The 42,214-nt window shown below is 67.5% G+C and carries 38 protein-coding genes, 2 tRNA genes and 1 pseudogene; 36 read left to right on the forward strand and 5 right to left on the reverse strand.

What is annotated here, in order from left to right; genetic code table 11:
* The 4 genes and pseudogenes from G7A99_RS25075 to pdxH form a co-directional block, all read left to right on the forward strand.
* Positions 1-474 (forward strand): annotated as a pseudogene (locus G7A99_RS25075) (cell division protein FtsZ); the annotation flags it as partial.
* Between the two features lie 241 nt (positions 475-715).
* Entirely contained in the window at positions 716-1,627 is a 912-nt protein-coding gene (gene lpxC, locus G7A99_RS01225; RefSeq protein WP_018717669.1) for a UDP-3-O-acyl-N-acetylglucosamine deacetylase, read from the forward strand.
* Positions 1,628-1,752: 125 nt separating this feature from the next.
* Positions 1,753-3,111: a nodulation protein NfeD gene (locus G7A99_RS01230; RefSeq protein WP_240466054.1), complete on the forward strand. Its 1,359-nt coding sequence runs from the start codon at positions 1,753-1,755 to the stop codon at positions 3,109-3,111.
* A complete protein-coding gene (gene pdxH, locus G7A99_RS01235) occupies positions 3,108-3,701 on the forward strand; it encodes a pyridoxamine 5'-phosphate oxidase (RefSeq protein ID WP_018717671.1) in 594 nt (197 codons plus the stop codon). The genes G7A99_RS01230 and pdxH overlap by 4 nt, the downstream gene beginning before the upstream one ends.
* A 9-nt stretch (positions 3,702-3,710) precedes the next feature.
* Here the strand turns inward: pdxH and G7A99_RS01240 are convergent, their stop codons facing one another.
* Complete coding sequence (locus tag G7A99_RS01240) at positions 3,711-4,937, reverse strand: hypothetical protein (RefSeq protein WP_156831158.1); 1,227 nt, start codon at positions 4,935-4,937, stop codon at positions 3,711-3,713.
* Between the two features lie 437 nt (positions 4,938-5,374).
* Here G7A99_RS01240 and G7A99_RS01245 point away from each other — a divergent pair, with 437 nt between their 5' ends.
* Complete coding sequence (locus G7A99_RS01245) at positions 5,375-5,710, forward strand: H-NS family nucleoid-associated regulatory protein (protein ID WP_018717673.1); 336 nt, start codon at positions 5,375-5,377, stop codon at positions 5,708-5,710.
* Positions 5,711-5,772: 62 nt separating this feature from the next.
* Here G7A99_RS01245 and G7A99_RS01250 read toward each other — a convergent pair whose 3' ends face one another.
* The 3 genes from G7A99_RS01250 to G7A99_RS01260 are packed head-to-tail and all read right to left on the reverse strand — an operon-like array spanning position 5,773 to position 8,877.
* Positions 5,773-7,098, reverse strand: coding sequence for a nicotinate phosphoribosyltransferase (locus G7A99_RS01250; RefSeq protein WP_018717674.1), 1,326 nt, complete (start codon positions 7,096-7,098; stop codon positions 5,773-5,775).
* A gap of 34 nt (positions 7,099-7,132) precedes the next feature.
* Positions 7,133-7,915 carry an ABC transporter permease gene (locus G7A99_RS01255; protein WP_018717675.1) on the reverse strand — a complete coding sequence of 261 codons (783 nt, stop codon included), beginning with the start codon at positions 7,913-7,915 and terminating at the stop codon, positions 7,133-7,135.
* 11 nt (positions 7,916-7,926) lie between these two features.
* A complete protein-coding gene (locus G7A99_RS01260) occupies positions 7,927-8,877 on the reverse strand; it encodes an ABC transporter ATP-binding protein (RefSeq protein WP_018717676.1) in 951 nt (316 codons plus the stop codon).
* 297 nt (positions 8,878-9,174) lie between these two features.
* Between G7A99_RS01260 and carA the strand changes: the two genes are divergently transcribed.
* Genes carA through greA form a run of 3 tightly spaced genes read left to right on the forward strand, consistent with a single transcriptional unit; the run spans position 9,175 to position 14,054 of the window.
* Positions 9,175-10,326 carry a glutamine-hydrolyzing carbamoyl-phosphate synthase small subunit gene (gene carA, locus G7A99_RS01265; protein ID WP_018717677.1) on the forward strand — a complete coding sequence of 384 codons (1,152 nt, stop codon included), beginning with the start codon at positions 9,175-9,177 and terminating at the stop codon, positions 10,324-10,326.
* 30 nt (positions 10,327-10,356) lie between these two features.
* The gene (gene carB, locus G7A99_RS01270) at positions 10,357-13,581 is read left to right on the forward strand and encodes a carbamoyl-phosphate synthase large subunit (RefSeq protein ID WP_163138683.1); all 3,225 of its coding nucleotides are present in this window, start codon (positions 10,357-10,359) and stop codon (positions 13,579-13,581) included.
* A complete protein-coding gene (gene greA, locus G7A99_RS01275) occupies positions 13,578-14,054 on the forward strand; it encodes a transcription elongation factor GreA (RefSeq protein ID WP_018717679.1) in 477 nt (158 codons plus the stop codon). Before carB ends, greA begins: the two co-directional genes overlap by 4 nt.
* Positions 14,055-14,088: 34 nt before the next feature.
* Here the strand turns inward: greA and yhbY are convergent, their stop codons facing one another.
* Positions 14,089-14,388 (reverse strand): ribosome assembly RNA-binding protein YhbY, encoded by a 300-nt coding sequence (gene yhbY / locus G7A99_RS01280; protein ID WP_018717680.1) that lies wholly within the window; start codon positions 14,386-14,388, stop codon positions 14,089-14,091.
* A gap of 41 nt (positions 14,389-14,429) precedes the next feature.
* Here yhbY and G7A99_RS01285 point away from each other — a divergent pair, with 41 nt between their 5' ends.
* From G7A99_RS01285 to truB, 28 genes are all read left to right on the forward strand, one after another.
* A complete protein-coding gene (locus G7A99_RS01285; RefSeq protein WP_156831159.1) occupies positions 14,430-14,690 on the forward strand; it encodes a hypothetical protein in 261 nt (86 codons plus the stop codon).
* Entirely contained in the window at positions 14,671-15,291 is a 621-nt protein-coding gene (gene rlmE / locus G7A99_RS01290; RefSeq protein ID WP_018717682.1) for a 23S rRNA (uridine(2552)-2'-O)-methyltransferase RlmE, read from the forward strand. The genes G7A99_RS01285 and rlmE overlap by 20 nt, the downstream gene beginning before the upstream one ends.
* A 111-nt stretch (positions 15,292-15,402) precedes the next feature.
* The gene (gene ftsH, locus G7A99_RS01295) at positions 15,403-17,313 is read left to right on the forward strand and encodes an ATP-dependent zinc metalloprotease FtsH (protein WP_156831160.1); all 1,911 of its coding nucleotides are present in this window, start codon (positions 15,403-15,405) and stop codon (positions 17,311-17,313) included.
* A gap of 69 nt (positions 17,314-17,382) precedes the next feature.
* Entirely contained in the window at positions 17,383-18,249 is an 867-nt protein-coding gene (gene folP, locus G7A99_RS01300) for a dihydropteroate synthase (protein WP_163138684.1), read from the forward strand.
* 75 nt (positions 18,250-18,324) lie between these two features.
* Positions 18,325-19,695: a phosphoglucosamine mutase gene (gene glmM / locus G7A99_RS01305; RefSeq protein ID WP_018717685.1), complete on the forward strand. Its 1,371-nt coding sequence runs from the start codon at positions 18,325-18,327 to the stop codon at positions 19,693-19,695.
* 57 nt (positions 19,696-19,752) lie between these two features.
* Positions 19,753-20,520 (forward strand): triose-phosphate isomerase, encoded by a 768-nt coding sequence (gene tpiA, locus G7A99_RS01310; RefSeq protein ID WP_018717686.1) that lies wholly within the window; start codon positions 19,753-19,755, stop codon positions 20,518-20,520.
* A 15-nt stretch (positions 20,521-20,535) separates the two neighbouring features.
* On the forward strand, positions 20,536-20,913 hold the full coding sequence (gene secG / locus G7A99_RS01315) for a preprotein translocase subunit SecG (RefSeq protein WP_018717687.1): 378 nt from the start codon (positions 20,536-20,538) through the stop codon (positions 20,911-20,913).
* Between the two features lie 72 nt (positions 20,914-20,985).
* Positions 20,986-21,070, forward strand: a tRNA-Leu gene (locus G7A99_RS01320).
* A 174-nt stretch (positions 21,071-21,244) separates the two neighbouring features.
* Positions 21,245-21,601 carry an NADH-quinone oxidoreductase subunit A gene (locus G7A99_RS01325; protein ID WP_018717688.1) on the forward strand — a complete coding sequence of 119 codons (357 nt, stop codon included), beginning with the start codon at positions 21,245-21,247 and terminating at the stop codon, positions 21,599-21,601.
* On the forward strand, positions 21,592-22,068 hold the full coding sequence (locus tag G7A99_RS01330) for an NADH-quinone oxidoreductase subunit B family protein (protein WP_018717689.1): 477 nt from the start codon (positions 21,592-21,594) through the stop codon (positions 22,066-22,068). Before G7A99_RS01325 ends, G7A99_RS01330 begins: the two co-directional genes overlap by 10 nt.
* A 15-nt stretch (positions 22,069-22,083) precedes the next feature.
* On the forward strand, positions 22,084-22,821 hold the full coding sequence (locus G7A99_RS01335; protein ID WP_018717690.1) for an NADH-quinone oxidoreductase subunit C: 738 nt from the start codon (positions 22,084-22,086) through the stop codon (positions 22,819-22,821).
* Positions 22,814-24,067 (forward strand): NADH-quinone oxidoreductase subunit D, encoded by a 1,254-nt coding sequence (locus tag G7A99_RS01340; protein WP_018717691.1) that lies wholly within the window; start codon positions 22,814-22,816, stop codon positions 24,065-24,067. The genes G7A99_RS01335 and G7A99_RS01340 overlap by 8 nt, the downstream gene beginning before the upstream one ends.
* Positions 24,064-24,573 carry an NADH-quinone oxidoreductase subunit NuoE gene (gene nuoE, locus G7A99_RS01345; RefSeq protein WP_018717692.1) on the forward strand — a complete coding sequence of 170 codons (510 nt, stop codon included), beginning with the start codon at positions 24,064-24,066 and terminating at the stop codon, positions 24,571-24,573. The genes G7A99_RS01340 and nuoE overlap by 4 nt, the downstream gene beginning before the upstream one ends.
* 2 nt (positions 24,574-24,575) lie before the next feature.
* Entirely contained in the window at positions 24,576-25,856 is a 1,281-nt protein-coding gene (nuoF, locus tag G7A99_RS01350) for an NADH-quinone oxidoreductase subunit NuoF (RefSeq protein WP_018717693.1), read from the forward strand.
* Entirely contained in the window at positions 25,853-28,252 is a 2,400-nt protein-coding gene (gene nuoG, locus G7A99_RS01355; protein WP_018717694.1) for an NADH-quinone oxidoreductase subunit NuoG, read from the forward strand. The genes nuoF and nuoG overlap by 4 nt, the downstream gene beginning before the upstream one ends.
* 37 nt (positions 28,253-28,289) lie before the next feature.
* A complete protein-coding gene (nuoH, locus tag G7A99_RS01360) occupies positions 28,290-29,309 on the forward strand; it encodes an NADH-quinone oxidoreductase subunit NuoH (RefSeq protein WP_026321005.1) in 1,020 nt (339 codons plus the stop codon).
* Positions 29,310-29,322: 13 nt separating this feature from the next.
* Positions 29,323-29,811, forward strand: coding sequence for an NADH-quinone oxidoreductase subunit NuoI (nuoI, locus tag G7A99_RS01365; RefSeq protein WP_018717696.1), 489 nt, complete (start codon positions 29,323-29,325; stop codon positions 29,809-29,811).
* 42 nt (positions 29,812-29,853) lie between these two features.
* Entirely contained in the window at positions 29,854-30,468 is a 615-nt protein-coding gene (locus tag G7A99_RS01370) for an NADH-quinone oxidoreductase subunit J (RefSeq protein ID WP_026321006.1), read from the forward strand.
* Positions 30,469-30,509: 41 nt separating this feature from the next.
* On the forward strand, positions 30,510-30,815 hold the full coding sequence (gene nuoK / locus G7A99_RS01375; RefSeq protein WP_018717698.1) for an NADH-quinone oxidoreductase subunit NuoK: 306 nt from the start codon (positions 30,510-30,512) through the stop codon (positions 30,813-30,815).
* A 4-nt stretch (positions 30,816-30,819) separates the two neighbouring features.
* Complete coding sequence (nuoL, locus tag G7A99_RS01380) at positions 30,820-32,835, forward strand: NADH-quinone oxidoreductase subunit L (protein ID WP_018717699.1); 2,016 nt, start codon at positions 30,820-30,822, stop codon at positions 32,833-32,835.
* 63 nt (positions 32,836-32,898) lie between these two features.
* On the forward strand, positions 32,899-34,413 hold the full coding sequence (locus tag G7A99_RS01385; RefSeq protein ID WP_026321007.1) for an NADH-quinone oxidoreductase subunit M: 1,515 nt from the start codon (positions 32,899-32,901) through the stop codon (positions 34,411-34,413).
* Positions 34,414-34,467: 54 nt separating this feature from the next.
* Complete coding sequence (gene nuoN, locus G7A99_RS01390; protein ID WP_018717701.1) at positions 34,468-35,907, forward strand: NADH-quinone oxidoreductase subunit NuoN; 1,440 nt, start codon at positions 34,468-34,470, stop codon at positions 35,905-35,907.
* Between the two features lie 130 nt (positions 35,908-36,037).
* Positions 36,038-36,114 (forward strand) — tRNA-Met (locus G7A99_RS01395).
* A gap of 127 nt (positions 36,115-36,241) precedes the next feature.
* The gene (rimP, locus tag G7A99_RS01400) at positions 36,242-36,703 is read left to right on the forward strand and encodes a ribosome maturation factor RimP (RefSeq protein ID WP_018717702.1); all 462 of its coding nucleotides are present in this window, start codon (positions 36,242-36,244) and stop codon (positions 36,701-36,703) included.
* 13 nt (positions 36,704-36,716) lie between these two features.
* On the forward strand, positions 36,717-38,216 hold the full coding sequence (gene nusA / locus G7A99_RS01405; RefSeq protein WP_018717703.1) for a transcription termination factor NusA: 1,500 nt from the start codon (positions 36,717-36,719) through the stop codon (positions 38,214-38,216).
* 83 nt (positions 38,217-38,299) lie between these two features.
* The gene (gene infB, locus G7A99_RS01410) at positions 38,300-40,948 is read left to right on the forward strand and encodes a translation initiation factor IF-2 (RefSeq protein WP_163138685.1); all 2,649 of its coding nucleotides are present in this window, start codon (positions 38,300-38,302) and stop codon (positions 40,946-40,948) included.
* Positions 40,949-40,969: 21 nt separating this feature from the next.
* Positions 40,970-41,356, forward strand: a complete 387-nt coding sequence (rbfA, locus tag G7A99_RS01415; protein ID WP_018717705.1) for a 30S ribosome-binding factor RbfA — start codon at positions 40,970-40,972, stop codon at positions 41,354-41,356.
* The coding region (gene truB / locus G7A99_RS01420; protein WP_240466055.1) for a tRNA pseudouridine(55) synthase TruB at positions 41,356-42,214 on the forward strand (859 nt) is incomplete at its 3' end. The genes rbfA and truB, both read left to right, overlap by 1 nt.

A 42,214-nucleotide genomic window follows, 5' to 3' on the forward strand; every position in this document is an offset into this window, starting at 1 on the left:
TCCGGCTACGCCTCAGGCGAGGGCCGTGCCCGTGAGGCCGCGGAGCGGGCCATCGCCTCGCCGCTGCTCGAGGACACCAACATCTCCGGGGCCCGGGGCATCCTGGTCAACGTCACCGCCGGCATGGACCTGTCCATCGGCGAGTTTGAGGAGGTGGGCAACACGGTCAAGGAGTTCTCCTCCGACGACGCCACGGTGGTCGTTGGCACGGTCATCGACCCGGAGCTCGAGAACGAGCTGCGCGTGACCGTGGTCGCCACCGGCCTCGGTGCCGGTCAGCCCGCAGCGGCGACCCCGGCGGAAGAGGCCCCGCGGACGGTGGCGCGCAAGTCGAGCGGCGAGGTGGACTACCAGCAGCTCGACCGTCCCACGGTGATCCGCAAGAAGGCCGCCAACGACCGGCCGTCGGGTCAGGACGAGGGCGACATGGACTATCTCGACATCCCGGCCTTCCTGCGCCGCCAGGCGGACTAGGCGGCGGGCCGGCTCGAATTGTCCTGAATGTCGTCTCTCCAAGCGTTTGGCCGGGTCCCGTGCGGGCCCGGCCCGTTCTGGGGAAGAGAACGAAACTCGTTCCTTTCCAGGTGTACAATAATGGACCAGTCTGTTACATTAGCGTGATTACGTGTCCGCGTAATGTATCGGGCCGCATCTGCGTACGCGCCGGCACGGATGTCCCTCTCCACCGCGGCGCCACCGGGGGAAGCTCAAGCGAATGATCCGCCAGCGAACGCTCAAGAACAGCATCCGTGCCACGGGTGTCGGCCTGCACACCGGCGAGAAGGTCTACCTCACGCTGCGCCCGGCCGCGCCGGATACCGGCATCGTGTTCCGCCGTGTCGATTTCGACGAGCCCGTGGAGGTGCGCGCCCACCCGGAGAATGTCGGCGATACCCAGCTCTCCACCTGCCTGATCCAGGACGGTGTGCGTATCTCCACCGTGGAGCACCTGCTCTCGGCCCTGGCGGGCCTGGGGATCGACAACGCCTATGTCGACCTCTCCGCCCCCGAGGTACCGATCATGGACGGCAGCGCCGGTCCGTTCGTGTTCCTCATCCGCTCGGCGGGCGTGCAGGAACAGAATGCCGCCAAGCGGTTCATCCGGATCAAGCGCCCCGTACGTATCGAGGAGGGTGACAAGTGGGTCGCCTTCGAGCCGTTCGACGGCTTCAAGGTGGGCTTCACCCTCGAGTTCGACCACCCCATCTTCAGCGACGGACTCCAGCGTGCGGAGTTCGACTTCTCCTCGACCTCCTTCGTCAAGGAGGTGAGTCGTGCGCGGACCTTCGGCTTCATGCGGGATATCGAGTACCTGCAGCAGAACAACCTCGCGCTTGGTGGCAGCCTCGACAACGCCATCGTGGTGGACGACTATCGCGTGCTCAACGAGGACGGGCTCCGCTATGCGGACGAGTTCGTCAAGCACAAGATCCTCGACGCCATCGGCGATCTCTATCTTCTCGGTCACAGCCTGGTCGGCTCGTTCACCGGCTACAAGTCCGGCCATGCGCTGAATAACCGCCTGCTCCGGCGCCTGCTCCAGGAGGCGGATGCCTGGGAGGCGGTGACCTTCGACGAGGTCGAGGACGCCCCGATCTCCTTCGATCAGCCCGTCCCCGTGGGCTGAGGCCGCAGGGCGGGCGCCTGCCGCCGCCCTTCGCGGACCCGACCCCCGGTATCGTCCGGGGGTTTTGTTTTTCCGGCCCCTGTCATATCCGCACCCGACGGCGCCGCGTGTGCCATCATTGGGGCATGAAAGCCTGTCGTCGTACAGCCCTGATCGCAATGGTCCTCACCGTGCTCGCCCTTGCGGCAGCCGGGCGTGCGGCGGCGTCCACTGTCTGGGAGTTGTCGGTCGAGGGGCCGATCGGGCCGGTCACCTCCGCCTACGTGGACGAGGAGATAACGGCCGCGGACGAGGCCGGCGTCGAGGCGGTCATCCTGCGCCTGGACACGCCCGGCGGGCTGGACCAGGCCATGCGCGGGATCGTGCAGAGGATCCTCGCCGCGCGCACGCCGGTCGTTGCCTGGGTCGCCCCTGCCGGGGCCCGCGCGGCCAGCGCGGGGACCTATATCCTCTATGCCTCCCATGTCGCCGCGATGGCCCCGGCGACGAACCTCGGGGCAGCGACCCCGGTGCGTCTCGGTGGCGGCGGTGCCACGCCCTCGGGTGACGAGGGCGGGAGCGGCGACGGGGATGCGCTGCACCGGAAGATGGTGAACGACGCCGTCGCCTACATCCGCGGCCTGGCGGAGCTGCGCGGGCGTAACGGCGACTGGGCGGAGAAGGCGGTGCGCGAGGGTGCCAGCCTGGAGGCCGGCGCCGCCCGCGAGGCCGGGGTGGTCGAGCTCCTCGCCGGCAACCGCGACGAGCTCCTCGCCACCCTGGACGGCCGGCGCGTGGAGACCGCCGCCGGCGAGCGGACGCTGCACACCCGTGGCGCCACGGTCGTGGACCGCAGCCCGGACTGGCGGACCCGGCTGCTGGCGGCTATCGCCCATCCCAATTTCGCCTATATCCTCATGCTCATCGGCATCTACGGGCTGATCTTCGAGCTCGCCAACCCCGGCGCGGTGGTGCCCGGCGTGATCGGCGGCATCGCGCTGCTGCTGGCGCTGTACGCGCTGCAGGTGCTGTCGGTGAGCTATGCCGGGCTCGGGCTGATCCTGCTCGGGGTCGGTCTCATGCTCGCGGAGGCATTCGCGCCTTCGTTCGGAATCCTCGGCCTGGGCGGCGCGGTGGCGTTCGTCGCCGGTTCCTTGATGTTATTCGACACGGAGGCGCCGGGATTTCGGTTATCGTTGGCGCTGGTGGTCGGTGTGGCCCTGGGTAGCGCGATACTGCTGTTCGCGACCGGTACGCTCGCGGCGCGGGCGTACCGCCGCCCGGTGGTCTCCGGGCAGCAGCAGCTCGTTGGCGCCCGCGGGCGGGTTGTCAGCGGCTTCCCCGGGGCGGGTCACGTCCGCGTGTTCGGCGAGCTCTGGCGGGCCGACTGCGACACGCCGATGGCCGCCGGCGCGCCGGTGCGCGTGGTTGCCGTCGACGGACTGCGCCTGCACGTGGAGCCGGCCGATTCCACAGCCGAGTCAGCAGACAGCGAGGATCTATGAGCGATAAGACCTTTGAGCGGGCGCTGGCCCAGTTCCGGGAGTGGTTCGACCGGGCGCGGGCCCACGAGGCCGTGGGCGAGCCTACGGCGATGACCCTGGCCACCGCGGGTGCGGACGGGCGGCCCTCGGCGCGTATCGTGCTGCTCAAGCAGGTGGATGAGGACGGCTTCGTGTTCTACACCAACACGCGCTCGCGCAAGGGCCGGCAGCTCGCCGAGAATCCGGTCGCAGCGCTGACCTTCTTCTGGCAGCCGTTACTCGCGCAGGTGCTCGTGGAGGGGCCGGTCAAGCCCGTCACGGACGCCGAGGCGGACGCCTACTTCGCGTCACGCCCGCGGCTCAGCCAGATCGGGGCCTGGGCGTCCCACCAGTCGGAGCCGCTGACTACCCGTGCCGAGCTCGACGAACGTGTCCGCCACTATGAGGAGCGCTATCCCGACGGGGAAGTGCCGCGGCCGCCGCACTGGAGCGGCTACCGCCTGGTTCCGGAGATGATCGAGTTCTGGTCCGGGCGCAACGGCCGGCTACATCACCGCGAGCGCTTCTGGTGCGAGGACAGCGCCTGGCACCATACCTTGCTCAACCCCTGACCCGCCCGCTCAGGCGCTGCCCTGGTAATCGAGCCAGGGCATGAGCTGCGGCGGCTCGCCGCCGGTGACCGCCGTGGCCGGCTGCTCCACGTGGAAGCCCGCGCCGAGGGCCTCGGCGCGTTCCCGCCAGTGGGCCTGGATCGCCGGCACCGCCTCGGGCGCCATCGGGTAGTCGTTACCCAGATAGGCGATGGCGCCGTCATCGCGCTGGGCGAGCACCGTGTAGGCGAAGGGCCCGACGCCGGGCAGGCGCTGCTCGGTGAGCGTGATCGCCGTGGCGTTCCCGAAGGCCGGGTCCCCGTCGCGGGGCTCGCGGCGCTGTGTGGTATCCGCCAGCGAGGCCTGATCCGCAACGGTGATGGCCATCTCCGCATTATCACTGAACACCCCCGGACGCGGGAGCGTCGGGGTCACCTCGACGCCGTGGGCCGTCAGTCCGGCGGTGTACTGACGCTGGCGCCGCAGCCAGTCGTCGTAGCCGGCAGGGTCGTCGCTGCCCATGTGCCGGGCCCACTCGTCCAGGGTGAGGAACGGTGTCCATGCACGGCCGTGGAGGCCGAGAAAGGTATTACCCTCTTCCGTATGTATCGCCACCGGCTCGTCCGGGCGGTAGAGCGCGCCTTCCAGCAGGGCCCACAGTGATCCGAACCCGGCGTGCTCGAGCTGGACCTTGAGCAGGGCGCTGAGGTCGTGAAAGCTCGCGTAGGCGAGGTTGACCGGCTCCAGGCCGAACTGCTGGCGCACGACCTGGTCCGTGGCCAGGGCCGGCGCGCCACGCTCGAGCAGCCGCTCCTCGACCACCTGCCGCACGGTATCGAGTGTCGGGCCCGGCGCGACCAGCGCAAAGGGCAGGGCGAGCATCGGGCCGGCGCCCGGGCTGCGGCGCGGCGCCACTGCCGGCAGCGGAAAGCGCCCGCCGGCGCAGCCCAGGCTCAGCCGGTGCGGGGTGAACGGCGCGCCGCGCAGACTGCCGCGGTAGACCTCCAGCAGGGCCTCGGTCATGGGCAGGCCGGGCTGGAGCAGCTCGGTGAGGTCGTACAGGCCGCCGGCGATGATGAGCCCGGCCTCGGTCACGGTCTCGCCGAGAATGCGGTGGAGGTCGGCGGCGACGGCCTGGCCGAGGACCTCGGCGGCGTCCCGGCTGAGCGGCTCCGGGGGGCGGGCACCGCGGGCGACGACCTCCGGATCGAGTTCGATGGTGAGCACGGCGGGGGTCGCGGACAGGGCGGCTTGCATGATCTGGCGTATCTCCGTGATCGGCATCTGGGCGGTGGTCGGGGTCAGGCGTAACGGCGCGGCCCCGAATCAGCGGCACCCATTATGCCCGCCTGCGCGTGCCGAATTAAGCCGTATCCTGCGTGGACCGCGGCATTATGCCCGGGGCGTTTCGTCCTTTTTCGTCTAATTGGTGGAAATCAGGGCGTCGGAATTCAAGGACGTGAACAATCTCAAAAAATTACAATTGTCTCCCGCCTCTGTCTGCGATTTAATAATATGCGATCATGGATTGATCGGATCGTGAAACCGGCACTTCACTCGATCGTTTAACGGGGAGTATGGGGTGTTGCCGCCACGGTCATATTTCGTCACCCCCGGATACCGCCGGCCGGTTATCGCGTGGGGAGGCGAATTTTTCGAACACACTGGCTGGTTATTGCAGAGGAAAGAACAAAATGGCGGATCTGGATCTCTCGAAGTACGACTCCCAGCAGCTTCGCGAGCTGAAAAAGGACATCGACAAGGCGCTGGAGTCCCGTCGCCGTGACGACGCGAAAAAGGCGCAGCAGGAGCTGAAGCAGGTGGCCGAGCGCTATGGCTTCAATCTCAACGAGCTGGTCGCCGGGCAGGGCACCAAGCAGACGCGCCGCCGCAGTGGCGGCAAGGCGCCGGCCCAGTTCCGCCATCCCGAGGACGAGACCAAGACCTGGTCCGGTCGCGGCCGTAAGCCGGTCTGGGTCAAGGAATGGGAGGCCGCGGGCCGCTCACTCGAGGATCTGCGGATCAAGTGATCCGCCGCGGTGTGGTGCGGCCGGGCCGCACCACACCGGCCCTCCGGCATGGCGCGGGATGCCTAGGTCCGCGCCGCCAGCCGTTGCAGGGCCGGGCTGACCGTTACCGGGGATTCCCCCGGCGCGGCCAGCGCGCCAGCGCCCGGAGGCAGCAGGCCGTGTTGCTCGCGGGTGCGTGCCCGTGCCGCCTCCAGTCCATTTTCCGCACCGCCGTCCAGGCGCTCTCCGTTTCGCATCACCGGCACCAGCAGCGGCTCACCCTCGTAGCCCTCGTCCGCCAGTGCAATGACGTCGCCGGCGAATCGGCCGCCGTCGTCGTACCGGCGGTAGACCTGCTTGAGGCCGGGGAGGTCCGTCTTGCCCTCGGAATGCTTGGCGCGCGCCCGCTCGCCGAAGTGGTGGAGCTTGTAGGCGGAGTCGAGGAAGGGCTCGTCGGCGGAGGTGTCGACCTTGGAGCCGACACCGAAGCCGTCCACCGGTGCGCCGCTGGCCACGATCGCGGCGATGCGCTCCTCGTCCAGGCCGCCGCTGACCAGGATCAGGGTGTCGGTGAGGCCGCCGTCGTCGAGGATCCGGCGCACCGTGCGGGCGTGGGCGCTCAGGTCGCCGCTGTCGATGCGCACGCCCTGGACACGGATACCGCTGTCGGCGAGCCGGTGCCCGAGAGCGACGGCCTTGTGCGCCCCCTCGGCGACGTCGAAGGTGTCGATGAGCAGGACGACGTTGTCCGGGTGACTGCGGGCGAAGCGCTCGAAGGCGGTCGCCTCGTCATCGTGGGCGAGCACGAACGAGTGCGCCATGGTGCCGGTCACCGGGATCCCGTAGGCGGCCCCGGCGAGGGTGGTGGCGGTGGCACCGAAGCCTGCTAGATAGCAGGCCCGGGCCGCCCACATACCGGCCTCGCCGCCGTGGGCGCGGCGCAGACCGAAGTCCACCACGCGCCGGCCGCCGGCGGCCTCGACACAGCGAAGCGCCTTGGTGGCGATGAGTGTCTGGAAGTGGACGATGTTCATCAGGCGCGACTCGACCAGCTGCGCCTCGGGCAGCGGGGCGATGATCTGCACCAGCGGCTCCTCGGGGTAGCAGATCGTCCCCTCCGGCATTGCGCGGACCTCGCCGGTGAAACGCAGGTCCGCGAGCCGGCGGATGAACGCCGCGCTGAACAGGCCGCTGTCGTCGAGCCATGCGAGCTCGCGTTCGTCGAAGCGCAGGCCCTCGAGCCACGTCAGTGTCTGCTCCAGGCCCGCCGCGAGGAAGCAGCCGCGCCGGGGCGAGCGCCGCAGGAACAGCTCGAAGACGGCGGGCTGCGTCATGCCGTGCTCGTAGTACGTCTGCAGCATCGTCAGCTCGTAGAGGTCGGTGAGCAGCGGCGAACGCTCCAGTTCCATCAATGTCCTCCCAAACAGCGTGGCCCGCCGGGACTCAGGTCCGCAGCCCCACGCCGCGGTTCAGCAGATAGAGGCTGAATGCGGTGAGGCCGACGATGAACAGGATGATGATGCCATACGCGGTCCCGATCGGGATGTCCGAGGTGCCGAGAATCCCGTAGCGGAAGGCGTTGACCATGTAGAGGATCGGGTTCACCAGCGATACCCCGTGCCAGAAGTCCGGCAGCAGCTGGATCGAATAGAAGACACCGCCGAGATAGGTCAGGGGCGTGAGAACGAAGGTGGGCACGATGGATATGTCGTCGAACTTGCGCGCGAACACGGCGTTGATGAAGCCGCCCAGCGAGAACAGCACAGCGGTGAGAAAGACCACCGAGCCGGTGATCCAGACATTGTGTACGCTGAGATCTGCGAAGCCGGTGGCGATGAAGGTCACAATCAGCCCGGTGAGCAGGCCGCGGCCGACACCGCCGGCGAGGTAGCCGATCAGGATGGTGTAGTTCGGCGTAGGCGAAACGAGGATCTCCTCGATGTGTTTCTGGAATTTCGCGCCGAAGAACGAGGAAACCACGTTGGAATAGCTGTTCGTGATCACCGACATCATGATGATCCCGGGGGCAATGAACTGCATGTAGGAATAGCCCGCCATCGGTCCGACGCGGGAGCCGATGAGGTTGCCGAAGATCACGAAGTACAGCGACATGGTGATCGCCGGCGGCACCAGGGTCTGCACCCAGATGCGCAGGTAACGGGTGGTTTCCTTGTGGGCGATGGTCGCCAGTGCGACCAGGGTCTGTTGAAGGTAGGCGGGTTGCACGCGATCTCCCCCTAGCGGTTCGCCGGCGCGGCGGCGCCGGACTCCTCGGGTGCATTGCGTTCGAGCATGCGCACGAACAGCTCCTCGAGGCGGTTGGCCTTGTTCTTGAGACTCACCACACCGACGCCGGCGGCGTCCAGGGCGCGGAACAGCGGGTTGAGCCCCTGCTCTACGTGGACCTCCACCTCCAGGGTGCCGTCGTCGAGCGGCAACACACGGTAGCCCTCGATGCTCGGTACCTGCTCGATCGGGCAGTCGATGTCGAGGATGTAGCTCTGCGTGGACAGCCGGCGCAGCAGCGCGCGCACGTTGGTGTTCTCGATGATGCGCCCGTCATCGATGATCGCGATGTTGCGGCACAGCGACTCCGCCTCCTCGAGGTAGTGGGTCGTCAGCACGATGGTGGTGCCCTCGCTGTTGATCTTGCGCAGAAACTCCCACATCGAGCGGCGCAGCTCGATATCCACGCCCGCGGTGGGCTCGTCGAGGATCAGCACCTGCGGCTCGTGGATCAGCGCGCGGGCGATCATCAGGCGCCGCTTCATGCCGCCTGACAGGGTCCGCGAGACCACGTTGCGCCGGCCCCACAGGCCGAGCTCGCGCAGGTAGCGCCCGGCGCGTTCACGCGCCACCTTCCGCGGAATACCGTAGTAGCCGGCTTGGTTGAGCACGATCTGGCTGACGGTCTCGAAGTGATTGAAATTGAACTCCTGGGGCACGAGGCCGATATTGGTCTTCGCCCCCCAGGGGTCGCGGTCGATGGCGTGGCCGAAGACCTCCACCTCGCCGCTGGTCTTGCGTACCAGCGAGCTGATGATGCCGATGATGGTCGATTTGCCGGCGCCGTTGGGGCCGAGCAGGCCGAAGAAGTCGCCGGGCTCGACGTCGAGGTTGACGTCGCGCAGCGCGACCACGCCGCCGGCATAGGTCTTGTTGAGCTGACGCAGCGATAGCGCCTTCATGCGTGATGTCCCGGGGTCGAGATGAGTGGGTTTCGGGTGCGGGGCATGGGCATCACCGCACGGACGTGGCGGACGCCCGCGGGGAATGCCAATGAGCGGCGATCATACGGCATCCGACCGGTAGAAGGCTACTTGCCCGCCCCGGGAGGCGGGCGGCCGGCAGGATGGACACCTCGGCGGTGTCCCCGTAAAATTACGGCGTTACACTCCGAATCGGCGCTAATGCCAAACCTGTGCCAACGGGAGGCGATCTGACGGCGGATCCCTCCCGTTTTTGCGAGCAGTGGAGGATCCCCCTTGAACACGCCTGCCATTCTGGCACTGGAGGACGGATCGGTCTTCGAGGGAGAGGCGATCGGCGCGGACGGTGAGACCGTCGGCGAGGTCTGCTTCAACACCGCGATGTCCGGTTACCAGGAGATCTGCACGGATCCGTCGTACAGCCGCCAGCTCGTGACCCTGACCTATCCGCACATCGGCAACACGGGCACGACCCCGCTGGACGAGGAGGCCGACGGTGTTCAGCTCGCCGGGCTGATCATCCGTGACCTGCCGCCGCGGGTGAGCAACTGGCGCTCCCGCGAGGACCTGCCGGCCTACCTCGCGCGACAGGGGATCGTCGCGATCGCCGGTGTGGATACCCGCCGCCTGACGCGGCTGCTCCGCGAGAAGGGCGCGCAGAACGGCTGCATCATCACCGGCGATGCCGATCACGAGACGGCGGTGACCCGTGCACGGGGCTTCCCCGGTCTCAAGGGCATGGACCTCGCGCGCGAGGTCTCGGCGGCCCGGCCCTACGAGTGGCGCCTCGGCACCTGGTCGCTGGACGACGGCGAGGTGGAGGTCAGCCCCCGTGGCGACGACGAGCTCTCCTGGCACGTCGTCGCCTATGATTTCGGCATCAAGCGCAACATCCTGCGGCTGCTGGTCGACTACGGCTGCCGCGTTACGGTGGTGCCGGCGACCACGCCGGCCGCCGAGGTCATGGCGATGGCGCCGGACGGGGTGTTCCTGTCCAACGGGCCCGGTGACCCGGAGCCCTGTGATTATGCCATCGAGGCGACCCGGGCGTTCCTGGATGCCGGCGTGCCGGTGTTCGGCATCTGCCTGGGCCATCAGATCCTGGGCCTTGCCGTGGGCGCGCGCTCGGAGAAGATGAAGTTCGGCCATCACGGCGCGAACCACCCGGTCCTCGACGTCGATACGGGCCGGGTCATGATCTCCAGCCAGAACCACGGTTTTGCCATCGACGAGACCACGCTGCCGGCGAACGTGCGCGTCACCCATCGCTCGCTGTTCGACGAGACCCTGCAGGGGATCGAGCTGAGTGACCGGCCCGCGTTCAGCTTCCAGGGCCACCCCGAGGCGAGTCCCGGGCCCCGTGACGTGGCACCGCTGTTCCAGCACTTCGTGGACCTCATTCGCGCCTATCGCGGCGAGACCGCCTGAGGCGGCCCGCCGGCACAGCAGAGAGCGACGATGCCCAAGCGTACCGATATCCAGAGCATCCTTATCCTCGGCGCCGGCCCGATCGTGATCGGCCAGGCCTGCGAGTTCGACTACTCCGGCGCGCAGGCGTGCAAGGCCCTGCGCGAGGAGGGTTACCGGGTCATCCTGGTGAACTCCAATCCGGCGACCATCATGACCGATCCCGAGATGGCCGATCGTGTCTACATCGAGCCGGTGAACTGGCGAACCGTCGAGCGGATCATCGAGCAGGAGCGCCCGGACGCGGTGCTGCCCACCATGGGCGGGCAGACCGCGCTGAACTGCGCCCTCGACCTCGACCGCTACGGCGTGCTCGAGCGTCACGGCGTGGAGATGATCGGCGCCACCAAGTCCGCCATCGACAAGGCCGAGGACCGGGAGGCCTTCCGGGCCGCGATGGAGAACATCGGCCTGGCCACGGCCACCGCGCGCATCGCCCACAGCATGGAGGAGGCGCTGGAGGTGCAGGCGGAGATCGGCTTCCCGACGATCATCCGGCCCTCGTTCACCCTCGGCGGCTCCGGGGGCGGCATCGCCTACAACAAGGAGGAGTTCGTCGACATCTGCGAGCGCGGCCTCGACCTCTCGCCCACCAACGAGCTGCTCATCGAGGAGTCGGTTCTGGGGTGGAAGGAGTTCGAGATGGAGGTCGTCCGCGACAAGGCGGATAACTGCATCATCGTCTGCGCGATCGAGAACGTCGATCCCATGGGCGTGCACACCGGCGACTCCATCACCGTGGCGCCGGCGCAGACGCTCACGGACAAGGAGTACCAGATCATGCGCGACGCCTCGCTGGCGGTGCTGCGCGAGATCGGCGTCGAGACCGGTGGCTCCAACGTGCAGTTCGCCATCGACCCGGAGACCGGGCGCATGGTGGTCATCGAGATGAACCCGCGGGTGTCGCGTTCCTCCGCGCTGGCCTCCAAGGCCACCGGCTTCCCGATCGCCAAGGTCGCGGCCAAGCTCGCGGTGGGGTATACCCTCGACGAGCTGCGCAACGAGATCACCGGCGGCCGGACGCCGGCCTCGTTCGAGCCGAGCATCGACTACGTGGTCACCAAGATCCCGCGGTTCACGTTCGAGAAGTTCATCCGGACCAAGCCGGTGCTCACCACCCAGATGAAGTCGGTGGGCGAGGTCATGGCCATCGGCCGGACCTTCCAGGAATCGCTGCAGAAGGCGATGCGCGGCTTGGAGAACGGCCTGGAGGGGCTCGACCCGCGCATCGAGGCGGGCCGCGACGACGCCGCCCAGCGCATTACCCAGGAGCTGCGCCTGCCCGGGCCCGAGCGCATGCTCTGGCTCGCCGACGCCTTCCGCGCCGGCTTCGAGCTGGAGGCGGTCTACCAGCACACCTGGGTGGATCGCTGGTTCCTGGCCCAGCTCGAGGAGCTGATGGCCTGGGAGGGGCATATCGCCGAGCAGGGCGCCGACGCCCTCGATGCCCGGCGGCTGTTCCAGCTCAAGCGCCGAGGTTTCTCCGATGCGCGGATCGCGCGCCTGGTGGGCTGGAACGAGCACGAGGTGCGAGCCCACCGCCGCCGGCTGGGCATCCGCCCGGTCTACAAGCGGGTCGACTCCTGTGCCGCCGAGTTCGCTACGGCCACGGCCTACATGTACTCCACTTACGAGGAGGAGGACGAGGCCGCGCCGTCGGACCGGGCCAAGATCATGGTGCTCGGCGGCGGTCCCAACCGCATCGGCCAGGGCATCGAGTTCGACTACTGCTGCGTCCACGCCGCACTCGCCATGCGCGACGATGGCTATGAGACCATCATGGTCAACTGCAACCCGGAGACGGTGTCCACCGACTACGACACCTCCGACCGGCTGTACTTCGAGCCGCTGACCCTCGAGGACGTGCTCGAGATCGTGGAGACGGAGCGCCCGGAGGGCATCATCATCCAGTACGGTGGGCAGACGCCGCTCAAGCTCGCCCGTGACCTGGAGCGTTTCGGGGCACCCATCATCGGCACGACGCCGGACTCCATCGACCTCGCCGAGGACCGCGAGCGCTTCCAGCGCATGATTGGCGAGCTCGGGTTGCAGCAGCCGCCGAACCGCACCGCCCGCAGCGCCGACGAGGCCCTGCGGCTGGCCGCCGAGATCGGCTATCCGCTGGTGGTGCGGCCCTCCTACGTGCTCGGTGGCCGGGCCATGGAGATCGTTTACGAAGAGTCCGAGCTCGTGCAGTACATGAACGAGGCGGTAAAGGTCTCCAACGAGTCGCCGGTGCTGCTCGACCGCTTCCTCGACGATGCCGTCGAGGTGGACGTCGACGCCATCTGTGACGGCGAGGACGTGCTCATCGGCGGCATCATGGAGCACATCGAGCAGGCCGGCGTGCACTCCGGCGACTCCGCATGCTCGCTGCCGCCGTACACGCTGGCGCCGGAGACCATCGACCGCCTGCGCGAGCAGATCCGGGCGATGGCCCGGGCGCTCGGCGTGGTCGGGCTGATGAACACGCAGTTCGCAATCAAGGGGCCGGAGATCTTCGTCCTGGAGGTCAATCCGCGGGCCTCGCGCACCGTGCCGTTCGTCTCCAAGGCGACGGGCGTGCCGCTGGCGAAGATCGCCGCGCGCTGCATGGCCGGCCGCGGCCTGGCGGAGCAGGGCTACACGCGGGAGGCGGTTCCGGCCTACTATAGCGTGAAGGAAGCGGTCTTCCCGTTCATCAAGTTCCCGGGGGTCGACCCGATCCTCGGCCCCGAGATGAAGTCCACCGGCGAGGTCATGGGCGTGGGCCGGGATTTCGGCGAGGCCTACGCGAAGTCCCAGGTCGGCGCCGGCGTGGTGCTGCCCCGCGACGGGGGCAAGGCGTTCGTCAGCGTCCGCGATGCGGACAAGGGGGCCGTGGTCGCGGTGGCCCGCGATCTGCTCCGCCGCGACTTCACCATCGTCGCCACCCAGGGCACCGCCGGGGTGCTCCGGGAGGCCGGGATCGACTGTGAGGTGATCAACAAGGTCACGGAAGGTCGGCCGCACATTGTCGATGCGATCAAGAACGACGAGATCGCGCTGATCATCAATACCACCGAGGGGCGTCAGGCCATCGCCGATTCGTTCTCGATCCGGCGCGAGGCGCTGCACCACAAGGTCTGCTACACCACGACCCTGTCGGGTGCCCGCGCCACCGTCCAGGCACTGGGCTACTCCGAGCACGGCGACGTGAACGCCCTTCAGGACCTCTATAAGGAGGCGAGCGCATGAGCAAGACGCCGCTGACGGTCAAGGGCGCGGAGAAGCTCCGCGCCGAGCTCGACCGCCTCAAGCACGAGGATCGCCCGCGGGTCATCCAGGCCATCGCGGAAGCGCGCGAGCACGGCGATCTCAAGGAGAACGCCGAGTACCATGCCGCCCGCGAACAGCAGGGTTTCATCGAGGGCCGGATCGCCGATATCGAGGGCAAGCTCGCCAACGCCCAGGTGATCGACGTCGCGAGCCTGCCGGCCAACGGGAAGGTGGTCTTCGGCGTGACCGTCGATCTCGCCGACGAGGACACCGGCGAGGAGAAGACCTATCAGATCGTCGGCGAGGACGAGGCCGACATCAAGCAGGGCCTGATCTCCATCCAGTCGCCGATCGCCCGCGCCCTGATCGGCAAGGAGGAGGGCGACATCGCCGAGGTGCAGGCCCCGGGCGGGACCCGCAGCTACGAGATCGTGGCGGTGCGCTACGAGTGAGCGGACGCCGCCCCGCGGCGGCGGGGCCGCCGCCTCAGGGCAGCGCGATGGGCTCGCGCCGCTCGGGGTTGCGGCGGTAGAACAGCGCGACGTGGCCGATGGCCTGAACCTCGACGGCGCCGGTGGCCTCGACGATGCGCTCGATGAACGCACGACGCTGGGCGCGGTCGTCGGCGACGAGCTTGACCTTGACCAGCTCGTGGTCGTGCAGGGCGCGCTCGAGCTCGGTAAGCACACCCTCGGTCAGTCCGGCGCTGCCGGTGCGAACGACGGGTTTGAGGTCATGGCCCATGCGGCGCAGATAGCGGCGCTGGGTTTCGGTAAGAGACTGCATGCTGGTGATTGATCCCGATGTCCGGAAAGCGCGGTGACGAGATGGTAGCACGCGACGACGGCGATCGCCGACCGGCGGCGTTCGCCGGTCTGCGCTACGAGCTGGGCGTGGTCATGATCTTTGGTGTCGTGGCGGCGCTGCTGATCGTCGGTCTGGACCTCGGGCGCTGGGTCGAGCTGGTCCTGCTCGCCGTGGTGGGGTTCGGCGCCGGGGGCTGGATCGCCGTGCGGGTTCGGCTCGCGGAGCAGCGGGCGCTGGCCGACGAACAGGCGGAGACGGGCGATGGCACGCACCAAGAGTAGCCGGCGCTGGCTGCGCGAGCATTTCGACGACGCCTACGTGCAGCGAGCCCAGAAGGAGGGCTGGCGCTCGCGGGCGGCGTTCAAGCTCGCCGAGATCGACGGCAGGGACCGCCTGGTGCGGCCCGGACGGAATATCGTCGACCTGGGGGCGGCGCCCGGCGGCTGGGCACAGTACTGCGCCCATCGCCTCCGGGGGCGCGGCCGGGTGGTCGCGCTGGACATCCTGCCGATGGATCCGCTGCCGGATGTCACCTTCATCCAGGCGGATTTCACCGAGGACGAGGCCCTCGCGGCACTGGATGAGGCACTGGCCGGCGAACCGGTCTCCCTTGTGCTCTCGGATATGGCCCCCAATATCTCCGGGCAGAAGGCCGTGGACCAGCCCCGGGCGATGTACCTCGCGGAGCTGGCGCTGGCGTTCGCGACGGACAATCTGGAACCGGGTGGCGACTTCCTGGTCAAGACCTTCCAGGGGGAGGGGTTCGATGCCTTCCTCGGTGAGCTGCGGCGCTCCTTCTCGAGCGTGGCGACACGTAAGCCCGGCGCCTCCAGGGGGCGCAGCCGGGAGGTCTTTCTGTTGGCGCGTCAGTTACACTCGTAGTAACGTTGCGGCAACGCCGAAGGCGGCCCGGCGTGCGGGCCGGTGGCAGACATTTTGTGCCTTGCGCGGCATGCGCATGGCACCAGATCGAGGTGACGAGCCTTGAACGACATGGCGAAAAATCTAATCCTCTGGGTGGTCATCGCCATTGTGCTGATGTCCGTGTTCAGCAATTTCCAGGGCAACAGCATGAGCCCGGGGGAGATCCCGTACTCCCAGTTCCTCTCCGACGTGAAGCAGGGGAACATCGAGCGGGTAACCATCAAGGGCCCCGTCATCCGCGGTCAGCAGGGCAACGGTCAGCAGTTCACCACGTACAGCCCGGAGACGGATAACGGGGCGCTGATCGGTACGCTGCTCGACAACGGCGTGACCGTGAACGCCGAGCCGCAGGAGGGGCGCAGCATCCTGCTGCAGATCCTCATCTCCTGGTTCCCGTTCCTGCTGCTCATCGGCGTGTGGATCTATTTCATGCGCCAGATGCAGGGCGGCGGCGGTGGCCGCGGTGCCATGTCGTTCGGCAAGAGCCGGGCGCGTATGATGTCCGAGGAACAGGTGAAGGTCACGTTCGCCGACGTCGCCGGCGTCGAGGAGGCCAAGCAGGACGTCATGGAGCTTGTGGAGTTCCTGCGTGATCCCTCCAAGTTCCAGCGCCTGGGCGGCCAGATCCCGCGCGGCGTGCTCATGGTCGGTCCGCCCGGCACGGGCAAGACGCTGCTCGCCAAGGCCATCGCCGGTGAGGCCCGGGTGCCGTTCTTCAGCATCTCCGGGTCGGACTTCGTCGAGATGTTCGTCGGCGTCGGTGCCTCCCGCGTGCGCGACATGTTCGCCCAGGCCAAAAAGCACGCGCCGTGCATCATCTTCATCGACGAGCTCGACGCGGTGGGCCGCCAGCGCGGCGCGGGCCTCGGCGGCGGTCACGACGAGCGCGAGCAGACGCTCAATCAGATGCTCGTCGAGATGGACGGCTTCGAGGGCAATGAGGGCGTGATCGTCATCGCCGCCACCAACCGTCCGGACGTGCTCGATCCGGCGCTGCTGCGCCCGGGCCGCTTCGACCGTCAGGTGGTGGTGCCGCTGCCCGATGTGCGCGGTCGCGAGCACATCCTCAAGGTGCACATCAGCAAGGTGCCGGTGGCCGACGACGTGGACGCGCGGATCATCGCCCGGGGCACGCCCGGTTTCTCCGGTGCCGACCTGGCGAACCTCGTCAACGAGGCGTCGCTGTTCGCCGCGCGCCGCAACAAGCGGGTGGTGGACCAGCACGATTTCGAGGACGCCAAGGACAAGATCATGATGGGCGCGGAGCGCAAGTCGATGGTCATGACCGAGGACGAGAAGCGCCTGACCGCCTATCACGAGTCCGGCCACGCCATCGTGGGCCTGCTCTCCCCGGAGCACGATCCGGTGCACAAGGTCACCATCATCCCGCGCGGGCGGGCGCTCGGCGTGACCATGTTCCTCCCCGAGGAGGACCGTTACAGCTACACCAAGCGCCGTCTCAACAGCCAGATCGCCAGCCTGTTCGGCGGCCGGCTGGCCGAGGAGATCATCTTCGGCGCGGACCGGGTGACCACGGGCGCCCAGAACGACATCCAGCGCGCGACGGAGATCTCCCGGAACATGGTGACCAAGTGGGGTCTGTCGGACCGCATGGGGCCGCAGTCCTACGGCGAGGACGAGGGCGAGGTCTTCCTCGGCCATCAGGTCACGCAGCACAAGCAGGTCTCCGACGAGACGACCCATGCGATCGACGAGGAGGTGCGACGGATCATCGACGAGAACTACCGTCACGCCAAGAACCTGCTCGAGCAGAACATGGAGAAGCTGCACGCGATGGCCGATGCGCTCATGAAGTACGAGACCATCGACCATGAGCAGATCCAGGACATCATGAACGGTCGCCCGCCGCGGCCCCCGGAGGATACCCAGGGGCCGGCGCAGCCGAGCACGGGCGGCGAGGGCGCCGGCGAGTCGGAGTCCGACTCCGGCAAGGTCGGGCGCCCGGCCAGCGAGCACTGAAGCAGTAGGCGGCACCGGGCGAGCGCGCCCGGTGCCGTGGTTCGCACCAAGGGGATTGCAACTACGGACATGACACGACGGGTCATCGACTGTGGCGGCCGGCCGCTGGATATCTCCCGGCCGGCGGTCATGGGGATTCTCAATATCACCCCCGATTCGTTCTCGGACGGGGGTGATTTCGTTGCCCGGGACGACGCGCTCGCCCGGGCGCGGGCGATGGTCGCCGAGGGCGCCGACATTATCGATATCGGCGGCGAGTCCACGCGCCCTGGGGCCGAGGACGTGCCGGTGGACGAGGAGCTGGCCCGGGTCGTCCCGGTGGTCGAGGCGCTGGCCGGCGAGCTGCCGGTGCCGCTGTCGGTGGATACGACCAAGCCGGAGGTCATGCGCGCCGTGGCTGGCGCCGGCGCCGGATTGATCAACGACGTGATGGCGTTGCAGCGGCCCGGCGCAGTGGTGGCCGCCGCGGACACCGGGTTGCCGGTATGCCTGATGCACATGCAGGGCACGCCGCGGAACATGCAGCGCGATCCCCACTATGACGACATCGTCGACGACGTCGCCCGGTTCCTGCGCGAGCGCGTCGACGGGTGCGTGGCCGGCGGTGTGCCGCGGGAGCGGCTGATCCTGGATCCCGGGTTCGGGTTCGGTAAACGCCATGAGCACAACGCCGGGCTGCTGCGTCGTCTCGCGGAGCTGACCGGCGGGGACCTCCCGGTGCTTGTCGGTCTCTCGCGCAAGTCCTTCATCGGCGAGCTCGTCGACCGCCCGCCCAAGGAGCGGGTTGCCGGCAGTATCGCCGCTGCGGTGCTGGCCGCCGCTGCCGGCGCGCGCATCATTCGTGTCCACGACGTCGCAGCCACGGTGGACGCGCTTAAGGTGGTCAACAGTGTCGCCGCTCCGGATGATGGGGTGCCGGAGGCGGCGAATGGCTGATCCGGCGTCGCGGGGCGCGTCGTTCAGGGCGGCCGGGTAGGGCCGCGCGGTGAACCCTACGGAGGGCGTGCTCCCATGAGCGAGGACAGCAGGCGTTACTTCGGGACCGACGGCATCCGGGGCCGTGTCGGTGAATATCCCATTACCGCGGACTTCATGCTCAAGCTGGGCTGGGCGGCCGGGCGTGTGCTTGCCGGGCGCGGCGCGAACAACCAGGTGGTCATCGGCAAGGACACCCGGTTGTCGAACTATATGTTCGAATCGGCCCTGGAGGCGGGCCTGTCGGCGGCGGGCGTGAACATCCAGCTCCTCGGCCCGATGCCGACACCGGCGATCGCCTACCTAACGCGTACGTTGCAGGCGAACGCGGGCATCGTCATTAGTGCCTCCCACAACCCGCACTACGACAATGGCATCAAGTTCTTCTCCGCAGAGGGGCGCAAGCTCGACGACGCCACCGAGGCGCGCATCGAGGACTACCTGGAGCGTCCTCTGGAGACGGTGGACTCGGCGGGTCTTGGCAAGGCCTACCGGCTGGTCGACGCGCCCGGGCGCTATATCGAATTCTGCAAGCACACCCTGCGCGCGGATCGCGACCTTTCCGGGTTGCGCCTGGTAGTGGACTGCGCCAACGGTGCGGGCTATCAAGTGGCGCCGGCGGTGTTCCGGGAGCTCGGTGCCGAGGTCACTGCGCTGGGTGCCGAGCCGGACGGGCTGAACATCAATGTCGACTGCGGCTCGCTGCACCCCGGAACGCTCTGCCGCGAGGTGCGCGAGCGCGGTGCCGACGCCGGTATTGCGCTGGATGGCGACGGTGACCGGGTGATTATGGTCGACGGTGAGGGGGAGCTCCTCGACGGTGATGACCTGCTCTGGATCATCGCCCGCGAGCGCCAGGAGCGGGACGAGCTCCGTGGCCCGGTGGTGGGTACGCTGATGTCCAACCTGGGGCTGGAGCTGGCGCTGCGTGACCGCGGGGTGGCCTTCGAACGTGCCCGGGTCGGTGACCGGTATGTCCTGGAACGGCTGCTCGAGGCGGGCGGGATCCTGGGCGGCGAGTCCTCCGGGCACATCGTCTGCCTCGACCGGACCACCACGGGGGACGGCGTCGTGTCCGCGCTCCAGGTCCTGGGCTACGCCGTGCGCACCGGCCGGTCGCTGGCGGAGCTGCGCCGCGGCATGGAGCGCCTGCCTCAGGAGACGGTCAACGTCCGTATCGCCGAGCGCCGTGACCCCCTGGGGGTTGGCGGCATCGTGGCGGCGATCGAGGAGGTCGAGGCGTCTCTGGGAGAGACTGGTCGCGTGCTGCTTCGCCCTTCCGGCACCGAGCCACTGATTCGCGTGATGGTGGAGGCCCCCGACGCCGGCTCGGTCGCGCGTGCGGCGCGCTGGCTGGCGGACCGGGTGGCGGAGGAGATGGCCGGCGAGCGCCTGGGTGCGGATTGATTTTGACCGGCGTGCTGGGTAACCTTGCGCGCTTTCAGCCTCGTTTCGGACGGCTCCATGCGACAGCCCCTCGTGGTCGGCAACTGGAAGATGAACGGGGACCGCTCCGGGGCCCGGGCCCTGGCGAATGCGGTCGCGGCGGGTGTTCCCCGGGGCGTCGAGGTGGCGGTGCTGCCGCCGATGGTGCACATCGCCGATGTGTCCGGGCTTCTCTCGGGGGCTGCCGTGGACGTCGGCGCCCAGAACGTCGCCGACGCGGACGAGGGGGCGTACACCGGTGAGGTGAGCGCGTCGATGCTCGCCGAGTTCGGTTGTCGATACGCCCTCGCAGGCCATTCCGAGCGGCGCGAGCATTACGGGGAGTCCGACGCCCTGGTCGGCGCACGTTTCCGGGCGTCCCTGGCGGCCGGGGTGACACCGATCCTGTGCGTGGGGGAGTCTCTCGCGGAGCGGGACGCGGGTAAGACGGCGCATGTCATCGCCCGTCAGATCGACGCCGTTGTTGATGCCGTGGGCGCCGAAGGGGTGGCCCGCGGTGTCGTCGCCTACGAGCCGGTCTGGGCGATAGGTACCGGACGCAGCGCGGACCCGGAATCGGTCCAGGCGGTTCACGCCGGGATCCGCCGCCATCTCGCCGCGGCCGGGGTGGACACTGCCGCCGTACGGTTGCTCTATGGCGGCAGCGTCAAGCCGGGTAATGCGGCGGCGCTGTTCTCGCTCGATGACGTCGATGGCGGGCTGATCGGCGGGGCGTCGCTGAACGCTGATGATTTTCTTTCGATCTGTCGGGCCGCCGTCAAGGGCGACCGGACGGGTCCCGTTTAACTTGGGGCGCAACGCATGTCCTTATACAGCATCCTTCTTGCCGTCCACGTACTGGTCTGCCTGACGCTGGTCGGGGTCGTGCTGCTGCAGCACGGCAAGGGGGCCGACGCCGGTGCCGCTTTCGGCAGTGGCGCGTCGGGCACGGTGTTCGGCGCCCGCGGCGCGGCGTCGTTCCTCAGCAAGGTTACCGCCGTTCTGGCGGCCGGCTTTTTCGTCACCAGCCTGGTGCTGGCGATGCTCTCCGGCAGTTTCGACGAGGTCGGTAGCGTCATGCAGTCCGACCAGGCCGCGCCGGCGGAGCAGGCCCCGGCCCAGCCCGAAACGTCGTCTTCCGGCTCGTCGGGCGCAGCGGGCGGCGGGGAGCCGGCGCCGGCCCCGGCACCGTCCGAATAGGCGTTGTCGGCGGGCGGGCTCTTTGGTATATTGCCCGCTCCTCGGCTGGTGAGCCGATCACGCTTTCCTGAAGCGGATGTGGTGGAACTGGTAGACACGCTGTCTTGAGGGGGCAGTGGCGCAAGCCGTGCCGGTTCGAGTCCGGCCATCCGCACCAACCATCGCCTTGAGCGCGGGGCCTATGCCCCGCGCTATCTCCTTGTTTTTAAAGGGAAAAAGGCGAGGCCGCAAGTTGACAGCGGCGTCACTCCTGCCCTACACTGCTCCCGGTTTGCCGGCGCCCACATCCATCCTCGCGGGCGTTTTCCTTGAGTGTTGGGGCAGGCGGTCCATGGTTGAATCGTATCTACCGATCCTCGTATTTATCGTGCTCGCTGTAGGGCTGGGCGTGCTGTTGCCGGTGCTCGGGTTCATCCTCGGGCCCAGGCGGCCGGACGACGAAAAGCTCTCGCCCTACGAGTGCGGCTTCGAGGCCTTCGAGGACTCGCGCATGAAGTTCGATGTGCGCTACTACCTCGTGGCCATTCTGTTCATCATCTTCGACCTGGAGATCGCCTTTCTCTTCCCGTGGGCGATCGTGCTCGACAAGGTCGGCCTGTTCGGCTTCGGCGCCATGGCCCTGTTCGTCGGCATCCTCCTGGTCGGGTTTCTCTACGAGTGGAAGAAGGGGGCGCTGGAATGGGAGTAGAAGGCGTTCTCGAGCAGGGGTTCGTCACGACCTCTGCTGACAAGCTGATCAACTGGGCGCGCACGGGGTCGCTCTGGCCCATGACCTTCGGGCTGGCATGCTGCGCGGTGGAAATGATGCATACCGGTGCGGCGCGCTACGACATGGACCGCTTCGGTGTCATCTTCCGGCCGTCGCCGCGCCAGTCCGACGTGATGATCGTGGCCGGTACCCTCGTCAACAAGATGGCGCCGGCGCTGCGCAAGGTCTACGACCAGATGGCGGAGCCGCGCTGGGTGATCTCGATGGGGTCGTGCGCCAATGGCGGCGGCTATTACCACTACTCCTATTCGGTGGTGCGCGGGTGTGACCGCATCGTGCCCGTGGACATCTACGTGCCCGGCTGCCCCCCCACGGCGGAGGCGCTGCTCTACGGCATCATTCAGCTGCAGAAGAAGATCCGCCGCACCAACACCATCGCCCGCTGAGGAGAGCGCGTTCTCATGGCCCTTTCCGCGGAAGAGCTCGCCGGGCGTCTCGAGCAGGCGCTTGGGCAGAAGATTGCGAAGCTGGTTATCGATCGCGACGAGGTGGACATCGAGGTCCGCCCCGAAGATCTCTACGCGACGATGCTGGAGCTGCGCGACCACGAGTCGCTGCGCTTCGAGCAGCTCATCGACATCGCCGGCGTCGATTACGCCGCCTACGGTGACGACGAGTGGATAACGGAGGAGGCCACTTCGGTGGGCTTCAGTCGTGGTGTCGACGGGTTTACCACCGGGCGGCTCGGCCTTACCGGCATCTATGGGGTGCAGGAGATCCATTCCAGCACCGGGCGGCGCTTCGCGGCCGTCTACCAGCTGCTCTCGCTCAGCCACAATCACCGCGTGCGGGTGCGCTGCTATGCCGCGGATGACAACTTCCCGGTCGTCGATTCCGTGGTTCCGATCTGGAGCTGTGCGAACTGGTTCGAGCGCGAGGCCTTCGATCTCTACGGCATCGTCTTCGACGGCCACCCGGACCTGCGGCGCATCCTCACCGATTACGGCTTTGTCGGGCACCCGTTCCGCAAGGACTTCCCGCTGATCGGCAATGTCGAAGTCCGTTTCGACGAGGAGCGCGGGCGCGTGGTCTACGAGCCCGTCAGTATCGAGCCGCGGGTGACCGTGCCCCGCGTGGTTCGCGAGGACAATCGCTACGCGCAGCCCGCGCCGCAGCAGGAGGGTGGCGCTGATGCCTGAGATCAGCAGCTATACGATCAACTTCGGTCCCCAGCACCCGGCCGCACACGGTGTGCTGCGTCTGGTGCTCGAGCTGGACGGCGAGGTCGTACGCCGGGCCGACCCCCATATCGGCCTGCTGCACCGTGCGACGGAGAAGCTCGCCGAGACCAAGCCGTTCAACCACAGTATCGGCTACATGGACCGGCTCGACTACGTTTCGATGATGTGCAACGAGCACGGATACGTGTCGGCCATCGAGAAGCTGCTCGGCATCGAGCCGCCGGTCCGTGCCCAGTACATCCGCGTGATGTTCGACGAGATCACGCGGATCCTGAACCACCTCATGTGGATCGGCGCCCATGGACTGGACGTCGGTGCGATGACGGTCTTTCTCTATGCCTTCCGTGAGCGCGAGGAGCTCATGGACTGCTACGAGGCGGTCAGCGGGGCACGCATGCACGCGACCTACTACCGCCCGGGCGGTGTCCACCGTGACCTGCCGCAGCAGATGAGCCGCTACGAGCCCTCGCCACACCGCTCGGAGGCCGACCTCAAGCGGCTGAACCGTGATCGCGAGGGGTCGATGCTCGACTTCCTCGACGCCTTCTGCGAGCGCTATCCGAAGGTGATCGACGAGTTCGAGACCCTCCTCACCGACAACCGGATCTGGAAGCAGCGGCTCGTCGACGTTGCCGTGGTCTCGCCGGAGCGCGCACTGCAGCTCGGCTTTACCGGGCCGATGGTGCGCGGCTCGGGGATCGAGTGGGACCTGCGCAAGAAGCAGCCCTACGAGGTCTACGACCGCCTCGATTTCGATATCCCGGTGGGCACCAACGGCGACTGCTATGACCGCTACCTGGTGCGCATCGAGGAGATGCGCCAGTCGGTGCGCCTGATCAAGCAGTGCGTGGACTGGCTGCGGCGCAACGACGGTCCGGTTCGGCTGGAGGACCACAAGGTCACGCCGCCGACCCGTGAGCAGATGAAGGACGACATGGAGTCCCTCATCCACCACTTCAAGCTGTTCACCGAGGGTTACAGCGTCCCGTCGGGCGAGGTCTATGCCGCGGTCGAGGCCCCTAAGGGCGAGTTTGGCTGCTACCTCGTCTCCGACGGCGCGAACAAGCCCTACCGGGTGAAACTCCGTGCCCCCGGGTTCCCGCACATGGCGGCGATGGATGAACTCGCGAGCGGGCACATGATCGCTGACGTCGTGACCATCATGGGCACGCTGGATATCGTATTCGGGGAGGTCGACCGGTGAGTTCGGAGCAACTGGCGGAAAAGTACCTCACCGCGCACCAGCGCGAGGAAATCGACCACTGGCTCGCGAAGTACCCGGACGACGACAAGGGGCGGCGTTCCGCCGTGATCCCGGCGCTGCACATTGCCCAGGAGGGTAACGGCGGCTGGCTGTCCCGGGAGCTCATCGACGCGGTGGCGGAGTACCTGGGGCTGCCCACGACCAAGGTCTATGAGGTCGCCACCTTCTACTCGATGTTCGACACCTCGCCGGTGGGCCGCCACAAGGTCAACGTCTGCACCAACGTCTCGTGCATGCTCCGCGGCGGCGAGGAGCTCCTCGCCCATATCGAGGAGCGTCTCGGCATCACGGTGGGGGAGACCACCGCGGACGGGCGCGTCACCCTCAAGCACGAGGATGAGTGTCTCGCCGGTTGCACGGGCGCGCCCATGATGCTTGTCGATGAGGTCTATCACACGAACCTCACGCCGGAGAAAGTGGACGAGATCCTGGAGAACCTGGAGTAGCCATGGCTAACGAGGTCTGTTACGCGACGCTGCAATTCGACGAGCCGTGGACGCTCGAGAATTACCTCAAGGTCGGCGGCTACCAGGCGCTGCAGCGTGTGCTCAAAGAGGGCATGTCGCGGGACGACGTCATCGAGGAGGTCAAGAAGTCCTCCCTGCGCGGCCGCGGCGGTGCCGGCTTCCCGGCGGGGATGAAGTGGAGCTTCATGCCCAAGGATGCCCCGGGGCCGAAGTACCTGCTGTGCAACTCCGACGAGTCGGAGCCGGGTACGTGCAAGGATCGCGATATCCTGCGCTATAACCCCCATGCGCTGATCGAAGGCATGGTTATCGCCGGCTACGCCATGGGCGCGACCCATGGGTACAACTACCTGCGCGGCGAGTTCATGAAGGAACCGTTCGAGCGCATGGAGCAGGCACTGGCGGAGGCGCGCGAGCAGGGCTACGTGGGCGAGGACATCCTCGGTTCCGGCTTCGACTTCGAGCTCTACAACCACCTCGGCGCGGGTGCCTACATCTGCGGCGAGGAGTCGGCCCTGATGGAGTCGCTGGAGGGCAAGAAGGGCCAGCCCCGCAACAAGCCGCCGTTCCCGGCGCAGTTCGGCGTCTATGGCCGGCCGACGACGATCAACAACACCGAGACCCTGGCCTCCGTGCCCTCCGTGATCCGCAACGGTGCGGACTGGTTCCTGGATCTCGGCATCCCCAATGCCGGCGGCACCAAGATCTTCTCGGTCTCCGGGCATGTGGAGCGGCCCGGTAACTTCGAGATCCCGCTGGGCACGCCGTTCAGTGACCTCCTGGAGATGGCCGGCGGCATGCGCGGTGGGCGCAAGCTCAAGGCCGCGATCCCCGGAGGCTCGTCCATGCCCATTCTCCCGGCCGACGTGCTGATGGAGATGAACATGGACTACGACTCCATCCAGAAGGCCGGGTCCGGCCTGGGCTCGGGTGCGGTCGTGGTAATGGACGAGACCACCGACATGGTCAAGATGCTGATGCGCATCTCCCGGTTCTACTACGCCGAGTCCTGCGGTCAGTGCACCCCGTGTCGCGAGGGCACGGGCTGGATGCACCGGGTGATCAAGCGCATCTACGAGGGTCGTGGTCGCGCCGAGGACCTGGAGCTGCTCGAGGCGGCGGCGGGCCAGATCGCCGGGCATACCATCTGTGCCTTCGGCGAGGCGGCGGCGTGGCCGGTGCAGGGGGTGCTCAAATACTGGCGCCACGAGTTCGAGTACTACATCGAGCACAAGCGCTCCATGGTTGAGGCGGCAGCATGAACGCGAAGGTCGAGGAAACGAAGCCGGACACCGTCACCGTCACCATCGACGGCCGCGAGGTCGCCGCGCCCAAGGGCGCAACGATCATCCAGGTCGCCGACGAGCAGGGCATCGACATCCCGCGCTTTTGCTATCACCGCAAGCTCTCGGTGCCGGCGAACTGCCGCATGTGCCTGGTGGACGTGGAGATGAACGGGCGCCCGGCGCCCAAGCCGCTTCCCGCCTGCGCCACCGCCGTAGGTGACGGGATGACGGTCTCCACGCAGTCCGAGCGCGCGCTCAAGGCGCAGCGCGGCGTGATGGAGTTCCTCCTGATCAATCATCCGCTGGACTGCCCGATCTGCGATCAGGGCGGCGAGTGCGAGCTCCAGGACGTCTCCATGGGCTACGGCCGGAGTGTCTCCCGCTTCGTCGAGCGCAAGCGCTCGGTCAAGGACGAGGACCTGGGCCCACTCGTTGCCACGGAGATGACGCGCTGCATTCATTGCACCCGTTGTGTGCGTTTCCTCGACGAAATCGCCGGGACCTCGGAGCTCGGCGGCATGTACCGCGGCGAGCACATGGAGATCGGCACCTGGGTCGGGCATGGTGTTCACTCCGAGCTCTCGGGCAACATCATCGACCTCTGCCCGGTGGGCGCGCTGACCAACAAGCCCTTCCGCTTCCGGGCCCGTGCCTGGGAGATGCTCAGTCACCCCTCGGTGAGTCCCCATGACCCCGTCGGCGCCAATCTGAACCTCCATCACGTGCGCGGGACGATCAAGCGTGTCGTGCCGCGGGAGAACGAGTCGGTCAACGAGAACTGGATTGCCGACCGCGACCGCTTCGGTTACCAGGGTGTCTACAGCGAGGACCGACTCGCCCGGCCGATGATCAAGCTCGACGGCCAGTGGCGCGAGACGGACTGGGAGACGGCGCTGGAGCACACCGTCTCGGCGCTCAAGTCCGTGGTCTCGCGCCACGGCGGCGAGGCCCTGGGCGCGCTGGTCTCGCCCTCGGCCACCACCGAAGAGATGTACCTGCTGGCGCGTCTGGTCCGTGACCTGGGCAGCGACAGCATCGATCATCGCCTGCGCCAGGCCGATTTCCGGGACGATGATCACGCCCCCGAGCGCCCGTCGCTGGGGCGGCCCATCGCGGACTTCGAGAGCGTGGACGCGGCATTCGTGGTCGGTGGCTATCCCCGCTGGGAGGTGCCGCTGCTCAACCACCGGCTCCGCCAGGCCAGCCTGCGCGGCGGTGACGTCATGTTCCTCAACCCGCGTGCTCACGACTGGAACTTCCGTCCGACCCTGGAGCACGTGGTCCATCCCGGTGCCATGGTCGAGGCGGCAGCGGCCGTCGCGACCGCGCTGGCAGAGAGCCGGGGCGAGTCCCTGCCGCAGTGGGTCGCCGCCTATGGTGCCACGGTCGGGGACGAGCACCGCCGCATTGCGGATGCGCTCGCCAATGCCGGGGATGCCGCCGTGCTCACCGGCGGGCTCGTCGAGGGCCATCCGGCGGGCGCCGAGCTGCGCGCGCTGGCGGCCTACGTGGCCCGCACTGCCGGCGCGTCCTTCGGTGTCCTGACGGCCGGGGGCAACAGTGCCGGCGGCTGGCTCGCGGGCGCCGTGCCCCACCGTCAGGTTGGTGGCGGACAGGGCCGCGGCCGGGATGCCGGGGCGATGATCCGCGAGGGCATGTCCGGATTCATCACCCTGGGCGTGGAGCCGGAACACGATTTCTGGAACGGCGCCGCCGCGGAGCGGGCGCTCGGTGAGGCGGAGTTCGCGCTGGCGCTCAGCCCCTGGGCGACGCCGCGCATGAAGGCCTGGGCGGACGTCATCCTGCCGGTGGCGAGCTTCGGCGAGACCGCCGGAACGCTGGTCAACGCCCAGGGTGACTGGCAGACCTTCGCGGGCGTCGGCCGTCCGGTGGGCGAGGCCCGTCCGGCCTGGCGTCTGCTGCGGGTGCTCGGCAACCTGCTGGATCTGGACGGCTACGACTACCAGGCACCGGACGAGATCCACGCCGATCTGCGCGGGCGGGTCCGCGGCGGCGAGCCGGACATGCTCGCGTGGGAAAACGATACCCTCGAACCGCGCTCGCCCTCCGGGCTGATGCGTGCCGGCGGCGTCGCGCTCTATGGCACCGACGCGCTGGTGCGCCGCGGCGAGGCCCTGCAGCGGACCTCGCAGGCGCGTCCGGCGAGTGCGGTGCTGGCCCCGGCGACCGCCGCGGCGCTGGGTATCAACGAGGGCGAGACCGTTGAGGTGCGCCAGGGCGAGGCGACGAGCCGTCTGACCGTGACGGTGGACGCCGCGGTCCCGGCGGAGACCGTCTGGGTGGATGCCGGGCTGCAGGGCAGCGAGGCCCTGGGGCCGCTGATGGGTGAGGTCACGGTCACGCGCGTGTGAGCATGCGCGGCTGCATCGAGGGCAAAGCGAGACAGGCATGGCTGAAATACTCGAGCTAGTATGGATTCTGGCGAAAATCGTGGTGCTGCTGGTGCCGCTGTTGATCGCCGTGGCGTACATGACCTATGCCGAACGCAAGGTCATCGGCTGGATCCAGCTGCGCCGCGGCCCCAACCGCGTGGGGGCCTATGGACTGCTGCAGCCGTTCGCGGACGCGCTCAAGCTCATGCTCAAGGAGATCGTGCTGCCGCTGAACGCGAACCGCGGCCTGTTCGTGATCGCCCCCATGCTCTCGATCATGCCGGCGCTCGCGGCCTGGGCGGTGCTGCCCGTCGGCCAGGGGCTGGTGATCGCGGACGTCAACGCCGGCCTGCTCTATGTCCTCGCGATGGCCTCGCTCGGTGTCTACGGCGTTATCGTCGCCGGGTGGGCCTCCAACTCGAAGTACGCGCTTCTCGGCGCGCTGCGCGCCGGCGCCCAGGTGGTTTCCTACGAGATCGCCATGGGTTTCGCCCTGGTGGGCGTGCTCATGGCCTCGGGCAGCCTCAATATCAGTGAGATCGTCGAGGCCCAGGCCGGCCCGATCTGGAACTGGTTCTGGCTGCCGCTGCTGCCGCTGTTCATCGTCTACTGGATCTCCGGCGTTGCCGAGACCAACCGTTTGCCGTTCGACGTCGCCGAGGGCGAGTCGGAGATCGTTGCGGGCTTCCACGTGGAATACTCGGGCATGGCGTTCGCCGTGTTCTTCCTCGCCGAGTACGCCAACATGATCCTGATCTCCGGGCTCGCGGCGATCATGTTCCTCGGTGGCTGGTACTCGCCGTTTCACGGTCTGCCGGTGCTCGGCCCGATCTTCGATCTGGTCCCGGGCATGATCTGGTTCTGCCTGAAGGTGGCGTTCTTCCTGTTCTGCTACATCTGGTTCCGCGGCACATTCCCGCGCTATCGCTACGACCAGATCATGCGGCTCGGCTGGAAGGTGCTGATCCCGGTGACCGTGGTCTGGCTGGTCGTCGAGTCGGTGTTCATTCTCACCGGGTTCGGCCCCTGGTTCTGAGCTGGAGGCTCCCATGCAAGCGATTCGCGACTTCTTCAACAGCTTCCTGCTGGTCGAGCTGCTCAAGGGCCTGAAGCTCACCGGCCGGCATCTGTTCGACGCGAAGTACACCATCGAGTACCCGGACGAGCGCGCCCCCCAGTCGCCGCGTTTCCGCGGGCGGCACGCTCTGCGCCGCTATCCCAACGGCGAGGAGCGCTGTATCGCCTGCAAGCTCTGCGAGGCGGTCTGTCCGGCACTGGCGATCACCATCGAGTCCGAACCGCGCGAGGACGGTACGCGGCGGACCACGCGTTACGACATCGACCTGTTCAAGTGCATCTACTGTGGCTTCTGCGAGGAATCCTGCCCGGTGGACTCGATCGTCGAGACCCGCGAGTTCGAGTACCACTTCGAGGAGCGCGGTGAGCAGATCGTGAACAAGCAGCAGCTGCTGGCGTTCGGTGATGAGTACGAGGCGCAGCTGGCCCGGGACCGGGCCGCGGACGCGGTGTACCGGTGAGCCCGGCGGGCGTCACAGGCCAACGAGGAAGAAGGCGACGTGATTGAGCTGATCATCTTCTACGTATTCGCGGCGGTGCTGATCTTTGCCGCCACCATGGTCATCACTGCGCGCAACCCGGTGCACTCGGCGCTGTTCCTGGTGCTGGCGTTCTTCAACAGCGGCGTGCTCTGGCTGCTGGCGCAGGCGGAGTTCCTCGGCATCGCCGTGGTGCTCGTCTACGTGGGCGCGGTGATGGTGCTGTTCCTGTTCGTGGTGATGATGCTCGACATCAACGTCGCACCGCTGCGCGAGGGCTTTGCCCGCTATCTGCCCGTCGGGGTGCTGGTGGGCGCGGCGATGCTGCTGGAGATGCTGCTCGTGCTGGGCTCCGGCGAGCTCTCGGCGGTCGGGCTCGCCGGCGGCGCCAGTGAGGCGCTCGGCGGTGTGGGCACGGCCCAGAGCAACACCGCCCTGATCGGCAACGTGCTCTACACGATCTACGTCTATCCGTTCGAGGTCGCCGCCGTGGTGCTCATGCTCGCGATTATCGCCGCGATCATGCTCACGCTGCGCCGGCGCTCGGGCACGAAGCATCAGGACATCGCCAAACAGGTGCACACCAGGAAGGCCGAACGGCTGCGCGTGGTGCGCATGAATCCCGAGAAACGGGACTGATAGATAGACCTCGCAAACCCCAAGACGGTCGGGACGAACGCATGCTGGAACTGTCGCATTATCTGGTGCTCGGGGCGATCCTGTTCAGCCTCGGTGTGGCCGGGATCTTTCTCAACCGCAAGAACGCGTTGATCCTGTTGATGTCCATCGAGCTGATCCTGCTGGCGGTGAATTTCAACTTCATCGCCTTCTCCAGCGCCCTGGGGGATATCCACGGACAGGTGTTCGTGTTCTTCATCCTTACGGTGGCTGCTGCCGAGTCCGCCATCGGACTGGCGATCCTCGTGGTGCTGTTCCGCAACCGCGACACCATCAATGTCGGCGACCTTGACAGCATGAAGGGCTGATCGAATGGAGACGGTATATCTGCTCATCGTTCTGGCGCCCCTGATCGGGGCCGCGGTCACCGGCCTTTATGGCCGGCGGCTCGGCCGGGTGGGGGCCCATCGGGTGGCGATCGGCGCGGTCGCGATCTCCTGCGCGCTGTCGTTCGTGACCCTGTTCGGCCAGCTCTCCGGGGCGGCGGAGCCGTTCAACGGGGCGGTCTATACCTGGGCCGCGATCCAGGGTCTGACCGTCGAGGTCGGCTTCCTGGTGGACCGGCTTACCGCGATGATGATGGTGGTCGTCACCTTCGTGTCGCTGATGGTGCACATCTACACCATCGGTTACATGGCGGACGACGAGCACAATTGGCCGGCGGGCAGCGGTGCCGGTGTCGCCAGCTACCAGCGATTCTTCAGCTACATCAATCTGTTCACCTTCTCCATGCTCATGCTGGTGATGGCGAACAACTTCATGCAGCTGTTCTTCGGCTGGGAAGGCGTCGGCCTGGTTTCCTACCTGCTGATCGGGTTCTGGCTTAATCGCCCGAGCGCCACCTTCGCCAATCTCAAGGCGTTCCTGGTCAACCGCGTCGGTGACTTCGGTTTCGTGCTCGGCATCGCCACGGTGTTCATGTACTACGGCAGCCTGGACTACGCGCAGGTGTTCGGCACGGCTGCGCAGAGCACGGGCGAGACCATGACGCTGTTCGGCGGGGAGGCGCTGGTCGCGACCGTCGCCTGCATCCTGCTGCTCATTGGCGCGATGGCGAAATCCGCGCAGGTGCCGTTGCACGTGTGGCTGCCGGATTCCATGGAAGGTCCCACGCCGATCTCCGCGCTCATCCACGCCGCGACCATGGTCACGGCGGGCATCTTCATGATCGCGCGCATGTCGCCGCTCTACGAGCAGTCGGTCACCGCACTGTCGGTGATCCTGGTCATCGGCGGCATCACGGCGTTCTTCATGGGCCTGGTGGGCCTGGTTCAGGACGACATCAAGCGCGTGATCGCGTACTCCACGCTCTCGCAGCTCGGGTACATGTTCGTGGCCCTGGGGGCGTCCGCCTACGCGGCGGGTGTGTTCCATCTCATGACCCACGCCTTCTTCAAGGCGCTGCTCTTTCTCGGCGCGGGCTCGGTCATCATCGCCATGCACCACAAGCAGGACATGCGCGAGATGGGCGGGCTGCGCAAGTACATGCCGGTGACCTACTGGACCATGCTGGTCGGTACACTCGCGCTCATCGGCACGCCGTTCTTCTCCGGTTACTACTCCAAGGACGCCATCATCGAGGCGGTGCATCTCGCCGCCACCGAGGGCCGGCCGGGGGCCGAGTTCGCTTACTGGTGTGTGCTCCTCGGGGTGTTCGTCACGGCGCTGTACTCGTTCCGGCTGTTCTTCCTCGTCTTCCACGGCAAGGAGCGCATGGACGCCCATACCCGCGAGCACCTGCACGAGTCCCCGCGCGTGGTGACCGTGCCGCTGATCCTGCTCGCGATCCCCTCGGTGGTCATCGGCTGGTTCACCACCGGTCCCGTGCTCTACGGCGATTACTTCGGCGGTGCCATCCACGTCGCCGAGGCGCATGACGTCCTCCATCACATGGCGGAGGAGGTCTGGCACGGCCCGGTCTCCTTCGGCGTGCACGCGCTGGTCAACCCCGCCTTCTGGCTCACCGTGGCCGGTGTCGCGGTGACCTGGGTGCTCTATATCGCACGCCCGGGGCTGCTGCCCGGCGTGCGGCGCGCCTTCGGGCCGGTCGGGGGGATCCTCGAGCGCAAGTACGGCTTCGATGCGCTGTGGATCAATGGCTTCGCTGGCCTCGGGCGCGGTATCGGCCGGGTGCTCTGGCGCGGCGGTGATGCCGGGCTCATCGACGGCGTGCTGATCAACGGCACGGCGCGGACCATCGGCCGGGTGGCGGCGCTGGTGCGTGGCGCGCAGTCCGGCTACCTCTATCACTATGCGTTCGCGATGATCATCGGCCTGCTGATCCTGCTCACCTGGCTCGTGGGCGGCTGGCAGGGCTGGTTCGCCTAGTGCGCGCCGCGACCGGCGCGCTGCACGGCGCATCTCGATACAACGACGGCAAGGAATGAGCGAATGTTTGAAGGTTGGCCTGTGCTTAGCCTGCTGATCTGGCTGCCCATTCTCGGCGGGTTGGCGGTGCTGATGACTGGCGAGCGGGCGGCCGATTTCAGTCGGCGGCTCGCGCTCGCGATCAGTGTGGTGGTCTTCGTTCTCAGTCTCGCCCTGTGGGCGGGCTTCGAGAGTGGCACCGCGGCCATGCAGTTCGTGGAGCGCACGACCTGGATCGATACCTTCGGCATTGAGTACTTCCTCGGCGTCGACGGCATCTCCATGCCCCTGGTGATCCTGACCACGTTCTCCACGGTGCTCGTGGTGATCGCCGGCTGGGAGGTCATCCGCTACAAGCCGCAGCAGTATCTCGCCGCCTTCCTGGTGATGGAGGGCATCATGGTGGGCGTGTTCAGCGCTCTGGATGCCATCCTGTTCTACGTGTTCTGGGAGGCCATGCTCATCCCGATGTTCCTGATCATCGGTATCTGGGGCGGACCGAACCGTATCTACGCCACGCTGAAGTTCTTCCTGTATACGTTCCTCGGCTCGGTGCTGATGCTGGTCGCGCTGATCTACCTCAGCTATCAGGCGGGCAGCTTCGCGATCCCGGACTTCTACGGACTGGGCCTGGACCCGGCCATCCAGACCATGATCTTCCTGGCATTCCTCGCCGCGTTTGCGGTGAAGGTGCCCATGTGGCCGGTGCATACCTGGCTGCCGGATGCCCACGTCGAGGCGCCCACCGGCGGCTCCGTGATCCTGGCGGCGATCATGCTCAAGATCGGCGGGTACGGTTTCCTGCGGTTCAGCCTGCCGATCACCCCGGTGGCGAGCGTGCAGCTCGACTGGCTGATGATCTCGCTGTCGCTGATCGCGGTGGTCTACATCGGCCTCGTGGCGATCGTCCAGAGTGACATGAAGAAGCTGATCGCCTACTCGTCCATCGCGCACATGGGCTTCGTCACCCTGGGGTTCTTCGCCATCTTCCGCATCGCCGGTTCCGAGGCGGTCTCGGGTTCCGGCGTGGTGCTCGCCCTCGAGGGCGCGGCGGTGCAGATGATCTCTCACGGTTTCGTCTCCGCGGCGATGTTCCTGTGCGTCGGCGTGCTTTATGACCGACTGCATTCGCGGCGGATTGCCGACTACGGCGGGGTGGCCAACCGCATGCCGATGTTTGCCGGCTTCTTCGTCATGTTCGCGATGGCGAACGCCGGGTTGCCGGGCACATCCGGATTCGTCGGTGAGTTCATGGTGGTGCTCGCGGCCTTCCAGGCGGACTTCTGGTTCGCGTTCCTGGCGGCCACTACGCTGGTGCTCGCGGCGGGCTACACGCTGTGGATGATCAAGCGGGTGGTCTACGGCGAGGTCGCCAACGAGGGTGTGGCGGCGCTCCGTGATATCAATCGCCGCGAGTTCCTGATCCTGGGCGTGCTGGCGCTGGCGGTGCTGGCCCTCGGCGTGTGGCCGCAGCCACTCGTGGAGGTCATGGAGCCGACACTCTCGCACCTGGCGAATATCGTCATGGCGGCCAACTAGTGTCCAGAGGTTGAACGGGACGGCGCGTCCAAAGGAATAGGCTCGAGGTACTCTATGTCGTTCGTGATCCCCAACTTCTCGCTGGCACTCCCGGAGATCTGGCTGCTCGCCATGATCTGCGTGGTCCTGGTCGCGGATCTGTTCGCCACCGGGCGCGAGAGCGCCCCGGCGTTCTATCTCAGCCAGATCGCGCTGCTCGGCGCCATGTGGTTCGCCGTGCAGAGCCAGTGGGGCGTGGATACCGTTGACTTCAACGGTACCTACGTCGCCGACAGTCTGGCCGCGACGCTGAAGGTGAGCATCGCCGGCTTCGCCTTCCTGGCGTTCGCCTACAGCCGTGATTATCTGCGCCAGCGCAACCTCCTGCGTGGCGAGTTCTACCTGATCGGGCTGTTTGCGGTGCTCGGCGGGTTCGTCATGTCCTCGTCGGGCAGCATGCTCACGCTGTATCTCGGCCTCGAGCTCATGTCGCTGGCGCTGTACGCGATGGTGGCCTTTGACCGGGACAGCCGTATTGCCTCCGAAGCAGCGATGAAATACTTCGTCCTGGGCGCGCTGTCTTCGGGCATGCTGCTCTACGGCATGTCGATGATCTACGGCGGCAGCGGCAGCCTGGAGCTGGCGGAGATCGCGGCGCAGGCGGCGGGCGGCCCGGACAACATGCTCCTCGCCTTCGGCCTGACCTTCGCGCTGGTGGGCGTGGCCTTCAAGTTCGGCGCGGTGCCCTTCCACATGTGGGTGCCGGACGTCTACCAGGGCGCGGCGACCCCGACCTCGATGTTCATCGGCACCGTGTCCAAGGTCGCCGCCGTGCCGCTGTTCCTGCGCCTGGTCGCGGAGGGGCTCGGCGCGCTGCACGGCGACTGGCAGGTCATGGCGACGTTCATGGCGGTGGCATCGCTGGCCGTGGGTTCGCTGTTCGCGCTGGTGCAGGACAACTTCAAGCGGCTGCTGGCGTACTCGACGGTGGCCCACATCGGCTTCCTCTTCCTCGGTTTCATTGCCGGCACGGAAGAGGGCTATGCCGCGTCGCTGTTCTACGCGATCAGCTATGCGCTGATGTCGGCGGCGGCGTTCGGGATGATCATGGTGCTCTCGCGCCGGGGCCACGAGGCCGACGAGATCGCCGACCTGCGCGGTCTCAACGATCGCAGCACCGGTATGGCGCTGGTCATGCTGGTGGTGATGTTCTCGATGACCGGTGTGCCCGGGACCGTGGGCTTCTACTCCAAGTGGGCGGTGCTCAAGGCGGTGATCGATACGGGGCATGTCTGGCTCGCGGTGGTCGCGGTGCTGTTCGCGGTGATCAGCGCCTTCTACTATCTGCGCGTGCTCAAGGCCGTGTACTTCGAGCGTATCGAGGGCGAGGCCGAGGCGATTCCCGCCTCCGCGACCGTGCGCTGGGTCTGCGGGCTCAACGGCGTGGCGATCCTCGGTCTCGGGCTGTTCCCCGGTGCGCTGTTCGCGGTCTGTCGCGCGGCCTTCGGCGGGTAGCACGGGAGGGTTGCATTGCCCGTCGCGAGGCGTATCATACGTCCTCCGCGGCGGGGTCAACGCCCCGCGGGATCCTCGCAAGAGGGCTTGCAAAAGGCGCAACGCCGCGGTTAGAATACTGTTTGTCAGATGCGGGGTGGAGCAGTCTGGCAGCTCGTCGGGCTCATAACCCGAAGGTCGCAGGTTCAAATCCTGCCCCCGCTACCAGGCATCTTCGAAAAGGCCGCTTGCGGCCTTTTTTTGTAGGTGGCGCAGCCACGGCGCCGCCGCAGCGGTTTTTCGAAGAATGGGCCGACGTGGCCCATTTTTTGTTTGTGGGGACGATACAGACGGCATGGCGGCGGCACAGAGACTGACCGAGATCCTGCAGCCGGTGGTCGAGGCGATGGGCTACGAGTTCGTTGGCCTGGAGTACCACCCGAACAGCAAGCGCGGGCTGCTGCGGATCTACATCGACACGCCGGAGGGCATCGACGTCGACGACTGCGAGGCGGTGAGCCATCAGGTCAGCGGTGTGCTCGACGTCGAGGACCCGATCCCGGCGGAATACAACCTCGAGATCTCCTCGCCGGGGCTCGAGCGTCCCCTGTTCAAGCCCGCGGACTACGACCGCTTCGTGGGCGAGCGGATCCGTATCCGTATTCGCGGCCGCCACGACGGCCGGCGCAGTGTCCGCGGCGTGCTGCGCGGTCTGCGTGACGACGCCGTCGCGGTCGACGAAGACGGTGAGGAGGTGCTCGTGCCGCTGGAAGTGGTCGATCGCGCCAATCTCGAGCTGGAGCCCGAAGGCCGGTGAGCTGGAGTAATCAATGAGCAAAGAAGTCCTGTTGGTTGTCGATGCCATCTCGAACGAGAAGGGCGTGGACAAGGAGGTCATCTTCGAGGCCATCGAGGCGGCGCTCGCCTCGGCGACGCGCAAGCGCCATGGCGGCGAGATGGATGTGCGCGTGAGCGTGGACCGTCGCACCGGCGAGTACAGCACGTTCCGGCGCTGGACGGTGGTCGAGGACGAGGCCCTCGAGGAGCCGGACCGCGAGCTCACCCTGGAACAGGCCCGCGAGCGCGATCCGGAGGCCGAGATCGACGGGACCATCGAGGAACCGATGGAGTCGGTGGAGTTCGGTCGTATCGCCGCCCAGACGGCCAAGCAGGTCATCGTGCAGAAGGTCCGCGAGGCCGAGCGCGCAAAGGTCGTCGAGGCCTATCACGAGCGCGAGGGCGAGCTCATCACCGGCATTGTCAAGCGTGTCGAACGGGGCAATATCTACCTGGACCTTGGCGGCAACGCCGAGGCCTTCATCCCCCGCGAGGAGATGATCCCGCGGGAGGCGGTGCGCCCCGGTGACCGCCTGCGGGGCTACCTCAAGGAGGTCCGTTCCGAGAATCGGGGTCCGCAGCTCTTTGTCTCCCGCACCGCGCCGGAATTCCTGCTGGAGCTGTTCAAGCTCGAGGTCCCCGAGGTCGGCCAGGAGCTGCTGGAGCTGCCGGCGGCGGCGCGTGATCCGGGCATGCGCGCGAAGATCGCGGTACATGCCCTGGATCCGCGCATCGATCCGGTCGGGGCCTGTGTCGGCATGCGTGGCTCGCGCGTGCAGGCGGTGTCCAACGAGCTCGCCGGCGAGCGGGTCGACATCATCCTGTGGGACGAGAACCCGGCCCAGTTCGTGATCAACGCGATGGCGCCGGCGGAGGTCGAGTCCATCGTCGTCGACGAGGATCGTCACAGCATGGACATCGCGGTGGCGGAGGATCAGCTCTCCCAGGCCATCGGCCGCGGCGGGCAGAACGTCCGCCTCGCCAGTCAGCTCACCGGCTGGGAGCTGAACGTGATGACCGCCGACGAGGCCCGCGAGAAGAGCGAACAGGAGACCGCGGAGCTGCTGCAGATGTTCGTCGACACGCTGAACGTGGACGAGGACATTTCCGCGGTGCTGGTCGAGGAAGGCTTCTCGAGCCTCGAGGAGATCGCCTACGTGCCCGCCGCGGAGCTGCTCGAGATCGAGGATTTCGACGAGGATATCGTCGAGGCGCTCCGTGCGCGGGCACGGGATGTGCTGGCCGAGCGCGAGGCCGAGCGGGCGCAGGCCGCGGGCGAGGTGCCGGCGGAGGACCTGCTCGGCATGGAAGGAATGGACGAGACGCTGGCCCAGGCATTGGCGCAGCAGGGCATCACCACCATGGAGGACCTGGCCGAGCAGTCGGTGGACGACCTGCTCGAGGTTGAGGGCATGGACCAGGAGCGTGCCGCGGCGCTCATCATGAAGGCGCGCGAGCCCTGGTTCGCCGAGCAGCAGGACGGGGAGTCCTGAACGGGGCCCGCGGCGACGGGAGGCGTCGTCGCTACCCGCTCGGAAACGGCGCTCGGCAACAGGTGGACCGGAGGTAGAAGTTTATGGCGAATACGACGATCAAGGATTTCGCGGAGGCCGCTGGCATCCCCGTGGACCGCCTGTTGACCCAGCTCAATGAGGCCGGCATCGAGGGGCGGAACGCGAGTTCCACCTTCTCCCGCGAGGACATGTCCACGCTCGTCGAGCACCTGCGCAAGGCCGCGGGTCGCGGTGACAGCGAGGCCGGTCCCGGTCCCAAGCAGATCACGCTCAAGCGCAAGAGTCACAGCCAGATCCGCGTGCCCGGCGGTGCCGGTGGGCGCGGCAGCCGGGGCAGCACCGGCGGGCGCACCGTCAACGTCGAGGTTCGCAAGAAGCGCACGTACGTCAAGCGAAGTGTCGTCGAGGCGGAGCAGCACGAGCGCGATGCCCGTGTCCTCGAGGAGGCACTCGACGACGCCCTGGCGCGTCCGGACGCCCAGCCGGAGCCGCAGCCGCAGGCATCGGAGACGGCCGTCTCCACCGAAGCGGCCGGCGAGGCGTCCGTCCCGGAGCAGGCCGAGGCCGGCGAGCAGTCGACGCCGGAGGCCGAGGAGGCGCCCGCCGCCGAGGAGACTCCCGCGGAGGAGGCCGAGCCCGTAGCCGAACCGGAGCCCGTTGACGAGGCCACCGCGGCGGACGAGGCCGAGGAGACGGAGGAGGCCAACGAGTCCGAGGCCCAGCGCCAGAAGGAAATCGAGGAAGAGAAGGAGCGCAAGCGTCTCGAGGCGGAGGCGAAGCGCGAGCGTGAGGCCGAGGAGCGGGCCGCGCGCAAGGCAGCCAAGGGCAAGGGCAAGGCGCGCAAGAAGGGCGCCGAGACCAAGGGTGCCGGCGGTCGCGGTCGCCGGGGGGGGCGTCGTGCCGGTGGCGCCGCCGAGCAGCTGCAGCACGGCTTCGAGCGTCCGACTCAGCCGGTGGTCCGCGAGGTGGAGGTGCCCGAGAGCATCACCGTCGGCGATCTCGCCCAGCGCATGAGCGTCAAGGCGGCGGATCTCATCAAGGAGATGATGAAGCAGGGTGTCATGGCCACCATCAACCAGGCCATCGACCAGGACACCGCCGTGCTGCTCGTCGAGGAGCTGGGGCACCGTCCGAAGGTGGTCAACGAGAACGCCGCCGAGGAAGAGATCCTCGCCCAGGCGGAGGAGCCCGAGGGCGAGCGCGAGCCGCGGGCGCCGGTGGTCACCATCATGGGCCATGTCGACCACGGCAAGACCTCGCTGCTCGACCACATCCGCCGCACCAAGGTGGCGTCCGGCGAGGCCGGCGGCATCACCCAGCACATCGGTGCATATCACGTGAAGACCGACCAGGGCATGGTGACCTTCCTGGACACCCCCGGGCACGAGGCCTTCACCGCCATGCGTGCCCGCGGTGCGCAGGTCACCGACGTGGTCATCCTGGTGGTCTCGGCGGACGACGGCGTCATGCCGCAGACCCAGGAGGCGATCAAGCACGCCCGCGCGGCCGGAGTGCCGATCGTCGTGGCCGTCAACAAGATCGACAAGCCCGGCGCCGACCCGGATCGCGTGCGCCAGGAGCTGACCCAGTTCGAGGTCATCCCCGAGGAGTGGGGTGGCGACACCCAGTTCGTGAACGTCTCCGCGGTGACCGGCCAGGGCATCGACGCGCTCCTCGAGGCGCTGCTGCTCCAGTCGGAGCTCCTCGAGCTCAAGGCCGTGGTGGACTGCCCGGCGAACGGCGTGGTTATCGAGTCCAGCCTCGACAAGGGGCGCGGCCCGGTGGCGACCGTGCTGGTGCGCAACGGCGTGCTCCACACCGGTGACGTCATCCTCTCCGGCACGGAGTACGGGCGCGTCCGCGCGATGCTCGACGAGGGCGGCAACCGCGTCGACGACGCCGGTCCGTCGACCCCGGTGGTCGTGCTCGGTCTCTCCGGTCTGCCTGAGGCCGGCGACGAGGTCCTGGTGCTCGAGGACGAGCGCAAGGCCCGCGAGATCGCCGAGGGCCGCCGCGAGAAGAGCCGCGACAAGCGTTTGCAGGCCCAGAAGGCCGCCAAGATGGACGAGCTCTTCTCCCAGATGGGCGAGGGCGAGGTCAAGACCGTCAACCTCGTGATCAAGGGCGACGTGCAGGGCTCCGTGGAGGCGCTCGGCCAGTCGCTGCAGAACCTCTCCAACGACGAGGTCAAGATCAAGGTCGTCAGCAGCGGAGTGGGCGCGATCAACGAGGGCGACGTCAACCTGGCGCTGGCCTCCGAGGCACTGCTCATCGGCTTCAACGTCCGCGCCGACGGCAAGGCGCGCAAGGCGGCCCAGGAAAACGACGTCGAGCTCCACTACTACAGCGTGATCTACGACGCCATCGATCAGCTCCGCAACGCCATCAGCGGTATGCTGGAGCCGGAGGTGCGCGAGGAGATCATCGGTCAGGCGGCGGTCATGGACGTCTTCCGCTCCTCCAAGCTCGGCCAGATCGCTGGCTGCCTGGTCGAGGAGGGCGTGGTCCGGCGCAACAACCCGATCCGCGTGCTGCGTGACAACGTGGTGATCTTCGAGGGTGCGCTGGAGTCGCTGCGCCGCCACAAGGACGACGTCAATGAGGTTCGTGCCGGCACCGAGTGCGGCATCGGCGTGAAGAACTACAATGACGTCAAGGTCGGCGACCAGATCGAGTGCTACGAGCGCGTCGAGATCCGGCGTGAGCTGTGATCGCCGGGACGGGGGACGTTAATGGCACGTGATTTCTCCCGGACGAGGCGGGTCGGCGAGCAGATCCAGCGCGAGCTCGCCGAGCTCATCCGCGACGAGGTGCGCGACCCGCGCGTCGGTTCCGTCACGGTCTCCGAGGTCTCGGTGACCCGTGACTTCGCCCACGCGCGGGTGCTGGTCACCGTGCTCGGGGCGAGCGCCGAGGCCTCCGCTGATGCCGTCGAGGCGCTCAATCACGCGGCCGGTTTCCTGCGCTCGCAGCTCGCGCGCCGCGTGCGGCTGCGCCAGGTCCCGGCGCTGGTGTTCGAGTACGACGAATCCTTCGACCGCGGTGCCCGTGTCTCGCGCCTCATTGACGAGGCCGTCGCGCGGGACGACGGGACGGACGACGACAACCCGGACAGCTGATGGGTCGCAGACGCAAGGGACGCAACGTCCACGGCATCATGCTGCTGGACAAGCCCGCCGGCGTGACGTCCAATCACGCGCTGCAGCGGGTACGCCGGCTGCTCGATGCGCGCAAGGCCGGCCACACCGGCAGCCTCGATCCGCTCGCCACCGGCTTGCTGCCGCTGTGCTTCGGCGAGGCGACCAAGGTCAGCGCCTTTCTCCTCGATGCGGACAAGCGCTATCGGGTCACCGCCCGGTTCGGCTGCGTGACCGACACCGGTGACGCCGAGGGCGAGGTGGTGGCGGAGCGGCCGGTCATCGGTCTCGACCGCGATACCCTGGGGGCGGCGATGGTGCGCTTCGAGGGGGCGATCGAGCAGGTGCCGCCGATGTACTCGGCGCTCAAGCACGAGGGACGGCGGCTCTACGAGCTGGCCCGTGAGGGCCGCGAGGTCGAGCGCCCGCCGCGCCCGGTGACGATCCACGAGCTGCGTCTGCTGGCGATCGACGGCGATACCGCCACCCTCGAGGTGGCGTGCAGCAAGGGCACCTACGTGCGCACCCTGGTCGAGGATATCGGCGAGGCCGTCGGCCCGGGCGCGCACGTCACCGCCCTGCGCCGTACGGCCCTCGGGCCGTTTCGCGACGAGGCGGCGCTCGTCACCCTTCCGGCGCTGGAAACGCTCGACGGGGACGAGGGGCGTGCCGCGCTGGAGCAGCGCCTGATCCCCATGGAGCAGGCCCTCGGTGACTGGCCGGACATCCACCTCAGCGGCGATCTGGCGGCCTACGTCCGCCAGGGGCAGCCGGTGTGGGTGCCGCGGGCGCCGGGGCAGGGCTGGGTACGGCTGTTCGCCGAGGGCGAGCGCTTCCTCG

The sequence above is a fragment of the Arhodomonas sp. KWT genome, assembly GCF_010993615.1.

What these genes read in the sequence shown, in the direction of transcription:
- G7A99_RS01340 (WP_018717691.1), top strand. Translation starts at nt 22,814, where the DNA reads ATGCCTGAGATCAGCAGCTATACGATCAACTTCGGTCCCCAGCACCCG.
- nuoI (WP_018717696.1), top strand. Translation starts at nt 29,323, where the DNA reads ATGCAAGCGATTCGCGACTTCTTCAACAGCTTCCTGCTGGTCGAGCTG.
- G7A99_RS01385 (WP_026321007.1), top strand. Translation starts at nt 32,899, where the DNA reads ATGTTTGAAGGTTGGCCTGTGCTTAGCCTGCTGATCTGGCTGCCCATT.
- G7A99_RS01250 (WP_018717674.1), bottom strand. Translation starts at nt 7,098, where the DNA reads ATGGAACTGGAGCGTTCGCCGCTGCTCACCGACCTCTACGAGCTGACG.
- G7A99_RS01230 (WP_240466054.1), top strand. Translation starts at nt 1,753, where the DNA reads ATGAAAGCCTGTCGTCGTACAGCCCTGATCGCAATGGTCCTCACCGTG.
- greA (WP_018717679.1), top strand. Translation starts at nt 13,578, where the DNA reads ATGAGCAAGACGCCGCTGACGGTCAAGGGCGCGGAGAAGCTCCGCGCC.
- G7A99_RS01335 (WP_018717690.1), top strand. Translation starts at nt 22,084, where the DNA reads ATGGCCCTTTCCGCGGAAGAGCTCGCCGGGCGTCTCGAGCAGGCGCTT.
- nuoG (WP_018717694.1), top strand. Translation starts at nt 25,853, where the DNA reads ATGAACGCGAAGGTCGAGGAAACGAAGCCGGACACCGTCACCGTCACC.
- nuoK (WP_018717698.1), top strand. Translation starts at nt 30,510, where the DNA reads ATGCTGGAACTGTCGCATTATCTGGTGCTCGGGGCGATCCTGTTCAGC.
- pdxH (WP_018717671.1), top strand. Translation starts at nt 3,108, where the DNA reads ATGAGCGATAAGACCTTTGAGCGGGCGCTGGCCCAGTTCCGGGAGTGG.
- yhbY (WP_018717680.1), bottom strand. Translation starts at nt 14,388, where the DNA reads ATGCAGTCTCTTACCGAAACCCAGCGCCGCTATCTGCGCCGCATGGGC.
- nuoN (WP_018717701.1), top strand. Translation starts at nt 34,468, where the DNA reads ATGTCGTTCGTGATCCCCAACTTCTCGCTGGCACTCCCGGAGATCTGG.
- secG (WP_018717687.1), top strand. Translation starts at nt 20,536, where the DNA reads ATGTCCTTATACAGCATCCTTCTTGCCGTCCACGTACTGGTCTGCCTG.
- G7A99_RS01240 (WP_156831158.1), bottom strand. Translation starts at nt 4,937, where the DNA reads ATGCAAGCCGCCCTGTCCGCGACCCCCGCCGTGCTCACCATCGAACTC.
- G7A99_RS01325 (WP_018717688.1), top strand. Translation starts at nt 21,245, where the DNA reads ATGGTTGAATCGTATCTACCGATCCTCGTATTTATCGTGCTCGCTGTA.
- folP (WP_163138684.1), top strand. Translation starts at nt 17,383, where the DNA reads ATGACACGACGGGTCATCGACTGTGGCGGCCGGCCGCTGGATATCTCC.
- nuoF (WP_018717693.1), top strand. Translation starts at nt 24,576, where the DNA reads ATGGCTAACGAGGTCTGTTACGCGACGCTGCAATTCGACGAGCCGTGG.
- infB (WP_163138685.1), top strand. Translation starts at nt 38,300, where the DNA reads ATGGCGAATACGACGATCAAGGATTTCGCGGAGGCCGCTGGCATCCCC.
- glmM (WP_018717685.1), top strand. Translation starts at nt 18,325, where the DNA reads ATGAGCGAGGACAGCAGGCGTTACTTCGGGACCGACGGCATCCGGGGC.
- G7A99_RS01260 (WP_018717676.1), bottom strand. Translation starts at nt 8,877, where the DNA reads ATGAAGGCGCTATCGCTGCGTCAGCTCAACAAGACCTATGCCGGCGGC.
- rimP (WP_018717702.1), top strand. Translation starts at nt 36,242, where the DNA reads ATGGCGGCGGCACAGAGACTGACCGAGATCCTGCAGCCGGTGGTCGAG.
- lpxC (WP_018717669.1), top strand. Translation starts at nt 716, where the DNA reads ATGATCCGCCAGCGAACGCTCAAGAACAGCATCCGTGCCACGGGTGTC.
- nuoH (WP_026321005.1), top strand. Translation starts at nt 28,290, where the DNA reads ATGGCTGAAATACTCGAGCTAGTATGGATTCTGGCGAAAATCGTGGTG.
- G7A99_RS01330 (WP_018717689.1), top strand. Translation starts at nt 21,592, where the DNA reads ATGGGAGTAGAAGGCGTTCTCGAGCAGGGGTTCGTCACGACCTCTGCT.
- tpiA (WP_018717686.1), top strand. Translation starts at nt 19,753, where the DNA reads ATGCGACAGCCCCTCGTGGTCGGCAACTGGAAGATGAACGGGGACCGC.
- nusA (WP_018717703.1), top strand. Translation starts at nt 36,717, where the DNA reads ATGAGCAAAGAAGTCCTGTTGGTTGTCGATGCCATCTCGAACGAGAAG.
- rlmE (WP_018717682.1), top strand. Translation starts at nt 14,671, where the DNA reads ATGGCACGCACCAAGAGTAGCCGGCGCTGGCTGCGCGAGCATTTCGAC.
- nuoL (WP_018717699.1), top strand. Translation starts at nt 30,820, where the DNA reads ATGGAGACGGTATATCTGCTCATCGTTCTGGCGCCCCTGATCGGGGCC.
- G7A99_RS01245 (WP_018717673.1), top strand. Translation starts at nt 5,375, where the DNA reads ATGGCGGATCTGGATCTCTCGAAGTACGACTCCCAGCAGCTTCGCGAG.
- G7A99_RS01285 (WP_156831159.1), top strand. Translation starts at nt 14,430, where the DNA reads ATGGTAGCACGCGACGACGGCGATCGCCGACCGGCGGCGTTCGCCGGT.
- rbfA (WP_018717705.1), top strand. Translation starts at nt 40,970, where the DNA reads ATGGCACGTGATTTCTCCCGGACGAGGCGGGTCGGCGAGCAGATCCAG.
- ftsH (WP_156831160.1), top strand. Translation starts at nt 15,403, where the DNA reads ATGGCGAAAAATCTAATCCTCTGGGTGGTCATCGCCATTGTGCTGATG.
- carB (WP_163138683.1), top strand. Translation starts at nt 10,357, where the DNA reads ATGCCCAAGCGTACCGATATCCAGAGCATCCTTATCCTCGGCGCCGGC.